Genomic DNA, 53,527 nt, shown 5'->3' with positions numbered 1-53,527 from the left:
GATCCCGTCACCGCCTGGTTGAACGTCGCCGCCGGCTTCACATCCACAGCCACACCCGTAGCATTATTCACCGGCGACACCGACGAAACAGCAGGGCCAGGCACTCCGGAGGGGCTGAAAATTGGATCCACCCAGTAGTACTCGGCGTTGTAAATCTGATCGGGGAAAGTCGAGGAACTTGCGTAGCGATAGAAGCCGTTGTGATTGCCAGGCGTGCTTCGTGTGAAATGCAGCGGTGCACTATCAGTGCTCCCGCCTCCCGCGGGAGCTGGCGAAGGATTGTTGTAGAAGTAGCCGTTAAACTGGGCGTAATGTCCCCTGGGAGCGAAATAGGACGCCACGTAGCGTGTGTTCGCCGTTACCGGCAACGGGGGGTTGAAGGTTGCCGTCTGCCATCCCGTTCCCGTCTCCCCAGTAAAGGTCGCTGTCGCAAGCCGCTGTCCCGTCGAACTCCAGATGCTTCCAACGTGCGTGCCGGTATTCAGGGAAGACTTGTAGAAGCGGATTCCGGAAATTACTCCATCAACATCCGAATAGAACTTGGCCCCAAGTTCCACGGAGCCGCCGTCATCTGAATCGGCCACATCCGGCGCTGTGTTGACCCCAAATAGTGAGCAAGGGCAATTTACCTGAATAGATCGACCACTGGCCGGAATCTCAAGGTTGCCGCTGTCATCGACCGCGCGGGAACGAAGGATGGAAATGGGACTTCCGTGTGCAACATATTGATAGCTCCAGTTTGTTGTTCCGCTGGCGAGGTGCCAGGTTTTGCCGCCGTCTGCGGTTACTTCCACACCAGCGACGACGCCGCCGCCGCTGTCTAACGCGGTGCCACTAACCGTCAACACGGCCCCGTCCGCCACGGACGCTCCCGAAGCAGGCGACGTAATGGTTGACGTCGGGCTGACCGCGTCACCCGAGGCCTGGGCGATGGTCAGGCCAGCCAATATGGTGGTCGGCTGCGAACCCATATCGGCAAATAAGTTGACTGTGGCCTGTTGCATGGTTCTATCCACGGGTTTTCCTGTTTCGTAACCGTCTAGCCCCCACGGCCATTGGACCGTGCCTGCACCGAAGACGAGAGCGCCGCTCGCTGCCCTGTACATGGTGAGGTTGTGTGTTGTGGGTGTATTACCCTGGACGCGCGAGCCGTAGTCGACAAACACCTCAGCGTTACTGGTGGTGCTTGAGAGCCTAAACTGACCGGCGGGTCGGAATCCGTTCTCCGCATCTACATCCCACTCGTAACCAAGAGTTCCGATATCCGCTCCTAGCGTGATCTGGCCCCCGACTGCCATGGACGAGATTGGCGTATTACGCCAAAGCCTGAGCTTGCTATAGGCATAGGGAACTTTGATGTCCGTCGTGCCGGAGTTGACCAAAAAGAATTGACCCGTGAGGGCGTTTTCTGGGTTCCCGCCGCCGCCGCTTGTCCCAAACCGTGGGTCACGCCAGGTTCCCGTCCAAGAAACTGGATCAGTCGGTGCATCGAAATGGGTGTCCTTGTAGGAAACCAATGTCCGGCCGGGCGTGTTCGAACCGTCGGAGCTCGATTCCCAACGAGTCTTCCAGAACATTTCGTTGCCGCTGAAGAAGGCAAGGTTCACTCCGGCGTCGCGTGCTGCCTCAACGTTGGCACGTTGGTCAGCGGACCAGTACTCGTCGTGGCCAACCGAGAGGAAAGCCTTGTGGTTCAGAAGTAGAGGCGCCTTGGTGGCTACATCCAGACCGCTCATGTAGCTGACGTCGTAACCGTTGGCCTCCATGAAACGGATCATCGGATATTCGCTATACATTAGCCAGCTTCGGCCAATATCGTCCGCCGCTGAGTTGAAGGGACGGTTGTAAGAAACCTTGAACGCCGCCTTGTACGCGAGTGGATTCCCAGGAGGGCAAGCGACCGTGCACTTGTAGAGACTGTTGCCACCATATGAGTTGTACGCCTGCCACGTAGCGTCCGAGGTCTGGAACAGAAGGTCCGAATGCGCCGCATCATCACGGACCACAAACGGAATGACACTCGCGCCACCGTTATTGGTGCGAACCAGCCGGGCCAGGTAGACCCCTGATACGGCTGCGGCCGGCACCTGCCAGGACGCTGAAACTGCCCAATTACCACAATCGATCAGGCCTGTCGCGGAGAATGTGGCACAGTTTGGTTGGGTCTGAGGCAACGGTACGGAGGGGAGTATGTTCGCCGCGACCTTGCGCGCGCCTAACCCTTGGTAGTAACCCAGCCGATAGATGTCGATCCGATAAGCAGATGCGGTGCTTTTGACCTTGAAGGAAATCGCCTGGCCAGCATTGACGCTCATCGACGTCGCATAGCCCTGGATGGTAGCGTCACCTGCCCCGGAAACCTCCCATTCCGAGGCAGGGCTGCCGGGCTGGGTGTTCTCACACGCGACCTTACTGACCACCGGCGCATCGCACGGACCTGCGGCGCGGGCAGGAGCCAGCAGCGACGGATCGGCCGCGATGGACAAGGTGGAAACGATCAACGCAAGGATCAGCGCAGGGACACCCTGCTTGAGGATCCGCCGGGAGAACAATCCAGGTGCAGACTTCATTTTCGGCTCCATAGTCGCGGCACAACCACGCAGCGGCAGGATCCGGGGGTCTGCACTCCCCTGTCCTGCCAGCGGCACCGGCTTCCCGGCACCTGACTGTCGCGTTTACTTCGTTGTTACCGGTGTCCTGCGGGCGGCCAGACAGTCGAGTCTCTCCGCCATGCGGCCCGGAACCGAGGGCCGCATGCCCACGGGGCATCCGTATTTTTCAACCGTATGCGGGGCCGCTCTTATCCACTAGGCGAGCCGGGCGACTATGTGGGTATCCGCACCAGCTTTGTGGTGAGGATTCAAGGTTTCCTCGCTGCGCCATGCCCCTATCATCTGAGTATGCGTAAACACGTGGGGGCCCTTGGTGTGGCGGCAATCTTCCTGGCTGGCTGCACAGCGCCTTCGCCTCAACCGGAAGTAACGACGGCGGCGCCGGCCCCCACATCAGCATCAGCTACGCCGGCGACAGACTCGGTCGCCATAAGTCAGAACTGGGGCACGCCGACCGCAGGCGATGAGTTCGACTACACCGGCGCACCGGACCCCTCGAAGTGGTCCGTGTACAACAGTGTGGGGCACGCGGGGCAAGGCATCCGGAGTCCCCAGCAGGTCACAGTAGACGGTTCCAAAATGGTCATTACCGGGACAGCGGACGGCACAACCGCTGGAATGAGCGCGAAGTTTGGGCGCCAGAAGTACGGCCGGTGGGAGGTGCGCGCGGCGGGTTCGGGTGACAATGAGTACCACCTGGTGTCGCTCCTGTGGCCGGATAGTGGGAATTGGCCGTGTGACGGCGAAGTGAACTACGCCGAGACGACGGGCTTCTGGAACCTCATCAAATTCTTCTACCACTACGGCTGTTCGAACTCGCAGACGTCGGCGGCCAAGGATCTGGACGTTACTCAGTTCCACAACTACGCGGTTGACTGGTCCCCGAACGGGATCGTCGGCTACGTCGATGGGGTCAAGTGGTTTGACGACAACGACCCCGCGCACCAGCCTCCCGGTCCGATGCACCAGACGCTACAACTGGACTGGCTTCCAGACGACACTGCTAACGGCGCTGGCGAGATGCGAGTGGACTGGGTTCGTGTCTATGCGGCCGCCGCTGAGACTCCCCCGCCGCTAGCATCAGGTGAGTCGTTTGATTTCGCCGCCACCGGGGATATGAACCCTGCGGGCAACACGTCGGCCACATCGCACAGCGGTAAGAATGCGGCCAGCATCATCGCCGGCCTCAACGACGGTTCGCTGGACAACTTCCTTGCACTAGGCGATTTCCAATATGACGAGGGCAGCTGTTCCGCGCTCGGGGCTTACAACCAGTTGTGGGGTCCGGCCAAGGCCAAGATGTACTGGACCGCTGGCCCGAATCACGATGTTGAACCCGGCGCGAACGACGACGTTGACCGGTACATGGATGGGCAGTGCGTGTCCACGGTGAAAAGCGCAACAAGTACCGATCTTGGACGGTTCCAGGACGCTCTTGACTGGTATTCGTTCGACAAGGGCAACTGGCACATTCTTGTGGCGCCTACGGCCACATGGCGTTATGACGCTACGCGGGCAAAGGCGATGACCTCGCAGATGGATGCCAACCTGAAAGCGGCGAAGACCGCTGGAAAGCATCTGGCGGTCATGTACCATGATCCGTATTTCACAAGCAACACGTCGAGCCACACGCGCTTCTCGCAGGCGAAGCCGTGGATTGACATGTTCTGGGAGAACCGCGTTCGCGTGCTGCTGTCCGGATCTCAGCACAATTATGAGCGGACCTGCCCGATCAACAACGCAGACCAGTGCGTTGCGGACGGAATGCAACAGTTTCAGGTGTCCACAGGTGGAATCGGCCTCCGGGAGTTCACCAGCAACCCCTCCTATGTGCAGCGGAGTTTTAGCGACACATGGGGGCACCTACGGATGAGCCTCAAGGCTGACGGCTCTTACACCTGGGAGTTCCGTCCCGTTTCCGGCGGAATGCAGACTGACAGCGGGTCGCGAGGCCCTGGCTAAGTCATCGGTTCCGATCACCGCCGGGTTCGGGCACTAACACCCGTACGGCTCAGCCACCGTCCGGACGCCAGTACCGCAGCCCGCCGCTGGTGGTGCCGTCGCGGGCGACGTCGACCACGGCGTACGGGAACGCCCGACGGTCCGACTGGTCAGGTCCGCGACCGCGGACGTCCGAACACCACGTGCCGGTGTTGATGTAGCGGGTGGGGCACGCCTCAAGCCCCGATTCGAGGGCCCGATGCGTGTGACCCGAGACGTACCAGGCCACCCCGGAACCGTGCGCCTCCAAGGTACGTGCGAACCGGCCTGCAGCAGCAGGCGCCTCGCCGCCGGCGCCTCTGCGCCCGGCGGCCGAAAGCACCATGCGAGTCGCGGCGACCGGGAGCGCTGACACCGTCCGAAACCGGGAAAGGCGTGCCAGGTCCCGAACGGCCACGCCGTCGAGTGCGAGCCGCAGCGACTCGGTCTGCAACAGCTCGTCGTACGCGGGCTCCCGGATGCGGCGTTCCGCCCGCTCGGACGCCAGGCAGGCCCGGGCAACGGCCCCGGCACGGCTCAGGCGCGACCTCGACGGATGGGCGTTCCAGGCGGCCAGCGGTGGCAAGTCCAGCTCATCGGTGCCGTTGACCGCAGTGCGGAGTACTTCGGGCATCCGGTGCAGCGCGTGGTGCTGGTGCCCGTGCTCGGCCACGAGCACGTGGGGCACGTGCAGGAACCACGGGTGCACCCGGACCTGCGAGGGCTCGCCGGGTGACAGCAGCGCCGACAGCCGGGCGGCAACCGAGGGCCGGGCCAGCTCCACGTCGTGGTTGCCGCAGACGAAGTGCAGCTGCACGCCGCTCGCCGCACAAGACTTCAACGCCAAGAACGTCTCGGGGTGCCAGGCAAGAATGGACTCAAGCCGTGCCAGGCTCTGGTCCTCGGCGAACCCAACCAGCTCGAACGTGTCACCGACGAAGGCGACGTGCTGCTGACCGGGAGCTGCGAGCACCTCGCGGCGCAGGAACTCGGGCAGCATACTGCCGGGGCGCCGGGGGTCGTAGTCCGACACGCCCAAGTGGAGGTCACTGAGGAGCCACCACCGCGCCGCACCCCTCACGTCAGCAGTCCCAATACTCGTGGAAGGAAGAGGAGCACGTACGCCACCCACATGACTGCGACGACCCTGCGGCTCACCGTTAGGCCGAGGAGCCGCAGACTGGTGGGCTGCCCGGCATCTGGTCCGGCGCGTCTGACCTCGAGGGCGATGAGGGTGATGAGCAGGGCGGCAGTCGCCAGCAATCCCGCCAGGTTGATTATGACGTCGATCATGACGCGGTCTCCTGTCGTGCGCGTGCCAGACACGCGAGGATGGTGATGACGCCCATCGTGACGATGCACGCCTGCCACGACCACACAGCGAGGTAGAACATCGTCGTGGCCACCACCGTGAGCGTGGCGAGGCCGAGCGCCAGGACAAGCAGCGTTCCGAGCGCGAGGTCGGTCACCGGCGTGAGCCGGGCGAGTGCCTGCCCCGGGAGCAGGACGAGGACGGCTATCGCGGCGACCGCCTGCAACGGTGTCGGCAGTCCGACGAGCGTCACCAGCGACAGCGCGACGGCCGCGAGACCGATCACCATGGTGGGCCTGCTGACGCTGTTCATGGCGTCACCCGGTACGCGCGTGCGTCGTCGTTGCTGAACGCCAGCTCCACGCCGGCCTGAGTGCTCAGCCACTTCTCCAGTTCGGCGAAGCCGCCCGCGCTGGTTTCGCCCTGGAGCACGAGACTCGCCTCCGACGAGCGCGTGAGCAGCACGACGGCACCGGCGGGGTTGCGCCGGGCGTCTGCGTAGACGAGCGGGCCGCACGTCGCCGTCGACAAGTCGGACCGGCATATGTAGTCGATCGTCCGGTACCGGTGGTCCAGGTAGCCGTCGCTGCGCCACGGCGTCGGGGGGGCAGCCGAGATGATCGTCGAGCCGGGAGGCGCGAGATCCTCCGCGGCGGCGACGGCGGCGATCTCACCGTCGGTGAAGACGTCATACTGGGCGTTTCCGAACCGGCCTGTCACGGTCAGCACAGCCAGCAGCAAGCAGGTGAGCACCAGGACGCCCGCGGTGCGGGTGGAGGGGGGCCGCGTGCTGTCGTCCGTCGGAAGCAGTATGGAGCACGCCTGCAGGGCGATGAAGGGCAGCGCGAACAGGGAGACGCGGATGAGCATCTCCCCGCCGTACAACTGCACGGGGAAGAGCACCAGCGGGGTAACGGCGAGGAGGACCACCCGGATGTCGAGGCGCCCCCTGCGCCGGTCGCGCACCGCCCCCGCCACGGCGAGGGCCCACAGCACGAGGGTGAGAACGACCCGGGCCTGCACCACCAGCACGTGACCAGGGGTTCCGCTCACGCGGTCGACGACGTTCGCCTCGATCGCGGCAAGCAGTCCGCCGTCCGCCAGGGGTGGGTTCGCGGCGAGGTATGCACTGGCGGGGTAGGCGAGCCAGAGCGCCAGCAGCACCGCAGTGATCAGGGGCAGCCGGCTGGGCCAGACACGTCCGCTCAAAGTGAGGGCGGTGATGGTGATGAGCACCAGGAACGGCGTCAGTTGGTGGCTCGCGCAGATGACCGTGACGAGCAGGAGGGTCACCACGAGGGCACTTACCCGGAGCCCCGGCCGGGGCTCCGCGGGCGACCGTCCTTGCCACCATGCCGCCAGGTCGGTGTCTCGGAAGCCGCGGAACTTGGGGGGCCGCGCGGCCAACGGGCCGAGTAGCAGCGCGATCACGACGAGGTACAGGAAGAAGCCGAAGGCCTGGGGAGACAAGTAGTCCTGGTCCTGCCAGTTGCCGAGGCAGAAGATCCAGAGCACGAGCCAACGCCGTCGCGGATCGCTTGTCAGATAGCGCGTCAGCACACCCAGGGCCGCGAGCCACAGACCCATGTTGAGGACCGGCGCCCAGAGGGCGACGGTCACCGGGTCGAGACCGGTCGCCCGGAGCACCGTTGCCAGGAGTGCGAAGAAGCCCGGCCAGTTGAAGTATGCGTCGATGTCCGGGTCGATCCCCTGGGTGCGCGTGAGGGCGTCGGCGATGCCGAGGTGACGGAACGCGACCTCACCCCGTGGTACGTCCGTCACGAAGGCTGCGGTTCCGAAAAGCACGAGCACAAGCACGACGACCAGCCACATCATGACCGGACGGCGCGCCGGGCCTTCGGCATCCCCTCTCAGCGCTACGACGAAGGCGACGTTCAGAAGCAGGACCCCGATCCAGAACGGATAGGGCAGTACGGCGACGAGCCCCAGGTCGCTGTTCACGGGCAAAGCCACGGTGGTGGCGGCCCACACGACAAGTGCCAGCGACACGGCTCCCGCCACAGCGCACCCCACATCACGGGGCTTCCAGCGTCCCTGGGCGCGGATAGTTCGGATGGTTCGGATGCTCGCATCCAATGCCCTGGTCATAGCGCGTCCTTCCTTAGGTGCCGGAGGACGGCGATCAGCCGGAGGCCGACCGCTACCGCCCCGATGGAGAGCACCACCAGCCATGCAAGGGCCATGGCGCTGGGGCCCCCGTCCGCGGCCAACAGTGCGGAGGCGCAGAGGGCGACTCCGAGCGTCACGCCGACCACGATGGCTTCCGTGTAGCGCCCGCGGGCCCGGCACACGGCGTTGTAGGCCTGCAGCACGGCGTAAGGCACCAGTCCTGCCGCCAACCACCGCAGAGCGCCGGCGGAGGAGTCTGCGTACCGCTCCCCCAGCAGACTGAGCAGTGGATGAGCGAGGATGATGAGGACGGCTGCGGCCAGACCTCCCACGGCGAGAGACAACCGGAGACTCGCCCAGGTGGTCGATACCAGGCGGTCCGGGTCGCGGACACCCTCGGAGAACTGGACAATGCCCATCAGCATCGGAGCGGAGTAGGCGGCCCAGGCCATCATCCATGCGGGATACCAGTAGGCAGCGGCCTCCGGCGCCACCATGTGCGCGAGCAGGAGCGGCAGGACCAGCCCGGGGGCGCGTTCGGTGAGGGTAAGGAGCTGGTACGGAATGCCCACCGCCAGCAGTGGACGGCCGCGCGCCGAGCTCAAGGACAGTCGCGGCCGGTAGCCGACAAGCCTTCGCAGCTGGACCGCGCCGACAACGCACGCCACGGTGGTCCCGAGGGTCCAGCAGGCCATCAGCACGTCGGCGGAGGCGCCGTGCGCCAGCCAGGCCACGAGCACCGCAGCCCCGAGTGAGACGACGCCGCCCAACGCGTATCTCGAGGTCGCGCTGGCACCGCGTCCCAACGCCACGAGCGCCTGGTCGAGCACGATGACCAGGGTGCCGGTGACGGCAGCCACGAGGAACGTGAGCCAGAAGAGAACCGATACCAAGGCCGTATCCGGCGTCACGGCCGACTGCAGCACGAGGTAGCCGAGGGCCAGCACAGTGCCGGCGACCGCCACGATGGCGAACGCTGCGTCCAGCACCCGAGCGGGCGCCTCCCCGCGCCCCACTGAGAGGATCACGGCCGACCCGGCGCCCAGCACTGCGAGCTGGGTGCAGATCATCACCGCCGCGACCGCGGCCATGGTGAGCCCGACCTCACGGTCGGAAGTCGCGCGCGCGGCCACTACCCAGAAGGCGAAACCCGCGCCCGTCTGGGCCGCCTTGCCTACGACGAGGCCGAGCGAGCTGCGCAGGGCGGAATGCCGGACGGTCAAGGCGCCCGTGACAACAGCCCCCGACTTAGCGCTCATGACGTAACCCCTTCGCCATGGCCGCGTAGTTATACCAACAGAAGGCGACGTAGTAGCGCAGCCACCGAGGCTGGCCCGCGGCCAGGCTCAAGGCGCTGCCCCGGACCGCCGCGGCAGCGGGCAGCAGTGCCAACCTCGCGCCGCGCCAGCCGTGCTTGCGTATCATCCGTCCAAGTCCCGTTCCGTCCATCAGGAACTGGTCAAGTGCGAAGTCGAAGTCGTCTGCGGCGAAGCGATGTTCGACGAAGACCCGGCGTGACACCGCCGTTCGCAGCCCTGCCTCCCGCATCCGCCAACGCAGCTCGATGTCCTCCCCCGATTTGAACGAGTCGTCGAAACCCACGCCCAGCATCAGCTCCCGGTCGACGACAGTGGCAACGAGCCCGAACCAGTTCCGGCTGCGGCCGGTGCGATGGTGATGTGCCAGCGCCTGCCCCCAGTAGCCCGGTCCAGCAACACTCTCGAGACCGGCCTGGAGGGCATCGAGGCCGCCGTCCACCAGCTCCGTGAGCAGGTCGGCGACCCCCGTGGGCCCGAACACGACGTCGGCGTCGACGAGCAGGACCCAACGGGTGCTGCTGCTCCGCACACCGAGCGTTCGAGCCCATGGCAGGCCGCGGCCCTCATCACTCAGGACCCGGGCACCGGCCGCGAGGGCGAGCTCGACAGTGCGGTCGGTGGAGCATCCATCCACCACGATGATCTCGGCGACACCGGATTGACTCAGGGCCTCCAGACAGCGCGGGAGCAGGGGCTCCGCGTTGCGGGCCGGAACGACCGCGGTGACTTCGGCGGGGCTGTGACCCACTGTGTCCGCCCCCTCAGATCTGCTCGCCGAGGACCGACGGCAGCAGCTGTTCCAGAAACCGGACGATGTCATCCGACGCCTCGTCCGCCGAGTACGCGGCGGGCACCTGCAGCAAATGGCAGGGCCGACCGTCAAGTGCCTTGCTCAGCACGAGCCCCTTCGCGTCGAAATGCTCGCGCCACGGGAGGACGGACGTGGCCGCCAGGCCAGTCACGACCCGCTGCGAGAAGCCCGCCATTTCGATGTGGAAGTTGCCGATCATGCGGTCGACCATCCAATCACTCGTCCGCTCAACGATCCGGGACCGGGTGCCCTCAAAACGCTCGACATACACAGCGGCCGCGAGCGGGGCCGAGGTGGTCACTTCCCGCCCCGGAAACGCGGCCTCCGGCACAACCATGCGGTGCTCCGGCGACCATCGCCGGGAGAAGTCTGCGAGGCGGGGATAGCGGATGACGTACGGGTGCACCACGGTCGTGAGACGGCCGACGCTCCCGGAGAGCGCTGAGGGGACGAGTGGCTTCCGGACACCTTCGAACAGGTGCGGGTAGATGGTCCGGTGGTGCGGCTTAATGAACATCGGCTTCGCGTAGCCGAGCAGCATGGCGTCCTCGGCAAGGAAGGCCCAGTCGTCACCCATGAACGACCACCCCTCGCGCCGCATCAGCTTGGCGGCCGTGCTCGTCTTACCCGTCCCTCCAGCCGCGGGAAGCGCAATCGCGTGACCCCGGTACGCCATCGTTGCTGCGTGGATCATGCCGGCCCCTTGACCGACCATCGCAGCATCGAGAACAGGGACCACGGAAGTCAACAGCTCACCCGGACCGTGAATACGCCACTGCTCCGCATCCCTCACAACCTGGACCCGATCGGCCTGGAAACGCACGCTGCTCCCGGTATACGCGAGCTCATGCTCAAGCAGACCCGCATCCGGCATCGACTCCAACCGATCATCCACGACGATGTCCGCCGGCCGCTCCGTATCCGTGGCGAAACACGCCAGCATGCTCTGCAGCTGGGCCGCCGCCGGCGCCTCCGCGTCAACGCGGATCGTCACGCGGCCGTGAATATCGAAGTGCAATGCCTTCGTCTTGGTCCTGGTCTTCATCATCGTCCCCTGTCTGGGTTGTCGGTCGGATGGGGTTTTTGGGTGGCGGGCTATGGCCCTGGGGTTATTGAGCGCGGAGGGCGACGAGCCAACCGGCCCATTCGCGGGCCGAACCGCTGCTCCATACCCAGGACTTGCTGCCCGAGGAACCGGCGGCTGCCTGAAGGCCATCGTCAAGCTCCGTGCGCTTACCACCGAGGTCATACACTTCCGCCATGTCTGACGGGCCAGCGATGACGATAGTGGTATTGCTTGAGTTGATGGCGATTGCGCCAACGAGCATAGCTCCGGCGGTCGTTGTGGTGACTCCAGCAACCGAGCCCGTGGAGGCAGCGACGGCAGACGCGGCTACCGAGGCTGTTGTGTCCAACGGAGTTGTGGTGTTCACTCCGGAGTAGCAGCTGATGCCGCCACCGCTGGCGACCGACCCTGCCGTGGTCCAGGTGTAGCTGGCAGGTTCGGACGCTCCCATGACGTGGTAGTAGCCGTACAGATGCGGGTTGGAGATCGACGTAATTGCGGCAAACTGGGTCCAGCCCGTCGGGGCCGCTGAAACGGTCGAGCCGTTGAGCGCCAATGAGGCGACACAGACCTGGCCTGCCCCGGCCGAAGCGGGCTTGGAAATCGTGTGGCTCGTGGTAGCCGTGGTGTTAACCAATGTGCTCATCCCTTGGCGCTGAATGCCCGTCCCACCACCCGCGGGGGCCGTCGTGAAGGTCCACACCTTATCCAACGCCAACGGGTTACCGGCAACATCCTTCACCCCACCGGAGCCACCCTTGATCGTCGCCGTGTACGTCGTGTTTGCGGCCAGGTCAGCAGCCGGGTTCAACGTCGCAACGTTGCCCGTGCCGTTGTACGACACAGCGGCCGACACCGGCGTCGTCCCCGGCCCCGTCAACGTGAACGTGGTCGATGTGACCGTCGAGGCATTCATCGCCTCCGAGAACGTCCCAGTGACATTCGCCGACACCGCGACACCAGTGGCACCAGCCGCCGGAGACGTATCCGTCACCGTCGGAGCCGTCGTATCACCCGCGGGGGCCGTCGTGAAGGTCCACACCTTATCCAACGCCAACGGGTTACCGGCAACATCCTTCACCCCACCGGAGCCACCCTTGATCGTCGCCGTGTACGTCGTGTTTGCGGCCAGGTCAGCAGCCGGGTTCAACGTCGCAACGTTGCCCGTGCCGTTGTACGACACAGCGGCCGACACCGGCGTCGTCCCCGGCCCCGTCAACGTGAACGTGGTCGATGTGACCGTCGACGGATTCATCGCCTCCGAGAACGTCCCCGTCACATTCGCCGTCACCGCAACACCAGTCGCATTAGCATCCGGAGACGTGACCGTCACCGTCGGAGCCGTCGTATCACCCACGGAAGCCGTCGTGAAGGTCCACACCTTATCCAACGCCAACGGGTTACCGGCAACATCCTTCACCCCACCGGAGCCACCCTTGATCGTCGCCGTGTACGTCGTGTTTGCGGCCAGGTCAGCATTCGGGTTCAACGTCGCAACGTTGCCCGTGCTGTTGTACGTCACAGCGGCCGACACCGGCGTCGTCCCCGGCCCCGTCAACGTGAACGTGGTCGATGTGACCGTCGAGGCATTCATCGCCTCCGAGAACGTCCCAGTGACATTCGCCGTCACCGCGACACCAGTGGCACCAGCCGCCGGAGACGTATCCGTCACCGTCGGAGCCGTCGTATCCCCACCACCGACGCTCGGATCGTAATAGTGCCAGTACCGGTTTGTGGCGTTCACATCGGCGAGCACCAGCAGACCGCTGTTGGCCGTGCCCTGCGCCGCACTGTTGAGGTTCTGCTTGGTCGACGTCACGTTGTGGACATACTGGTCGGCGTCCACGATACGGGCCGTCTTCGCAGTCGTGAAGTTGATGTTGTTCAGCGGCGTGGACTTCTCGTAGATCGCGCCCCCCGAACTGGTGCAGACACCCGCGTTCGTTGTGCCACTCGGCTTCGGATAGGTAGCAAACGTACGCAGCATCTGCGTGCTCTCATCAATCAAGACGATCACCCGGTTCGGGCACTCCGACACAGCCGCGATCGGGTAGGCCGTCCACGTCGTACCACTCAACGCCAACAGCTGGATCAGCGGCTGCGGCGCGGACGTGAATGACGTCTTGACGGCGGCGAAAACCCGGCCACCCGAGGAGTCCAGCCACTTCAGGTTCATATGGTCATCACTGCTGCGCTGCCCGGAAACCGCCGCGACAGGAGTGGTCCAGGCGGTGTTCGACGCTCCATCGACGTGGTAGCTCCAGTACATGCCGTCGGTGGCATCACCGACCTGCCGGCTCCACATCACGCCCATCTTGTTCCCGTCGAAGGCAATCACAGCTGAGGTGTCGTCCACAGACACGTTGCTCAACGACGCAGGATGCTGGAACGGCGTCCCCCACGTCCTGCCATCCGTGGCAGTGACGTTCATATAGATCCGGTTCCCCTGCTGCCACGTGGCCCACACCCGGCCAGTTGAGTCCTTATCGATGGTCAGGACCTCAACGCGGTAGTTGTTGATGTTCGTAGAGCTCTGTGGCAGCAACGAGTACGTCTTCTTACTTGAGTCGTAGCTGTAACGCCGCATCGTCGTCGGGAAGTTCACCTGAGCCGGCAGACCGTCATTGACGAACCGATAGCTCGCCACAAACAACGTGGTGCCGTCCCACAGCACGTCATGATGGGTGTTCGCTCGCGTGTCCGTCGCCACACCGGTATTGACCCACGAGCTCGTCGCGGCATTGAACCGGAAGATATGGAAATCCGAGCTGGCAGTGTCCCACAGGTTTCCCCACCAGCTCCCGTCGTTGAACCACAGCGCGCTCGTCGCCCGCTTCGTACCCGTCGGCGTCCCCGTCCCCGAATGCGACGGACCCTCGACCCCCACGTCACCCGGAGCGGCCGACGCCGCACTCGGCACCATCAGGGCAGCCAGGGCAAGCAGCACGGCTGTAAGCAATGCGTGGAACCGCAGAATCCGCGACCCGCGTCGCCGAAGACCAACAAAGCCACCACTTCCCCTCGTTGCGCCAAGCCCGGGAGTCCTGCGTTCGTTGTAAGTTGGCATGACGTTTCGTTCCTCGCTGATCCTGTGTGATTCTGCAGTTTTTAGCGCGTGTGTTGGGAGAGTGACCTCAGGTCGACGGTCCCGATGCATCAGCCTCCGGACGAGTCCGGCAAGACGTGGGGGCAACTCGCCTGCGGCTTCACTCACTGGACGTCCCTCCACCGTGTGTCAGGGAGAACCGGGGCGGGCACCGGAGGTGGCGAGATGTGGCTGAGGTGGCGGCCCCGCAGATACCCTGCCGCTGTGAACGACAAAACCGCAATGATGGCCCCGGCACGGCCTAGCCCGCCAAGGTTTCCATCCCGGCTCCAGTCGTGGATTCCAGAGGCAACAGCCCGTGGCAGAATGCTGCGTACGTAGCGGCGTTCCGGCCCCAAAGCGCGCTTGTGGCCCACGATTTCGCTGACCTGGGCTTTAGATAGCCCTTCCGACCAGGAACGCGCCAGCATATAGCGCACTGTTCCCCTGGTGGCTGGCACATGGTGTCGCACCACTGCCGCCGGTTCATAGACGATGCGGGACCCGGGCGAGCCCATCTTGGATCGAATGCAGATCTCTGTCTCCTCGCAGCCAAGGGGTATGGTCCCCTGGCGACCAAGAGCGATGTTGAAGCCTCCGACCCGCCGAAGAACCTCAAGCCGAAAGGACATGTTCGCGCCGATGACGTTCCGGACCTCGGATGCCACTTTGGGCATGCCGCGGTGACTGCAGCCCACAATCCAATCCAGCTCCTCGCCGAAGTAGGCAGGACGGCCGGATTCCCACACCGGTTCAACGCGCCCGCCCACCGCCAACACATCGGGATCGTCATAAAAAACGACCAGCCGCTCGAGCCAGTCGTGGGCCGCTTGGGCGTCATCGTCCAGGAAGGCGACGATATCGGAGTCGGCCAGCCCAACCCCGACGTTGCGCGCCCCGGAGAGCCCACGGGGACCGGTGCTCGCCACGATGGTCACATCATCAACCACCGCGAGGAGACGCTCATACAGGTCCTCATTGTGGTCGACAACAACAATGACCTCCATTGGGGGCATCGTTTGATTCCGGACGGATTCCATGACGTCCAGCAAAATTTCCCAGCGCGCCATCGTGTAGCAGCAAATGATCACCGAGACGGTCGGCCGGTCGATGGGCGTAGACATGCTAGAGTCCCTGGGCCATTGAGAGAACGCTCTGCGGATCCGTGGGCGTGCGCGGAAACCTGACGTTCGCGTATGCGTACTTCACCCGCCGGAGAGCCTCGGGCCGGGCCCCGGCTGTGGGCGCCTCCCACAACGCACATTCCCGCGCGAGCGTGCCCAGCACCCGCCACCCGTCACGAAACGTTTGCAGATGGGAGGCCCCCGAGATGCGGTCCAGTTCATTGCTGGGCACCTCAGCGATGCGAAGGCCGGCCCTGGCCGCGCGGACAATCAGCTCGGTTTCGATTTCGAACCCGTCCGACTCCAGCTGCAAAACCTCGAGGCATTCCTTCCGGAACGCTATGTATCCGTAGCAAAGATCAGAGTAGTTGCTGTGCAGCACGGTGTTGGCCAGCACGGTAAGTGCCCTGTTGCCGGCATTCCGTAAGAACGTCAGGTCTTCTGACCCGCCCCCGGTGACATACCGTGACCCCTTCACGAAGTCGTAGTCATGCTGGAGCGGGGAGACGAACCAGCCAATCTCCTGGGGGTCCATACTTCCGTCCGCATCAAGCATGACGATGATGTCGCCTGAGGCTGCGCCGAATCCCGCACGGACTGCAACCCCTTTTCCCTTTCGCTGCTCAGCCACGACGACGACATCCACACGGAGTGCGCGGGCAACGTCGACAGTGTGATCCTCGGAGCGCCCATCCACGATCACCACCTCGTCCACATACGATGGCATGCGACGCAGGACCCACGGGAGATTCATGGCCTCATTCAGCGTTGGGATAACCACGCTTATGGACGCCCTCGGCAATAGCGGCCCTGGTTCAGAGAACGAAATTGGAAGCTGGGTGGAAATAGACAATTGCCTCACCACTTCATGACAGTAAACGGACTTTCAAACACGTTCCGGTCATGGTCTGGTCTCTGGCCCAGCGCTCATTGCCTTTGACTCTGATCGTGGGTTGAGCTTATGTTTTGGCCAAAGAAATTGTCACGAGTAGTAGGTACTCACTTTTTACCCGCCCCTAATTGCGTTCCTAGGTAAGTACGGGGGTTAGTCGAAGGTTGAACTGTTAGGTATAGGGGTTATTCCCCCAGTGACCCTGGCTAAACAGCCGTCCGGAAGAACAGCTCCGTGACCGCAGCCAGCCGCTGCGGGTCCTCCACGCCGCAGAGCTCGCGCGCGGAGTGCATCGAAAGCAGCGGAACCCCGACGTCGACAGTCCGGATTCCCAGCCGGGTGGCGGTCAGCGGGCCGATGGTTGATCCGCACGGCATCACGTTGTTGGACACGAATTCCTGGTAAGGCACCTTCGCCTCCCCACAGAGCCGGGCCCAGAAGGCGGCTCCGTTGGCGTCCGTGGCGTACCGCTGGTTGGCGTTGATCTTCAGCAGCGGACCGCCGTTGAGCACCGGGTGGTTGGCGGGATCGTGCCGCTCGGAGTAGTTGGGGTGGACAGCATGGCCCGCATCTGCTGACACACAGAACGACGCCGCCAGCGCCTGCCGCCGCTGGCTCACTGTTGCGCCGAGGCCGTCGGAGATCCGCACCAGGACGTCCTCCAGGATCGGTCCGCACGCCCCGGAGCGGGAGTTGGAGCCGATTTCCTCGTGGTCGAACGCCGCCAGGACGGCGATCGGCGCACCGGCTGCCCCGCCGGAAGACGAACCATGCGCAATCAGCGCCGCCAGCCCCGCGTGCGTCGCCGAAAGGTTGTCCAGCCGCGCGGAGGCGAAGAACTCCCCGTGGGCCCCGAAAACCGCAGGCGGCTGCGTGTCCGCAATAACGACGTCGTACCCGCCAATCCGGGCAGGATCAACCGAGGCGCTGCCAGGCACATGCGAAGCCAAAACAGCCAGCAGGTCCACATCACCCGGGTTGCCCAGCCCCCACACGGGATTCATGTGCCGCTGCTTGTCCAGCGTGAGGCCGTCGTTCACCGCACGGTCCAGGTGGATGGCCAGCTGCGGGAACCGCAGCATCGGGCCGGTGGCCGTGAGGTGCTGCGTGCCGTCCAGCATGACCAGCCGGCCGGCCAGCTGCAGCTCCCGGTCCAGCCAGGAGTTCAGCAGCGGGCCGCCGTAAACCTCGACGCCGGCCTGCAGCCAGCCATGGGCACCGGTGGTGGGCTTGGGCTTGAGTTTGAAGGACGGAGAGTCCGTGTGCGCCCCCAGGATGTTGAACCCGGTGGCGGGTCCGGCGCCTTCCGGCACCACCCAGGCGATGAGGGCGCCGTCGCGGACAATGTAGAACGAGCCCGCGCCGCCTTCCCACGGTTCCAGCTCGTCCAGGCCCGTGAAACCCGCTTCGTCCAGCCGGCGTGCGGCCTCATGGACGGCGTGAAAGCTCGACGGCGACGCGCTGACGTATGCGCCAAGGTCCCGGACGTGGTCTGCGGCGCTGGAATTCGAAGGCATGGTCTCGAGTCTAACGCCGGGCCCAGACAGGGCCCGGCAGCCGGCTGCCGCTTTCTAGACGGTCACGTTGAGCCCGGCCGTATACCCGGCGGTGGCCGATCCCGTCATGGTGGCCAGCTGGTAGATGCCGCCGTCGTCACCGAAGACGTTGTCCGACTTCAGCGTCGTCCGGGGAAAGTTCCGGGCACTCGTCCCATAGCCCGCGCTGGCATAAACGTCCTCACAGGCCGCCTGGGTCAGGGCGACCTGGGATACCGCCAGCACCTGCCCCGCCGCCGTCGCGTTGCCCATGGACTCGAACACCTCAAAGTGGATGTGCGGCCAGCGGCCGGAGTAGGCGCCCGGGAAGATGGACTTGAAGGTGACCTGCCCATTGGAGTCGGCTTCCTGGACGCCGCGGAGGTAGTTTTCGTTGGCCAGGCCGGAGTCGTACATCGAGTATTTTCCGTCCCGGTCGCAGTGCCAGGCGTAAACGGCCGCGCCGGCCAGGGGGACACAGCCGTTGGCGTTGTCGAGCAGCGTCAGTGTAAGGGTCAGCGGCACGCCTTCGGCCTTTGCGGACCCCGTCCCGAAACTGGAGGTGATGTCCTGCCGGACCACGCCGGAGGCTTCCAGCACGTTGGGCCCGTTGGAGCCGTCCCCGGGGTACGGGCCGGCGGTTTCCTGCGGAATTTCCGTCGTGCATTCGGCGATCGCCCGGGTCAGGGTGGGCGTCGCGGACGGCGAGGAGATGGCCGCCGCGGTTGCGCTGGACGTTGCCGTGGCAGTCGCGGTCGACGCCGGTGTGCTGGCCGTGGAGGTCGACCCACCGGGCGTGCAGGCGGCCAGTGCCGCCACGGCGCCGCCCGCACCGAAGAACATGCCCAGCGAGCGGCGGCTCATCAGGGTGGACAGGTCGAATTCGAGGCCTCGGTCATGATTGGGGTGCGGAACATGGTTGGTCATGGATCCATGGAACTGCACCCGCCTATCGCCTGCATAGGGCGTTCCTGTGCGTAACCTGTGCGTCGGTAGGCCGCGCCGGCGTCAGTAGTCCGGGTTGCTCGGCACCACGAGGCCGGTCTCGTAGGCGTACACCACGGCCTGGACGCGGTCGCGCAGGTGCAGCTTGGTGAGGATGCGCCGGACGTGGGTCTTCACAGTGGCTTCGGAGAGGAAATACCGGTGCGCGATTTCGGCGTTGGACAGGCCCTCTGCCATGGCCTCGAGCATCTCGGTTTCGCGGGGCGTCAGGTCCTCCAGCAACGGATCACGCGGTGCCGCCGCCGGGGCAGGCCGGGCAGCGCCGCGGACGTAGGTCTCCAGCAGCCGCTGCGTGACCCGCGGGGCCACCACTGCGTCCCCGCTGGCCACTACATGCACGGCGTGGATCAGTTCCGACGGCGCCACGTCCTTGAGCAGGAACGCGGACGCACCCGCCTGGAGGCCGGCGAACGCATATTCGTCCACATCAAAGGTGGTGAGGATGATGATCCGGGCGCCGGATCCGGATGCGGTGATTGCGCGGGTGGCCTCGATGCCGTCCAGCACGGGCATCCGGACATCCATCAGCACCACATCCGGGTTGAGTTCGCGGACCTGCCTGACGGCCTCCGCCCCGTCGGAGGCTTCCCCCACGATGTGGAGGTCGTCCTCGCCCTCAAGGATGAGGCGGAAGCCCATCCGCAGCAGCGGCTGGTCATCCACCAGCAGGACGGTTATCGGTTGGTTCTCGGTCACTTTTTGCCTTGCAGTTGGCGTGGACGGTTGGGCGGATCCGCGGGCTCGTCATCGGGACAGGTGAGGACGGCACGCACCCGCCATCCCCGGCCGCTCCGCCCGGCCTCCACGGTGCCGGAGTAGATCCGGGCCCGCTCCGCCATTCCTGCAAGCCCCTGGCCTGACCCGGGAAGGCCCGGGCCGGAGCCGCCGGAACCTGGCCCGCCGCCGTCGAAGGTTCCAGGGCCTGTAACCCCGGTGCCGTCGTCGAGCACCTCAATGGTGACCGTTGGGCCGGCGCGGACAATGCCCACATCCACGCGCCCCAGCGACCTCCCGTAGCGCAGGACGTTCGTGAGCGACTCCTGCACGATCCGGTAGACGGTGAGCTGGAACGCGGCGTCGTCGGGCAGCGCCGGGCCAGTGTGGGAGTAGTGCAGCGGCAGGCCGGCGGTGCGGAATCCTTCAAGGAGTTTGCCGAGGCTGTCACCGGACGCGAGGGGTTGCCGCGGCGCAGTCCCCGCAGCATCGTCCCGCAGGACGCCCAGCACGCGCCGCATGTCCGCCAGGGCGGTCCTGCCCGTCCGGGACAGTTCACCCAGCACCTCCCCGGCGCGGTCGGGGCTTTTCCGGACCACGACGGCGGCGCCGTCCGACAGGCTGATCATCACCGTCAGCGAGTGCGCCACGACGTCGTGCATTTCCCGGGCGATCCGGTTCCGTTCGTTGACGGAGGCGAGGCTGGCGGTCCGGGCCGCCCAGGCGGCGATTTCCTGCTCGTGTTCGCGCCGTTGCCGGACGGAGATCCCGATTCCGGTGGCGATGACGTTGGACAGGGCAATGGTTGCCCCGGTGGCGATGCTGGTCAGGAGGTGGAAGTCACCGGGGTTGCCGCCGTCGTGGTGGACGAAGGAGTTCTCCATGGGACCCACGGCGGCCAGCAGGTAGAGCAGTGCCAGCGGCGCGGTGGCCACGGCCATGGTCACCAGCGCGAACCGGCGCGTATGGACCACGGCCACCGCGTACAGCGAGAACCACAGGCCGGCCGAGACGTTGGACCCCCAGGGGTGGAGCAGCGTGACCGCCACTTCGACCACCGCGATGAAGGCCACGAGCGCCACCGGGTAGGAGCGCCGGAAGAAGAGGGCACCGGCTACGGCAAAGAGGAAGGCGGCCGCGAGCCACGAGCCCGATATGACCGCGTCCACCACAGTGGGAGCCACCAGCACGGCGTAGCCCAGGACCACCACACCGTCCATCACCCGGGGATGCTGGTAGAGGTAGCGGCGGAGCAGGCCCCGGCGCTTGGCCGTGATTTCGGCAAAGGACGCGTCGGCCTGTCCGGCCGGCGCGTCCTTAAATGTTGCCGCTTCGTTCATGGTCTGAGCCTAGCTCCGGCCTAGACGTCGCGTTTCTTCAGGACGATCATGGCCGGAACCAGGAACAGCAGAACGTAGCCCAGGAAGATCAGGCCGCCGTGCCAGGGATCGATGATGCCATCGATGTGGCCAATGGACAGGAACCGTCCGCCGGCTTCGCTGGGGATGTACTGCGGCACGTACTTCCAGAAGTCACCGGGGATGAAGGTCATGAAGCTCGCCGCGATGGACAGGACGAAGAACATGCCCACCAGCACGGTGATTCCGCCGGCAGAGTTGCGGAGCAGCGCGCCCAGCGACAGGCCGATCAGGGCCACCCCGGCAACGTACAGCCCGCCAGTGAAGATGCTGTACATGACCCCGTCGGTGGACCAGTCGAGGTCAAAGCCCAGTCCCTGGAACACCGGCATGGCGATCAGGAAGGTTGCCGCCGCGGCCACGGTGGTGATGACGTAGGAGATGACGGCGAGAATGATCGCCTTGGCCACAAAGGCCGGAGTCCGGCGCGGAACGGCGTTCATGGTGGAACGGATCATCCCGGTGGCGTACTCGGAGGAGATGAACAGGACAGCCAGGGAGCCCAGCACCAGGATGCCGATCTGCAGGCCGGCGTTGGGGAGATTGTAGAGGTCAAAGCCTGAACCGGGCGGAAAAGACTGCTCAAGCATTTCCGGGGTCATGGTCTGGCCCTGCTCCTTGGCAGTGTTGACCATTTGCTCCAGAAAGCTGTAGCGGATCAGGACGGCGAGGGCGCCGACGCCGACAATGGCCGCGAGGGTCAGCAGGAGCAGGATCCGGGTGGACATCAGGGACCAGAGCTTGATCCACTCGGAGCGCAGGACACCGCCGAAGGTCACGCCGCGGGTTCCGGCAGTGGAGCGGGCGCGCGGAGGAAGCGGGGAAGTCTTGGTCTCAGTCATGGTGGTCATCGTCCTTACTTTCCTGCCGCTGCCGGGGCCCCGGCCGGGGCAAACGCGCCGGCAGGTCCGCCGGTCAGGTGTGAGTGGTATTCCACTTCGTCCTTGGTGAGGTCAAAGTAGGCGTCTTCCAGGGAAGACAGCTGCGGGGTGAGTTCATAGACCAGCACGCTGTTGTCCAGCGCTACCTGGGCGATCTGCCGCGAGTCCAGGCCGGTGACTTCCAGGGTTTCCGGCTCGTTCTGGTCCACTGTCACGCCGTTGCCTGCGAGCAGGCCTGACAGCTGTGTCGCGGCCGAGGTGCGGACGAGCGTCCGGACCTGGCGGGTGCCGGCGATGATCTCCTGCATGGTGGCATCGGCGATGATTTTTCCGCGGCCGATCACGATCAGGTGGTCCGCGGTCTGGGCCATTTCGCTCATGAGGTGCGAGGACAGGAAGACGGTCTTGCCCTGGTTGGAGAGGTAGCGGACCAGGTTCCGGACCCACAGCACGCCTTCGGGATCGAGGCCGTTGACGGGCTCGTCCAGGATCAGCGTCTGCGGGTCACCCAGGAGGGCGGCCGCGATGCCCAGGCGCTGGCCCATGCCCAGCGAGAATCCGCCGGCCTTCTTTTTGGCCACCGCGTCCAGGCCGGTCATCTCGATGACTTCGTGCACGCGCGCGGTGGGAATGTTGTGCGTTGCCGCCATGGCCCGCAGGTGGTTGTAGGCACTGCGGCTGGTGTGGACCGCTTTGGCGTCCAGCAGCGCCCCCACCTCGTGAAGGGGTGCCTTGTGTGCGGCGTACGGGAGTCCGTTGACGGTCACCGTGCCCGACGTCGGCCGGTCCAGGCCCATAATCATGCGCATCGTGGTGGATTTGCCGGCACCGTTGGGGCCCAGGAAGCCCGTGACCTGCCCGGCCCGGACGGTAAAGCTGACGCCGTCAACGGCGGTCTTGCTGCCGTAGACCTTGGTCAGGCCTTTTGCCTCAATCATGGAATGTTCCTTCGAACAGCAGCCGGGGGCTGCGGGATGCGGGGAAATGTGGTGTGCACCCTCCACGCTACCGACGGGGAACCCGGATTTCGCCGGTCTCAGGGATGATTCAGGGTTGAATCAGGGTAGTCCGCACGGATGATCGGGCCACGAAGCCGGCCGTCAGGACAGGGGCGAGTAGTACGTCAGGCCACGGCCGGCCACACGGAATTCGGCGGACCGCACCCCGGCCAGGGCCTCGCCGTCGACGGCCAAAACCATGGGCGCCCCGTCCGATTCGACACGGATGCTGGACGCTTCGGTGAGGTGCGTGATCCGGGAGGTGGCCACGGTTCCCGTCAGGACCGACCACAGCAGCCGCAGCCGGGCAAAGGATTCATCGGCCGTGATCATGCGGACGTCGAGGACGCCGTCGTCCAGGACGGGACGGACCAGCGGCGCATGGTCCCGGGGGTAGTAGCGGCCGCGGCCGACGTAGGCGATCCAGAGCTTGTGCCGCACGCCGTCCACGATCAGGGTGGTCGGTGTTCCTGCCGCGAAGGTCCGGAACATCGCCACCACTCCGGCGAGCGGCTTGCCCAGCGCAGGCTGCAGCATTTCCCGTCGCCGGACCAGGTTTGGATAGAGGCCAATGCTCGCGGTGTTCAGCATGATCAGTTCTGCCTTTTCGGGGTTCCCGGCCATGCCCCGTTCGACGGTGACCATGCCCACGTCTGCCAGGGCGGCCTCGCCCCGGTTGGCGGCGCTCACGGCCTCCTTCAGGCTGCCGGTCCCTGTGTCACGGGCGAAGTGGTTGAGGGTGCCGCCCGGCAGGACAAGCAGGGGCAGCGAATGCTCGACGGCGGCCGCCGCCGCGGTGCCCACGGTCCCGTCCCCGCCCCAGACTCCCAGGGCCACCGTTCCGGGGAAGGTGGCGGTGGCCTGGATTTCGGCCACGAGGTCTTCGCCGGCATCCACCGTATTGATATGCGCTTTGGGGAATACTTCCTGGAGGGCGGCGGCCGTTTCGGCCGTGAACGATCCGCCGAGGGTGTTCACCACGATGCTGAGACCGGCACCGCCTGGCAGTTCCGGGGCAGGGGTTGACGTGCGGCTCACGTCAGGGAAAGGCGGGCGCACGGGCCACCATTTCCGGGTCACCAGGGCGGCGCCCGCTCCGATGGCCGAGCCAAAGAACACGTCCGAGGGCCAATGCGCCCCGGTGTGGACACGCGAATACGCAACGCCAACAGCCACGGGCGCCAGGGCAGCGCCCAGGACTGGCTTGACCAGCCCGGCGCCCACTGCAAAGGCTATGGCGGATGCCGAGTGTCCTGATGGCATGGAGGAACTGGTGGGCTGCGGATGGACGAACCGGAAGACGGGAAGGTGTTCCGGCAAGGGCCTGGCGCGGGGCAGAAGGGTCTTGAAGCCCACGTTGGTCACGGCGGACGCAACTGCCTGGGCGATCAGGCCGTGGAGGGCTGCGCGGCGCGGTTTTCCGGGGAAGGCCGCCATGATGGCCGCAGCGCCAATCCAGAGCTTTCCGTGGTTGGCTGATGCGGAGAGGCGCCGAAAAAAGACGTCATGGTTTCCGCCGGGGAACGCCGAAACCCCCCGGACCAGATGCCGGTCGATGCGGCTGATCAAGCCCTGGCCCCTGCGTCGCTTCCTCTGCATGACCCCACCCTACCGCCGGGACTAATTGTCCCGCGGCAGGTTGGCGTGCAGCTATTTGACGGGCAGCGGCTTCGCGGCGCCTGCCAGCAGCAGGGCAAGCAGGATCGGCGCCAGGATGGCCAGCAGTGCCAGGTGGATGCCGGTGAGGTCACCGAGGTAGCCCAGCAGCGGGGGACCGGCGAGGAAGGAAATATACCCGAGGGTGGATACAACCGAGACGCGTGCCGCTGCGTGCTTGGGGTCATCTGCTGCGGCGGACATTCCCATTGGGAACGCGAGGGCAGCCCCCACGCCCCACAGTGCGGCGCCGACAGCGGCGAGCCAGACGTTTCCGGCCAGGACAAACAGCAGCAGGCCTGCCGCAGCGGCAGCCATGCTGGCGCGGAGGACAACCACCCGGCCGTAGGCGTCGATGACCCTGCCGCCGACGAAGCGCATCGCTGTCATGGCCAGGACGAACAAAGCAAACATCAGGGCACCGGTGGATTCGGCGGTGCCAAGCCCGTCCACGGAGGCCTTGGCGATCCAGTCGTTTCCGGCCCCCTCGGTGAGGGTTGCACCGAGCACCACCACGCCGATCAGCAGCGTGCGTCCATCCCGCCAGGCGGAGGGTCCCTTGGCAGTCATGGGCTCGCCGTCTGCCGGTGTTGCCGCGATGATGTGCGGCAGGAAGTACCGCGGCGTCACCAGCGCCACCACGGCAACCACGACGGCGACGACCAGGAGATGAACCGGAAGTCCGACGCCGATAGTGGAGAGGCCGGCGCCGATCAGGGCGCCCACGAAGGCCCCGCCGCTGAAGGCGGCGTGGAACTGCGGCATGATCGTGCGCCGCATCTTGTGCTCAACGTCGGCGCCTTCGATGTTCTGGGAGACGTCCCAGAGCCCGATGCCGATGCCGAAGAAGAACAGGCACACGGCGGTGCCCGGGACGGATTCGGCCGAAAGGCTCAAGGCAATCCCCACGCCGGCCAGCGTCACCAGCATGCCGGCAGCGCGCACCGTGTTGGCGGTTCCGATCCTGCCCACCACGAGGCCCGCCGTCGGAAGCGCCAGGAGGGAGCCGACGGCGGTGCAGAGCAGGAGTGTGCCCATCTGGCCTGAGGTCAGGTGCAGCGTCTCGGTAACGGCGGGGATGCGGGCCGCCCAGCTGGCGAAGACCAGGCCGTTGATTCCAAAAACGATGAAGGTGGCAGCCGCCGCTGCCTTGAGGGAGGGACTGGCCGTGGTGCGGGTGTTGGTGCTCATGCTTTCACTACTTCCACCGAGAGCTTATTGAGGTGTGCGAGTTCTTCCGCACTGAGGTCTTTGTCTGTCACGATCACGTTCACCGCATCCAGGGCGGCCACCAGGGCCACCGCGTTGGCGTTCCACTTGGAGCCGGCGCAGGCCACGATCACGCGGGCGGCTGATTCGAGGCCTGCCCGTTTGACCGCCGCGTCCTCGAGGTCGTGGGCCAGGAGTCCGTCCTTGAGGTTCAGCGCGCAGGGCGTGACCACGGCGGTATCGAAGCGCAGGGACCTGATGTTGGCCTCCGCGAACGGGCCACGGAAGCACAGCTCCCCGGGAACCAGGCTGCCGCCGGGAAGGAGCAGGGCGGGCCGCTGGCCGGCATTCGGGTCAGCGTCGGTCACAGCCGTCAGGGAGCGCACGGACATGGGCATCAATGTCAGCTCACGCCCGCGCAGGGTCCTGGCGATTTCCGTAGCTGTGGTTCCGCTGTCCAGCCAGACGTGTTCCCGGTCCCGGAGCAGGCCGGCCACTGCGGCCGCGATCCTGACTTTGACGGCCTGGTCCTCGAGTTCGCGCTGCCCGTAGCCTGGGTTCTCGCCACGGACAATCAGGCTCCTGGCGCCGCCGTGGACCCGCCGCAGCACACCGTGGGACGCGAGCACCTCAAGGTCGCGGCGGATGGTGGCTCCGGAAGCGTCGCATGCCTCCGTAAGCTCCTCCACCGAAATCTCGGCGCGGTGGCGCAGCAGCTCACCGATCAGCCGATGGCGCTCTTCCGTCTTCATGCTCAAATGCTAGCAAGTTTTGATCATTTAATCACACTGATGATCACTTGCCGCACCCTCACCGCCCCACAATCAAAACGCTCTCTCACTTCCTGCAGGAAAAACGCCAATGCTCTCTCACCGGGTGAGAGAGCAATGGCCCAAAACGTGCAGGAAGTGCGAGAGCGTCGGGTGTCAGCGGACGCGTTCCACCCGCTTCTCGTCCCACACGGGCTCGGCGGATTCGTAGACCTTGCCGTCGGAGCCAAACACCAGGAAGCGGTCGAACGTCCGGGCGAACCAGCGGTCGTGGGTCACGGCAAGGACGGTTCCTTCGAAGTGGTCGATGGCCCGTTCCAGCGCCTCAGCCGAGTGCAGGTCCAGGTTGTCGGTGGGCTCGTCCAGGAGCAGCAGCGTGGCCCCGGAAAGCTGCAGCAGCAGGATCTGGAACCGCGCCTGCTGCCCGCCGGACAGGGATTCGTACTTCTGCTCGGACTGCGAAGCCAGGCCATAGCCATCCAGGGCGCCGGCAGCAGCCTCGCGGCCCAGTCCGGACCGGTGCTCGTCGCCGCGGTGCAGGATCTCCAGCAGCGTCTTGCCCAGCAGGTCCGGGCGGACGTGCGTCTGCGCGAAGAAACCGGGACGGATCCGGGCGCCGAGCTTCACGGTGCCCTCGTGCGGCACCTCGGCGATCTCGACGTCGGACACCGGCAGGTGCTCACGCTCCGGATCCGTGCCGCCGGTGGCCAGCAGGCGCAGGAAGTGGCTCTTGCCGGAACCGTTCGAGCCGAGCACGCCGACGCGGTCCCCGAACCACACCTCGGTGGAGAAGGGCTTCATGAGTCCGGTCAGTTCGAGCTTCTCTGCCACGATGGCGCGCTTGGCTGTCCGGCCGCCCTTGAGCCGCATCTGTACGTTCTGTTCGATCGGCAGCGCCTCCGGCGGCCCGGCCTCGAGGAACTTCGCCAGCCGGGTCTGGGCGGCGTGGTAGCGGTTGGCCATGTCGGAACGGAACGCGGCCTTGTTCTTGTACATGTTGACGAGTTCCTTGAGCTTCACGTGCTCCTCGTCCCAGCGCTTGCGCAGTTCCTCGAAGCGGGCGTTCCGGTCCGCGCGGGCATCCACGTAGGAGCCGAAGCCGCCGCCGTGGATCCACGCGCCGGCGCCGTTGATGCCCGGTTCCAGGGTCACGATCCGGCCGGCGGCGTTGTTGAGCAGCTCGCGGTCGTGGCTGATGAAGAAGACGGTCTTTTTGGACTCGTTGAGCTTGTCCTCGAGCCACCGCTTCCCGGGCACGTCAAGGTAGTTGTCCGGCTCGTCGAGCAGCAGCAGTTCGTCCGGTCCGGCGAAAAGGGCTTCCAGGACCAGGCGCTTCTGCTCGCCGCCGGAGAGGCTCGACGCCGGGCGGTGCTGCGCGCGGTCAAACGGCAGCCCCAGCGCGGCCATGCAGACCTCGTCCCAGACGGTTTCGACGTCGTAGCCCCCGGCGTCTCCCCAGTCCACGATGGCCTGGGCGTAGCGCATCTGGGAGGGTTCGTCGTCGTGCTCCACCATCGCGAGCTCGGCCTCGTCCACTTCGCGGGCAGCTGCCGCCAGGGCAGGCGGTGCCGCGGAGACCAGGAGGTCACGGACGGTTGAGTCGTCCCGGACCTGGCCCACGAACTGGCGCATGATGCCCATGTTCCCGGAGCGTCCGATGACGCCCTCATCCGGAACGAGGTCGCCGGAAATGATCCGGAACAGCGTGGTCTTGCCGGTGCCGTTGGGGCCGATCAGGGCCGTTTTGGTGCCGTCCGGGACCTTGAACGTCACACTGTTCAGCAGCTGGGTGCCGTCGGAAAGGAAGTAGTCAATACCGGAAACGTCTATGTGGGCCACGCGAACAATCTTCCCACGCCCGCGCGGCGGCCCCCAGCGGCAGGCTCAGCCGGCGGCGGTGAGGAACTGCCTGAGCAGGGGACCGGACGTGGTGGCGCCGAGGCCGCCATCCTCCACAAACACTGCCACGGCGAGGTCGCCGTGTACGGCCACGATCCAGGCGTGAGTTTTGGGCGGGTTCTCGTTGCCGAACTCCGCGGTACCGGTTTTGGCACCGACAGGCGCGCCCGGAACCGTTGACAGGAAGCCGGCGTGGCCGGATGTGACCACCGCGCGCATCATGTCGGAGAGGGCAGCCGCCTCAGCGGCCGTGATCGGCTTGTCTGACGCCTGCGCGGGCGCTTCCGGGGTAACGGTCGACGACGGCGAACCGGCCTCCGCGGTCGGCTCGCCGGTGGTGCCTCCCGCGGCAGCGCCGGCGTCGGGGTTCAGCACGAGCTGCGGCGAGACGGGCGCGCCCTTGGCCACTGAGCCTGCCATGACGGCCGCGGCCAGCGGTGAGAGCAGCACCTTGCCCTGGCCGATCATCGAGGCCGCATGTTCGGTTCCGGCGGCCTCGCCGGGCACCGAGCCGAGGAAAGCCGCCGCGCCAAGGGACGGCGCTTCCACGGCCACCCCCATGGCCATCGCGGCAGCCTCGAGCTGGGACTGGGACACGGTGTCACGTGCCGCGATGAAGGCCGTGTTGCAGGAGTGGGCAAAGGCATCACGGAGCGTCACGGATCCCAAGGATCCGGCGGGGTAGCCTTCGGCATTTTTGAAGGTCCGGCCGTCCACGCTGAGCGTTGGGGTGCACTCGACCTTGGAGTCCGGCGTCAGCCCGTTCCGCAGCATGGCGAGTGAATCAACCATTTTGAACGTGGAACCGGGAGCGTACTGGCCCAGCATGGCGGTGTTGTAGCCATTGCTTCCCGGCCCTGATGCGGCAGCCAGGACAGCCCCCGTGGAGGGGCGCAGCGCCACGATCGCGGACGCCGGGCCGACACCCGCGAGCGTAGTCTCGGCCAGAGACTGGAGTGCCGGGTCAAGGGTTGTTTTCAGGGGCGTGCCGGGGGTGGGCGCCACCTGAAAGACGACCCGCCGAGGATCCGTGGCGGCAGCCCTGATCTGGTCAACAGTGAGGTCGGCCCGCTGGGCGCGGATCACAACCGCGTCCGTGCCGCGCAGTTGGGCGTCATACTGCTGCTGCAGTCCGCCGATGCCGGTCACGTCACCGGCGGTCAAGGCTCCGCCTGAGGCTTCGATCTGTTCGGCGGTGGCTTCACCGACGGAACCGAGGACTGCGCGGGCGAACGTGCGGCTGGGCGCCAGCGGCACGGTGGCAGCAATTCCCCGGGCGCCGGGGATCTCGGCAATCTGCTGGTCCGTGACCGTGCGTCCCTCCTCGCGGAGGGTGATGGCGAGGACAAACGCTTCGGCGCCCGAGGCGGCAACCTGCTGGGCGTATCCGGCCGGGTCCACGCCCACCAGTTGGGCCAGCTTGGTGGCAGAAGCGGCAGCATCGGCAGAACCGAGGCGCGGCTTGTCGATGCCCACGTTCACTACGGGCCTGTAGGTCACCAGCTGGGCATCGCCGGCGCCGAGGATGTCAGCCCGCTGCGGCGACTGGGTGCCTTTAGTGAGGATCTCGCCTTCAGCAAGGTCGGGGGCCAGGTCGGCCGGATCCCACACTGCCAGCCAGTCGGCGCCGGACTTCTTGAGTTTCGCGGAAACGGTGTATTTCCACTCTGCCGAGGCGATGTTCCAGGTGTAGTTCAAGGGAACGGTGGCAGTGTCGCCGTCCAGGGTGAGCTCGCCGGCTTCCACGGCGGGTTTGTCCGGCTCGAGTGCCTTGAACACTTCCTTGAGCTGCTCATTCACAGCCGACGAGTCGCGGCCTTCAAAGGCGACCGGGCCGACGTCGAGGGCGGCAAAGGCCGAGGCCAGCTGGTTCGCCGCGGCCTCCGCGTCCCCCCGCCCGTCGTCGCAGGCGGCCAGCGACGCGCCGAGAATGATTCCAACCATGGCAAGTGACAGTTTTTTTGAGTTCCCCACGGCGCCATTATGCCCCGTCCCGGCCTTCACACAGCGCGAACGTACAGTTGGGGGCCCTACACGGCGGGGCCCCAACTGTACGTTCGCGCCCAAAAGGCAGAGGACGGCAATGCGCCTAGATCCCGAGAGCGGGAACCTTCAAACCGAATATGTCTTTCAAGGCATATTCCGCTGCGTAGTAGCCCGGCATGCCCGTCACGCCGGGGCCCGGGGGCGTGGAGGAGGAACAAAGGTAGACGCCGGGTAGCGGCGTGCGCCATGGCACCGGCGAAACAATTGGCCTTTGGATCAGTCCGCGGACATCCATCAGGCCGGCGCTGAAGTCGCCACCCACATAGTTCCGGTTGTAGTCGGCAAGCTCCGCCGCGGTTGTCACATGGACCTGCACCACGAGGTCGCGGAATCCCGGCGCAAAACGCTCCAACTGTGCGGTGACGGCCTCGCCCATGTCCCGCGTGGATCCGGCCGGCACGTGGCAATAGGCCCACAGGATCTGCCGCCCGGCCGGCGCGCGGCCTGCATCAAAGCGCGACGGCTGGGCAACCAGCACGTAAGGGCGTTCCGGATGCTTCCCGGCACTCACCTCGTTTTCGGCGTCGGCCAACTCGGCGCGGGTACCACCCACGTGCACCGTTCCGGCGTCGGCGAGTTCTTCGGCTGCCCAGGGAACCGGCCCTGACAGGATGTAGTCCACCTTGCAGGAACCATTGCCGTAGCGGAATGACTCCAACGAGGTCCGGTACTTGCCGGGCAGGTCGTCGCCGGCGATGTTGAGCAACCCGTGTGGGGCCACGTCCAGCAGCGTTGCCCGCGTGCCGCCGAGTTCCCTCAGGCTTTCAACCGGCCGGTTCGTGTGGATCACGCCGCCATGGGCGCGGATGTCGTCCGCGAGTGCGGCCGCGATCGACGCCGAACCGCCCAGCGGGATTGGCCAGCCCTGGGCGTGGGCCAAGGCATTCAGCATGAGGCCGGCACCTGCGGCGGCCAGCGACGGCAGGTGCGACACCGCATGTGCGGCCACACCGCTGAGCAAAGCCGGAGCGAACTCTTCCCTGAACCGCATGTTCCAGAGCCCCGATCCCTGCTCCAGCGTCCGCAGCCCGAAGATCGCGGCCGCGACGGGATCCTTGGGGATCCGGAGGAGCTGATGCTGGGTCAGGTCCATCACGCCCCCGATGCGGCTCACAATCGGGCCCATCAGTTTCCGGTAGGCCGCACCGTCCCGGCCCAGCCCCTGAACTGTCCGGTCCAGCGAATGGTAGGCGAGGGCAGCACGCCCGCCGTCCAGCGGGGATCCGAACGACAGTTCCGGAACCACGAGTTCCACCCTGCGGGCCAGTTCGAAGGCGCGGAAAAACGGCGAGGCCAGGGCCATCGGATGGACCGCCGAGCAGACGTCGTGGACGTGCCCTGGAAGCATCAGCTCGGAAGTCCGGGTGCCGCCCCCGATGGTCCCGGCTGCCTCAAAGACTTCCACCTGCAGTCCCGCACGCGCCATGACGGCCGCTGCGGCCAGGCCGTTTGGTCCGGATCCGACGACGGCGACCTCAGGCATGGCTCTTGGCCCGCCAGGGAATGACTGATTCAGCCGGGCGGAAGACGTTGAGCCTCAACCGGTCCGGTGCACCCTCAAAGGGGCCGCCCTGCGGATCGTCCAGGTCATGCCGACGGACGGGATCGTAGCCGGGGTCGTAGATGTCCCACACAACCCGGGCCATAAGATATGCCGTTGCCAGCATATGGGCTGCCACCGCCAGGACGTAGTACGGCATATCAATATTGTGCTGGGAGGTTCCGCCGCTGGTCACCTGTCCCAGGTACATCCAGATGGCGGCCCAGTGCAGGCCCTCAATTCCTTGCCATACAAGGAAGTCCCGCCATCGCGGCCTGGCCAGGGCGAGGAGGGGAATCAGCCAGATCACGAACTGCGGCGAATAGACCTTGTTGGTCAGGATGAACGCAGCCACGATCAGGAAGGCCAACTGCGCAAGCCGCGGCCGCCGCGCCGCCGTCAGGGCAATGACCGCAATGCCCACGCAAGCCAGTACAAAAAGGTTGAGTGCCAGGGCGTTGATGACTTCGGCGTCCAGGACCCGCCAGCGAAGCCTGGCTGCCACGAGGTTGTACGCGAACCAAGGGGAGCTGTAGCCGGCCGGTCGGTCCTCCGTGAACTGGTAGAAGTACCGCCAGCCCGACGGGTTCATCAGCGCGATGGGGACGTTGACGGCCAGCCACGCAACGAGGGCTGCCCCTGCCGTGACCAGGAATGTCCGGATCCTGCCGGTCCGCAGGGCAAGGAGCAGGATGGCACCGAAAATGAGGACAGGGTAGAGCTTGGTGGCTGTGCCCAGGCCGATCAGGATGCCGGCCAGCACCAGCCTTCCCCGCGAAAAACACAGCATGCCAAGCGCCAGCAGGCCTACGGCCCACATGTCCCAGTTAATGGTCCCGGCCAGGACAATGCCGGGCGCCAGCGCCACCATGGCAGCGTCCCACGGCCGCCGCCGCGACATCCGTGCCGTGGCCAGCACGGTCACAATCCAGACGGCGGCGATCAGCGTGGCGTTGACGTCGAAGTAGCCGAGGATCCTGGCGTCGCTGACTCCCTGACCGGGTACAAGCCAGGCCGTCGCGCCGGCGATGAGTCCCATCAGGACGGGGTATTCGAACAGGCTTCCCTGGCTGAAGAAGGGAAAGGTGCCGTCCCCCAGGCCGCGGTTACGGAACAGTTCCGGAAAGTCTGAATAGCACGTGGAGTAGAACTGGCTGGGGGACTCCCACCCGTTGGCGCGGCAGTAGCCCTTAATCAGGATGCCTGCGAGGGCCGCCAGCACAGTCAGGATGATCAGCACCCGCTCAACCGTAAACACGCCGGGGGAGACCAGCCCTGGCGCGGAGCGGGAACCCATGGGCCCGCCAATCAGTTCTGTGAAGTTCCTCAACAGCAGGTCACTGCGGCTGGGAACAACCAGGCGGGCGCGGCGCGGGGGCGCCGGCGGCTTCGTCTCCTGCATGCCTTCGAGCTTACCGGGGTGTTGCCGGGCCCGTAGTTGTCCCCAACCCACCCGTGTATCGTCGATTCGGTACGCCGAGTACGGTTCCGGCGGTCTTTTGCGGGAACTTCATTGGGGAGCGGACCTGGGGTCGGCCTGTTCCACCACACGACTGACCTCGAGGGAACACTGTGTTGAATCAGCCGCCGGACGCGCCGGAACTACAGCAACGGCACCGCGTTGCACGGCCCGAGGAAGGACTGCTGCCCCTGGCCGGCCGTCGCTGGACAGGGCCACTCGCGGTCGGGCTGCTGGCTTTCTGCGTCGCTTTTGCTGGCTTGTGGATTCCCTCTTTCTGGGATGACGAGATCGCCACGATCTCCGCCGTCGACAGGACCCCTGCGCAACTCCTGGTCCTCCTGCAGTCCGTCGACGCGGTCCACGGACTGTATTACTTCCTGGTGCACGCGTGGACCTCTGTTTTCGGTTTCTCGGAGATCGCCATGCGGACCCCGTCAGCGCTGGCCGTCGGCCTCGCGTGCGCCGGGACAGTAGTGATTGGACGAAAGCTGGGGTCCAACGCCCTGGGCCTTACCTCCGGGCTGGTCCTGGCAGTGCTGCCCCGCATGGTGTGGGCGGGGACCGAAGCCCGGCAGCCGGCGTTTACCGCCATGCTGGCCGTCATCCTGACCCTCCTGCTGCTGCGTGCGTGGAAATCCAACCGCGTCCTCGATTGGGTTCTCTACGGCGTCTGCGCGGTCGTTGGCATCTGGATGTTTATGTTCTTTGTGCTGGCGGTAGCGGCCCACGCCTTCGCGGCCATCCTGCTTCGGCGCCGGCCCATCGCCACGGCCATTGCCTGCGCAGCCGTCGGCGCCGGTGTCCTGCCCTTCCTGCTCTTCGCCCTGGGCCAGAAGGCCCAGGTGGCATGGATCGAAAACAGGTCCCTGGCGCAGACACTGGGCACTGCGGCCGTCAAGCAGTTCTTCTATGGCGAAGACCGCCCCACGGGGAACCTTCCGCCGCAATGGGTCCTGGCGTTTGTTGCGCTGCTGGGCATCCTTGAGGTCGGCCTGGTGGTCTGGGGCCTTTGGACCGCCAGGAAGGTGCCGCAGACGCGGACCCTGGTGGTTCTGTGCCTCGTGGGAGTTGCCCTCCCCATCGCAGGCCTCGCGTTGGTGAGCGTTGTTGCCCAGCCGGTGTACGTGGCCCGGTACCTAACCTTCACCGCTCCCGCCTTCGCGCTCCTGGTGGGCCTGGGGATCGTCAGCATTTCGGCCCGGCGGACATGGCTGCGGTATGCCGCCGTCGCCGCCGTGGTTGCCGTGAGCCTGGTCCCACAACTCACCCTCAAAAGCCTGGTGAATGAACCGCCGGATACCGAGCGCAAGATAGGGGACCAGGCAGCAACGAACGCCAAGGCGCCGGCAGCCATGGTCTTCGAGCATGACTACCTTCGGGACATGACCATTGCCTATCCTGACGACTTCAAAAATATCCAGGACCTGTCGCTTGCCAAGAGTCCCGCGGAATCAGGAACACTCTGGGGCGAAAACGAGGCGGTCACGCCGGACGAGCTGTCCGGCAAGGGAACCGTGTGGTTCATCGGAGACGCCGGCGATGCCCCCGACGACCTTTCCGCCTTCGCTTCGGCTGGCTGTACGGAGACGCAAAACCGAGACTATGAGCGAATGCACATCGTGGAATTCGCCTGTCCGTAGGCGCCGGGGCCCGCGTGTCGCCACGCGGACCCCGGGCTGAAGGGTGCCCGCCGTCAGCGCAGGCCACCCACGTGCTGGTGCAACAGGACGAATACGTCCTCGCGTTGCCTTTCCAGGAGTTGCCCGTTGAATTCGCGGTGGTTGTAGCTGACAGGCTGGCGCAGGGCGAATAGAGCCTTCGTGATCCTCTTGATCATGGTGGTCACCTCCTTTCGATGCCGGCTGGCTGCCACGGTGGGCTGCCTGGACTGCGGTTTTGCCGCTGCAGTGGTCATTGCATGTTTCCTTGAGTTCGCAGGAATGAAATTGGGCATGGCAAATAGAGCCAATTAAAGTCGAGACAATAAAGGCGCAGAATAGGCAAAGAAATGCCCGGTGTTAATTATTGGTTCGCAAATGCGGAAATAGGCCCCTGAAACAGCGGTGCTGCAGAGCCCAACAAGAAGCCGGGTTCCGAATTATGGGGATGCTGCGTCACCGCGAGGTTCCGCCTTGACAGTGTGCCGACAGGAACCGTCCCGAAGGACGGCCACCAGGGATACCTCAAGCTCGACTGATGCCGCCACAGGGCGGAATCAGGAGCAGGAAGGCTTAGGAGTCGGACGCTCCGTAAAGATGGCGCGCAAAAGCAACAGAGGCCGGGGCCGCAGTGATGGTCATCTTCCATCCGCTAGTCAAAGTAATCATTTTCCCAACCTCCTTTTCTGCTATGCCGTTGCCCCGGCTGACTGGCCAGGCAACGCGCGCCGTAACCCCGGCAAGCCGCTCTGGGGTCTGAAATAAAATTACACTACAAATGCCGCCGTTGACTACCTAATTCACAAAGTTTTTCAAAGAAGTTTATGAATGGCCTTTTAGAGGCCCCAGCGGACAATTGCTGGGGTCTTCTTATCCCAGCCCAAAGTGCAGACTTTTGCGGTCCCAAGAATGAAGTGGCGTCCCTCGGTGGGGGCCAGTTCAAGCCAGCGGGCCGTAAGGATCCGCGAAAAGTGCCCATGGGCAACAATCAGCACGTTATCCAGGCCCGATTCGAGGACCCTCGCCACGATCTTGTCGGCACGGGCGGCCACCTCATCCAGGGTTTCCCCGTTGGGCACGCCGTGGGTCCAGATCAGGTAGTCCGGGTTGTCCTTGCGGATCAGGTCGGAGCTGATGCCCTCATAATCCCCATAATTCCACTCCACCGCGAGCGGCTCGTGCTGGGCGTCCGGGAATCCTGCCAGCTCTGCGGTGCGCCGGGCGCGGCGCAGGGGCGAGGTCAGCACCAGGTCGAAATCCACCTGGTCCAGCACCTTGCGGGCCTCCACGGCCTGCTGCTCGCCTTCCACCGTGAGGGGAAGGTCGGTGAGTCCCGTGTACTGGCCGCTCTTGGACCACTCGGTTTCGCCGTGGCGCAGGATCCAGAGCTGGGGGCGGGGGGTCATGGCAGAGATGGTCACTTGGGCTCCTCGGTAGCGGAAAGTTCGACGGCGGCGGGAGGCTCTTCGGCCTCCGGAACGGGAGGTGCTGCTTCAGGCTGCTGCGTCCACCAGGCGAGCAGCCTGGCCTCCGCGTCGTCCGGCTGCAGCGGACCGTGCTCCATCCGTTCCTCCAGGAGGAACTTGTAGGCGCGGCCAACGACTGGTCCTGGTTTGAGGCCGAGGATAGCCATGATCCGGGCGCCGTCGAGGTCCGGACGCACGGCTTCCAGGGATTCCTGCTCGCGCAGGGCGGCGATCCTGGCTTCCAGGTCGTCGTAGGCGAACGCGAGGCGTTCTGCCTTGCGCTGGTTGCGGGTGGTGACGTCCGAGCGTGTCAGCCGGTGCAGCCGCTCCAGGAGGGGCCCGGCGTCTGTCACGTAGCGCCGGACGGCGGAGTCGCTCCAGCCGGCATCCCCGTAGCCGTAGAAGCGCATGTGCAGCTCCACCAGGCGGGCCACGGCCTTGATGGTGTCGTTGTCGAACCGCAGGGTCTTCATCCGCTTCGCGGTGAGCTTGGACCCCACCATGTCGTGGTGGCGGAAGCTGACCGCACCGCCCGGTTCGAAACGCCGCGTAGCCGGCTTGCCAACGTCGTGCATCAGCGCCGCAAACCGCAGCACAAAGTCCGGGCCGGGCACGGCGCCGTCGGCATCGGTCTCCAGCGAAGCGGCCTGCTCGAGCACCTGCAGTGAATGCTGGTACACGTCCTTGTGGCGGTGGTGCTCGTCCGATTCAAGCCGCAAGGCAGATACTTCCGGCAGCACGAACTCCGCCAGACCGGTCTCCACCAGCAGGTCCACGCCCACCCGGGGGTGGGCACCGCAGATCAGCTTGACCAGCTCATCGCGTACGCGTTCGGCGGAAATGATGGTGATCCGCTCGGCCATCTGGGTCATGGCCAGGCGGACGTCGTCGTGCACCGAGATACCCAGCTGGGACGCAAAACGGGCGGCGCGCATCATCCGGAGCGGATCGTCAGAGAAGGAGGCCTCCGGGGAGCCGGGGGTCGCCAGGACCGAGCCGTGGAGGTCGCGGACGCCGCCGAACGGGTCGATGAGTTCCAGCGAGGGCAGCCGCAGGGCCATGGCGTTGATGGTGAAGTCGCGGCGCAGCAGGTCATCGGTCAGCGAGGAACCGAAGGCCACCACGGGCTTCCGCGACTCGGGATCGTAGGCCTCGGCCCTGTATGTGGTGATCTCGATCTGGAAGCCGGCTTTGCGCATGCCGATGGTCCCGAAGGCACGGCCGATTTCCCAGAAGTTGTCCGCCCATTTCTTGATGAGCGCCACGGTCTGGTCCGGGGTGGCGTCAGTGGTGAAGTCCAGGTCCGGCGATGTCCGTCCCAGGAAAAGGTCACGGACCGGCCCGCCCACCAGCGACAGTTCATGGCCGGCGTCGACAAAGCGCTGGCCAAGCTCCAGGACCACCGGGTCAACCTGGAAATCGACGGTGTGGGAATCAGTCTTGTGATGTGCGTGCGCCATAGTTACTTAAGCTTGGCAGAAACCAGAGCGTTGGCAGGCCAAAATCGGGTGAAGATCACGCCTATTCGTCCGTGCACCGGCAAAGTGCGTCATACGCAGTCCATCTTGATGTCATGTTCCGGTCATCAGGAACGGGCAAGAGTCGTTAGAGTGGACTTCATGGCCCATCCCGTACCGAGCGCTCCCGGCAGGAGGACAAACCCACCGTTGCCGTCGGCAATCGGTGCCCATGTCGCGCCCGCCCAGCATTCGGCACCGGCCTCGCTGCCCACCGTCGAGGAAATTTCCGCCGGCGGCGTCGTGGTGGACACGTCCGACGGCGACCTCAAGGTTGCGATCATCGCCCGCCTTAACAGGGGCGGACGGCTGGAATGGTGCCTGCCCAAGGGCCACCCGGAGGGCAAAGAGAACAACGAAGAGGCCGCCGTCCGCGAAATTGCCGAGGAAACAGGCATTGAAGGCGACATCCTGGCGCCGCTGGGCAGCATCGACTACTGGTTTACTGTCAGCGGACACCGCGTGCATAAGACGGTGCACCACTACCTGCTGCGTGCCACCGGCGGCGAGCTCACCATTGAGAACGATCCCGACCAGGAAGCCGTGGACGTGGCCTGGGTCCCCATCCAGGAGCTCGCACGGAAGCTCTCCTTTCCCAATGAGCGGCGCATCGCCGACCTCGCACGGGAAGTCCTGCCCGAACATCTTTGAGTGGCCCCTGCAGCGCGCGTCACGGCCGTGGCTGTCAGCTGCGTTGCGGCATTAAGGCCGCCCGGGTGAGACGATGAAGTCGATGTCAGCTACCAACTTCCCTTCCGACAAAGCGCGCGGCGCCGCCGGTGAAACCCAGCCGAGCGCTGCCCAGCCCGGCGAAGCCCGTTCCAGTGCCATCATGGCCGCCGGAACGCTCGTTTCGCGCTTCCTGGGCTTCGGCAAGACGTGGATGCTGGGGGCTGCGCTGGGGCTGAGCTCCACGGTCAATGACACGTTCATCAACGCCAACAACCTGCCCAACCTGATCTTCCTCCTGGTGGCCGGCGGTGTGTTCAACGCTGTTCTGGTCCCGCAGATCATCAAGGCCAGCAAGGCGCCCGACAGGGGAGCGGACTACATCAGCCGCCTCCTCACCCTGGCCGTCCTGCTGCTCCTGGGCCTGACCGCCCTGGTCACCCTGGCGGCGCCCGTGATCATCGACCTGACCACCCAGGGGTACTCGCCGCAGCAGAAGGCACTCGCCATTGCCTTCGCCTTCTGGTGCCTGCCTCAGATCTTCTTCTACGGCCTCTACGCCCTTTTGACGCAGGTGCTGAACGCCAACGGAGCCTTCGGCCCGGCCATGTGGGCGCCCATCCTGAACAACCTCGTGGCCATCGGCGGCCTGGGGATGTTCATCTGGATCTACGGCGCCAACGAGATCAATCCGCACACCCTGGACAACTGGGGCCCCTCGCAGACGCTCTTCGTGGCCGGTTTCTCCACCATCGGCGTGGTGGCCCAGACGGCCATCCTGCTCATTCCGGTGTTCCGGCTCAGACTCGGCCTCCGCCCCCGGTTCGGCTGGCGCGGGGTGGGCCTCGGCCAGGCAGCGAAGCTGAGCGTCTGGACCCTGCTGACCGCCGCCGTCGGGCAGCTTGCCTTCCTGTACGTCATGAGGATCGCGACCATCCCGGGCGCTGAACGCCTCCGCCTGGAGCAGGCGGGCGATCCTGCGGCCGACTTCCTGCCCGGAAACGCCGTCCTGGAGGTCGCCAGCCAGCTGTACCTGCTGCCGCACTCGATTATTGCGTTGTCGCTGGCCACGGTCCTTTTCAACCGGATGACCCGCGCCTCGCAGGACGGCAACAAAGCAGAGCTCCGCGATGCCCTGTCCCACGGGCTACGCACCATGGCCGTCGCCACCGTCTTTGGTGCCCTTGCCCTGTTTGCCCTGGCCGGGCCGCTGGGCATGTTCTTCTCAGGCGGCGACAAGCAGGACGGCGTCATGCTGGCGCAGACGCTGACCATCCTGGCCCTGAGCACACCGTTCATGAGCGCCAATTTCATGATGTCCCGGGTGTTCTATGCCAACGAGGATGCCCGGACGCCGTTCCACATCCAGCTCCTTTTGGCTGTGGTCTACGTCGCCGGCGCCTTCGCCATCCAGTTCCTGCCGGTGGGCCAAATCATCTACGCCATTGCCATCCTGTATATGGTGGGCAACATCCTCTCCGTGGTGATCAGCGCCTATTTCCTGCGCCGTCTCCTGGGCCACCTGGACGGCCCGCGGATCGCCAACTCCTACATCCGCATGGGGTACGCCGGGCTCGGTTCGGCTGTTGCCGGTGCAGGCGCCCTGTGGCTCATGGGCAGCTACAGCCCGGACGGCTTTGCCTGGACCGACCGTCTCGCAGCCCTGGTGACGGTCATCGTTGTGGGGCCGGTGATGCTGGTGGCCTACCTCTTCCTGCTGAAGGTCTTCCACGTGTCGGAGCTTCGCGACCTGCTCCGTCCGCTGCTGGGACGGCTGGGCCGTACCGCCGGTCCCGATGGCACCGGCCCGGGGACCCCGCCGTCGTCCGGTTCCGGGGGAGCCGCGCCCGGAACGGAACGTACGACGCCGGAACGCGCCACGGTCTCGGTGGACACCGGCCTCATTCCCCGGATTTCCGGCGAGTTCGATGCCGTCTCCTTCCGGGCCGGTCCCGTGCCGCACGCTGCGCCGGAACGCGCTGCGGATCCCGCGCTTCCCGTGGACGGAGGTGACGGGTCCGACGGCGGCTACCTTCCTGCCGAGGACGTGCCAGGCACAGCACGGGGCGGCCTGCTCCGCGATGAGATCCCGCTGCCGGGCCGGCGGACCTTCCAGGGTCAAGCCGGGAAGAACCCCCATTTCAAGCCGCGCCGGCCACGCAGGAAGTGATATCGGCAGGGTTTTTGGCTGCCTGTCTCCACCGGCCGCCACGGGCCATCGGCTAGGATCGAAAGTGAACAAGGGTTGTTGCAGTCAAGCGTCCGCCGGCCCGCCGGCAGGCGCTCGAACGGCGGTGGCATCGTTCGCACACCGGCAATTCCCGGACAGTCTAGGAGGAACACGTGTCCCACCCGATCGATGTTGGATCAGTACTCGGCGGCCGCTACAAGGTCACTGCCACCGTATTGACCTCACACGACCAGGATCTGGTGCTGGACGGGGTGGACCAGGTTCTCAACCGTCCGGTCAGCATTCTGGTTGCCGGCCCGGACAATACCGAGCAGGTTGCCCAGAGCGCCCGTGAAGTTGCCACCGGTGAGCGGCCCGGCACGGTCCAGGTCCTCGACCTCGGCGTCACCGAGGCAGCCACCTACCTGATCACCAACCACACGTCCGCCGCCGATCTGCTGGACCTTGTTGTCGCCTCGAACCCGCCGTATGTCGAGCCGTTCTTCACGGATACGCTCGGCAGCGAAATTTTCGGCCAGGCACGGTCACACGAGCCGGAACCGTACGACGACGAAGAGAACGTCGACGCCGGCTACATCAGCTATTCGGATGGCCACCCGAACCAGGTTGACCCCTACCGGACCAACCAGCCGGTGGTTCCGCCCCGTCCGCCCGTCCGGCCGGCGTCGTCCCCGTCTGCCGGTGCTGCCGCCGGCGGTATCGCTGCTGCCGGCGGTGCTGCAGCCGGAGCAGCCGCTGCGGGCGCCGCCTCCCAGCAGGCCACAGCCCCCCAGCCCGTCCAGCCGCGCGGTCAGCAGCCCGCCGTCCCGGCAGCCGGGACAACCGGTCCCGCGGACAGCGCCACCTCGTCTTCGCCGAAAGTCTCGCTGTGGAACGAAGAGGACTACGGCTACGGGGCAGGGGATCAGGACGCCGCTTACGACGAGCCCGTCGAAGCTGCCGCGCCGCCACGCCAACCGGACCGCTCCGCCGGAAACTTCCCTGCTTTTGCACGGTCTGCTGCGCCGGCCAAGGAGGCAACGTCCACGCCTTCAGCGGATGCGCCCAGTGACTACTACGACGACGAGCCCGAGCGAGAGCCACGCTCCATGCGCTGGCTGGTCGGCGGCCTGCTCGCAGTGGTGCTCATCGTTGGCCTGGTATTCGCGGTGACAAACCTTGGCAGCCTGTTCCGTTCCGATCCGCAGGCAAACACCGCAACCACCGGATCCACCACGGCCCCGTCGGATTCCGGCACCGCCAGCCCGACGGCGTCTTCGGCTGCACCGGCCGCACCGCCGGCCATCGAGGGCATCACCCGGCAGGGCGACTTCGATTTTGCCGCGACGTACGACGTCGACCTGGTCAAGGCATTTGACGGCAACGCCGCCAGTTACTGGTCTGACATGGAGTTCGCCACGGAAGGATGGGGCGGGCTTGCACCCGAGGGTGTTCCGCTGTTCATCAAGCTGAAGAGCAAGGCCACCATTTCCTCCATCACGCTCAGCCAGCTGGGCGCTTCCGGCGGAAACATCAGCGTGTTCACCAACGACCGCCCGTCGCTGGACGGCGCCAAGCAGGTGGGGAGCAACAGCTTCACCTCCACCGATCTGACCATGCCCCTGGCAGCGCCTGTCCAGGCCCAGTACGTCATTGTGTCCATCAAGACCCTGCCCAAGCTGGCCGCTCCGAAGACCCGCTACGGCTACGGCATCCGGCTGGCAGAGATAAAGATCCAGTAGTCCGCGCATCACGGCCGCGATCGAGCCGCGCCCGTTACCTTCGGGGAATCACTCCAGGGGTAACAGGCGCGGCTCTGCTGTCTCCAGACGGTAATCTGGTATGGCGTCGTGTGTTGGGGTGGCTCCAATACTGTCCGCGGACGGTCCCTTCGTTTGCCGGCGCCCGGAATATTCAGCATCACGATTCAGTTGTGCCATGTGGCCGCCTCCACGGGCTGGCGCATCGATATAGGAAGAGGTTCACCGTTCAGTGAGCAACGCAGAAAACACCGCGTCCGAAGTACGTGATGTCATCATCGTCGGCTCGGGCCCGGCTGGTTACACGGCAGCCGTCTACACGGCGCGTGCCAACCTCAAGCCCTTGCTGCTGGCGGGTTCAGTCACCGCCGGCGGAGAACTGATGAACACCACCGACGTCGAGAACTACCCGGGGTTCCCCGAGGGCATCATGGGGCCGGACCTCATGGAGAACTTCGAGAAGCAGGCGGCACGGTTCGGCACGGAGATCCAGTTTGAGGATGTCACCGCACTTCAGCTTGAGGGCGACGTCAAGACCGTCACCATCGCTACCGGCGAAACATTCCAGGCACGCGCCATCATTCTCTCCACGGGATCCGCCTACCGCGAGCTGGGGCTGCCCAACGAGAAGCGCCTTTCCGGCCACGGCGTGAGCTGGTGTGCAACCTGCGACGGTTTCTTTTTCAAGGACCAGGACATCGCGGTCATCGGCGGGGGAGACTCCGCCATGGAGGAAGCGCTGTTCCTGACCAAGTTTGCCAAGTCCGTTACGGTGGTCCACCGCCGCGATTCGCTTAAGGCCTCGAAGATCATGGCTGACCGCGCGCTTGCCCACGAAAAGATCAGTTTCGTGTGGAACAGCACGGTGGACGATGTGATCGGCGAGAACAAGGTGACGGGCCTGAAAATCAAGAACCTCGTGGACGGATCCGTAACTGACCTCGCAGTTACCGGCGTCTTCGTTGCAATCGGCAACGACCCGCGCACCGAACTCGTCAAGGACGTCCTGGAGATCACTCCCGCCGGAACCATCGCCGTTGAGGGCCGCAGCTCCAAGACAAGCATCGCTGGCGTGTTCGCCGCCGGCGACGTCGTGGACCCCACCTACCGACAGGCCATCACGGCCTCCGGTTCGGGCTGTGTAGCCGCCATCGACGTGGAGCACTACCTCGCAGATCTTCACGCGTAATCCGCGTACCCACCCTTCGAAGAGAGAGACAAGGTTATGAGCAACGCAAAAGACGTAACTGACGCAAGTTTCGGCACGGACGTCCTGTCGGCGGACAAGCCGGTCATCGTGGACTTCTGGGCAGAGTGGTGCGGCCCTTGCCGCAAGCTCGGTCCGATCCTCGACGAGATCTCGGTTGAATACAGCGACAAGGTCAACGTCGTCAAGGTCAACGTCGACGACAACCCGGCAATCGCTGCCGAGTATGGCATCACGTCCATTCCCGCGGTTTACCTGTTCCAGGACGGCCAGGTCAAGAACACTGTGATCGGCGCCAAGCCCAAGCAGTTCTTCGAAAAGGAATTTGCGGACGTCCTGTCCTAGTCCTTAGTGGGGGACTGGGCTTGTTCTCAGCCGCCTGCCGGATGGCCACCGCTTTCAAGCGGTGGCCATCCGTGTTTAAGGCCGCTGTTGCAGTGTTTGGCTGCAAGGAGTTCGCTGTTGGCGCCCAAGCCACGCGGGGGAAGTGACCGATTTTGGTTCAATGCCTGCTCTCTCTGCTGCCGGAGGCCACCAGAGCGCTGGCCAGCTAATGGAGGCATGATTCCTTGCGGTCCGTCGACGCGGAATGGGTCTGCGTCCGAGTTGGTTGCTTCCGCCGGGTGGTGTTTCACGTGAAACATGTTTTCGTTTCCTCAATTCACAAGCATCCACGGATGAAGCAACTACAGATAGCAGTTCATTAGCATCGTGGGCTCCAAAACGGTCAGTGGCGGGCTTGCCTAAAAACCGGATCGCTTCCATCTGCTGTGCCAGGCATGTTGCTCGGCCCGCGCCTTCCGTAGAGATGGCCACGCACGGGTTCGAGGTGGTGCCCCCTGCCGCCGGTTCTTTACATTGTCTTGCAAGGGGTGGATTGGCCGCATGGCCCCGAATACAGGCCGGCACAATTGTTGGCCCTATCAACGGAACAGTGGTGGCTCGCATTCCTCGAAATCCTTCAAATGCTGCACTCGGTCAATGCTGTCCTCGGACCGGCTGCAGTCAGCCCGCTGACTATGAGCCGCCTCCACCTTTTCGCTGGACAGAACGGCGCCCAATCATCGCCGTGAAGAGCAAAGGCTCAGCCCCTCCCCGGGAAGCCGGCGCGGTATCCACTCCCAGCAGCGGACCTGGTACGCACTGACGAACGAGGCACGGCTGTCTTCCTGAAACCGGGTGCTGCCGGGCTGCTCTGTTTCACGTGAAACATGTACTCCCATACGCGTAGAACAGCCACGACGCCGGATGCCCCGCCAGTTGGCTCAATGTTTCACGTGAAACCAAGAACTGACCACGACTGGGCGATGTATGTCTAACAGGCTTTCGAGCCTTCATTCCTCATCAGATCCAATTCGGGCCTTCAACTGCTCACGAGATCCACGACGAAGTCAGTCTGAAAGAATAGATTGACCAAGAATCCATCACCGCCAGCGGACGATTGGTGATGGTGCCAGCCTGTCTCCGACCCCGAACGTGAACACAGCAGTCCCAGTCCTTAGAGCTCTATTCACCATGATGGTCCAAACAACCTAAATGTCACCTACACATGGGAGTGCAGCTGAATGTACGCCACTACTTGAACCTGGCCCGCCCGCATGTATCCAGGCATAGGTGAAACGCACGAACCAGTAACAGCAGGCAACTCGGATTCCTGGGCTCCGGCTTCTTTTGCCAAGGCTCTGGCCTCTTCTACCGACGTTGCACGGCCTCCTATGACTTCGTCATTCCGGACTCGACGCTGCCCCTTCTCGATACGATCCACCCTCCCGATCACCTATCAATGTCGAATGCAACCCTGCCTCTGCCTCACGCCATCCGACCAGGGCAGCGGGACCTGCCGTGCATTCAGCGCGAAAGCACGCTATGGAGAACAGACGTGGCGAGAACCAACACAAAGACCAAACCCATGCGTTCTCAGCTGCGGCATGCACGGGCGGAAGGAAGTGGATCGGTGACTCCCGTTGCCATGGAGAACTGGCAGGCGACGAGAACTGACAGGCAACCTGCACGTTCCTTGCATGATCTCCCTTCATGGCCCGGGCCCCTGTTGGGAATGCTTATGCTCTGGAACGGATCGCCGGCGCCGGTTCGTGGTCCGACCCCACCGGCCGGGGAAGGGGAGCCAGCAGTTTCTGACGGCTTCGTTTCACGTGAAACACTCGCGATCCAGCAGGCGTCCTGGCGGACGTCCGCAGTGGCAGGGGTAGGTCCAGAAGTGGCAGGGAGAGGTGAGGTTTCAGAGAGCAGCACAGCGTGTGCCGAGCAATTCCCTGCGAGGGTTCGCGAGTGCATTGTTGTCGGAAAAGCTGTGCCGCGGCGATCCCGGGACGCACACGCAAAACCGGTGGAGCTCCGGCTGCACGGGTACGGGCAAGCGCCACCGCGACCCTAGACACTGGCGCCACGTCGTCCAGCAAAGCCCAGCCCGGCCCAGCCCGGACCGGCCAAACGCGTCGACCCATCCACAGTTGGCCAAGTACTCAAGACCATAAATATGTTTCACGTGAAACACGTCTGCCCCACGTAGGAACCGATTAGTAGCAACTGAAGATACGCCAACGGCGTTTGAGGCCACCGACACCATGGTCCAACGGCATTTCCGTCTAGTCGCAATTCACCCCTGGGAACCAGCCCCAACTGTGGGTTGACGTCACCGACACGTCAGGTCCTGGCGCGTTCGCTCCTGCGTAGAATCGACCAACCGGTCCTTGGGCCAGACCAGATCGCCAGCCCGACGTACAGCGCCGGTCACCGTAATAGAGGTCTTGGAGTGCTTGTAGCTAGCGGGGTCATCCGCGCGGGGAATCAGCCGCGACTGTGCCTCCAATCCGAAGGCCAGGCAGCCAAACGGTCCACGAGTTCACACCATCCCCAGATGGGACCTGATTTTACTGGGACCGACCATCACCTCGTGGGCCACTAGTTGAGGGCCCCGAGGTCTGGCCTTCAGTTCATCGCGCACCTTCGAGCCGGCGGACGAGTCCGCCCCTCACTGTATGTTCAACAGTCTCGATGGCCAACCCGGCCGAAGGAGGAGGTGCAAACATGGACGATTCTCGTCGAAGTTACGGAACGAAATGAATCCCTTCTCAGAACGACGACCTAGTTTGTCAACAGCCCGCCAGCTTATCCCCAGAGCTTATCCACAACGATATCCACAGGCTTATGCACACGCTCGTTTCTGAGAAATTAATCACACGCCGATCGGGTACAGGATCCCGATGGGCCGGATAGTTGTTACGGATCCTGTCGATGCCGCCCGATGATCTCAAGGGCACAGTTGGATGTAGCCCAAGGAGTTCGTGAGGGTCGAAAATCAGCTGAAATACGGGAATCTTGGACGATATCGTGCACAGCGCATCTACGGGAGCGTGTTTCACGTGAAACACGACACCGCCAGGCTCGTTGACACACCCCACCGCGCTCCAGGCGGCGGCGGGGGACTGTTGGAGTTAGCGCTGATCAGGCGCTCAAGCCCGACCGTTTTCCACAAAGTTATCCACAGCGATATCCACCGGACAATGCACAGGTACCTGCCCGCCCGAGCCGTCATCGATGCCCGCTGGGACGTTGCCCGAAACACGCTCTTTAGCAGATTTACTGCCACACCGAAGGGATCGTCACCAGGTCTAGGAGGGCAGTCACTTCTTCCGCGTCCCCTCCATCCCCGACAAACCCGGGGACCCATGTGCGCCGTCCAGTCTCTCCCAAACATTCGACATGCTCGGTAATCGACGTGAACCACGGTGCACTTGGCCCTTACTGACTGCCAGGCACTGCGAGTCAACAAACGAGGTCGGACCAGACGATGTGGCGGAACGTTCAGGCGTGATGTCCAGGAGGCTGCACCATCACCAATAGGACGTGGCCGGGGACAGCCACACAAACCCAACGTCACCCAAACCACCAAGCGTCACACGTCCGAAGCGAAGGACAGTCCGGACCGTCGCCATACCGTCCGCTGCGTGCTGCCCCGTGTCTCCCACATCCGGCCCCGCCTCCTGACCCAGAGTGGCTCTCTCGTGAGCGAGCGTCGTGGCCGGCCGGGCACCGTCGAGAGACCGACATGCATGCGCCGAACAGAATGGGGGAGCACAGGGAGAGCCGTTACTAATGATGAATGGCCTTGGTTCTCAACACGCCCCACTGAAAGCAACGGGACCCTCGGCCCGGCGGAATGACCACCACACCCGGATCTATCTCGATAGCCAAAACATGATCCCTCGTTCCTCAGAACAGGCCGAGTCTTGACCCAACGGTGAAACGAACTTCCGGAATGACGCGCGCTACACCCGCACTCCTCTGAAGGTAGTGGGTGTCCTGCCTATCCAACAGGTCAGATCCGCGCGGCTCCACGCACCAGTCGAACGGCGGCTAGCTTGTCATCCCAATGCACGCGGCGATGGTCCGGGTGGTGGTGGTCCGATGGCAACTGCATTCAAACCCCAACGAGACCTGGAATGGGAACTCAGAACTTCGACGATCCGTCAATGTATTCCCTGCCGATTCGGCAGCCCAAAGATTCCGATGTCCAACAGGGAGCGAAGCCGCTGGAACCATCCCTCTCCGCCAGACCAGCCTCTGTGCGGCCGGGGCGTGGCTCTGAGCGGCCAGTAATGGACACTCATCCTGCAGGCCGGTAAAAGCCCTGCCAGCAGCAACGCAGCGGCTTGGCTGGCCTCCTAACCGTCTCAGAGCTTGAGCACCAGGGAACGCCTGTGACCGAAGCGGACGAATGCTCCGGGCACTCAGTTTTCGAGCACGACCCGGACCCGGCAGCAAACCGTGGTTACTCAAGCGATGAGGAGGTCCGGCTTTAGCCACGGCATTCCCCAGTTGGCTTATCTGCACCCTTGGCTGTGTCGTGCCCCTGTATCGTTCCTGGCCTACACACACGACTGATGCGATGGTCCTGTTTCACGTGAAACAATCGTGCGGTCTACTCAGTAAGGACTTTGTTCCTCTTGCAGCGTGGCGCACTACTTGGCGCGACATTGGTACGGAAATGAAGAAGCCTGGATGTTCTGCCAACCAAACCTACAAGCTGCCGGGGTAACCGGCGCCTCCTAGACTTCGCCAGATTCGAATCCAAACCGGCTGAGCGTGAGCCTGCAGTGGAGCGGCAGGCCCGGTCCGCCAATACAAAAAGGCACTTCCTGTCTAAGTCTTAGTCCACATAAAGCCGGTTGACCACGTGCAAAGTGCGCCGCCTCACCGGGGGACTCTTTGAGAGTGTTTCACGTGAAACGATCCCTGGCACGCCTAGTGCTCAAAGGCCTATGCCAGATAATCTCTCAATTCCATTGGTATACGCGGGTGCGATGGAAGGAACCGCTCCGACACTGCAAGTCGCTTTCCCGCTCAGTCTGCAGACCACCCCACTTTGATTGACGGACCGCGCCCGTTTCGTGGTTGGAGACCATCCGACCAGGTTTCACGTGAAGCGGTATCCAAAACAGTTGCTGCTTGACAATCGCTCGCAGTCCCTTGGGCTGTGCGAAGAGCGTGGCATTTTCGATTGCTTTCCCAGAACCAAACGAGCCCCACCTGGCACAAAACGCGGTGTGAGCCGTCTGCATCTGCTTGCGGAACGCAAACCTCACCTTTGCGGCGAGAAGACCGGCTCTCGCGGTGCTCCCACGCCGCCCAACAAACAGTCCGCTGTCTGATCCCTGGAAGTATCTGAAAGGCCGGGGTCACATCGGCAAAATGATTGGTTTCTGTGATTCTGGTTTCAAAGGCACCGCAAAAACGGCCGAAAGTACAGCGCCGGGGAGTGCAGCAAACCCGCTAGGAGCTCATTCAGGACGTCCCGCGAGGAAATAGGTGCGGGCGGCCAGCGCTGCAAGGATAGCAACGAGCACCTGCGCACTGCAGCAGGTCCAAGAATCAAGCTCCAGTGTTTTCCAGCCGTCAGCATCCGAGGCATAAGTCATCCTGGTGGGACCGCAAATGTACCGATCGACGGCTGGTTCCCTCGTCCCTATCCGCTGGAGGCAGCGGATGGGCGATAGAGCCAAAAAACGAGGGGCCTGTTTCACGTGAAACAGGCCCCTCGTTGTGAATACTTTTAGCTGTCCTGACCGGGAGCCAAGACTTCCATAATCCTGTTCAGGTCTTCAACGCTGGCAAACTCAATGCTGACCCGCCCCTTGCGAACGCCCAGCGAGATCTTGACGTTTGTATCCAGACGGTCGGAGAGCGACGAAGCCAGGTAATCCAGACGTTCATGGCGGGCCCCGGGACGCGGGATGTTGTTCTTGGCCGGTTTCGTCGGGTCTTGGTACAGCGTGACTGCTTCTTCAGTGGCCCGGACCGACATTCCCTCGGCCACGATCTTCTGTGCCAGGCGTTCCATCGCTGCCGCGTCGGGCAGTGCAAGCAGCGCCCGCGCGTGGCCTGCTGACAAAACACTTGCCGCCACACGCCGCTGTACAAGCGGCGGCAACTTGAGGAGTCGCAACGTATTGGACACCTGGGGGCGGGACCGGCCAATGCGGTCCGCGAGCTGCTCGTGGGTGGTGCCAAAATCTTCGAGAAGCTGCTGGTAGGCCGCTGCCTCTTCCAGCGGGTTCAGCTGGCTGCGGTGCAGGTTTTCCAGCAACGCGTCGCGGAGGAGGTCGTCATCTGTGGTGTCGCGGACGATCGCGGGGATGGTTTCCAGTCCAGCAGCCTGGACTGCCCGCCACCTGCGCTCACCCATGACAAGTTCGTAGGGTTCACCACCGGTTTCGGTTGATGTACGGACCACAATTGGCTGGAGGACGCCTATTTCACGAACAGAGTGGATCAGCTCGGCCATGTCATCTTCATCGAAGACTGAACGCGGCTGCTTGCGGTTCGGGTGGATGTCCATCACCGGGATTTCGGCGAACCGTGCACCGGGTACTTCTACAAGGTCGACGCCGTTGTCGGCTGGAGCGGTATCTTCAGCACCTACAGCCGTTGGTTCCTCTGCCGCAACCTTCTCAGCGGCGGATGACGTCTTCGTGGCAGCAGCGCGTGGCTTTGCCGGTGTCTTCGAAGCTGCAGGCTGGTCCTCAGTCTTAGCGGAGGCTTGCACAGTTGTCTTGGGCGCGGTCTTGGAAACAGCCGGTGCCTTGGCATTGGAGGAGGGCTCAGCCTTGGATGCCGGGGCAGCGGGCGCGGCTACCGCAGACGAATTGTCGGACGTAGTCCGGTCAGCATCATCCTCAACCGAGGTGACCTTCTTGCGGCCCTCCGGAAAGAAGAGATCCACGGGACGCGAGACTGCAGCCCCGTTGCCCGACGCGTTGCCAGAGGCGGAACTTGGAATGAGTGCGCCAAGACCGCGGCCTAAGCCCCGTCGCTTTTCGCTCATGGATAAATCCCTCCAGTGGTAGAGCTGGGCATAGCCCGACTCCGGTTGTTGCAGTTTTCGAAGATTCTAGCGCTCAGCAATTTCAGCTGCGGCTTCCAGGTAAGACAGGGCTCCACTGGAGGAAGGATCGTAGGTCATCACAGTTTGCTGGTAGCTTGGCGCTTCCGAAATCCGGACGGAGCGTGGCACCACTGCACCAAGTACCTGGTCCGGGAAGTGCTGGCGGACTTCGGCAGCTACTTGGGCAGCCAGGTTGGTCCGGCCGTCGTACATGGTCAGGAGAATGGTGGAGACTTCCAGGTCAGCATTCAGGTGCTTTTGGATCATCTCGATGTTCTTAAGCAGCTGGCTCAGGCCCTCAAGGGCGTAGTACTCACACTGAATGGGGATCAGTACCTCGCCGGCAGCGCAGAAGGCGTTTACCGTGAGCAATCCGAGGCTGGGCGGGCAGTCAATGAAGATGTAGTCCAGGCGCTCTTCGCCGTTCTTCGCCCGGGCCTTGGAATACACATCAATGGCCCGGCGGAGCCGCTGCTCGCGGGCCACCAGGGAGACAAGCTCAATTTCCGCGCCTGCAAGGTGGATGGTGGCCGGTGCACAGATCAGGTTGCTGATATCCGGGCACGGTGCCACGACATCCGCCAGTGGGAAATCGTTGATCAGGACGTCATAGATGCTGTCAACGTCGGCATGGTGTTCAACACCGAGTGCGGTGGAGGCATTGCCCTGCGGATCGATGTCGATGACCAGGACGTTCAGGCCTGCCGCAGCCAGGGCTGCTGCAATGTTCACGGTGGTGGTGGTCTTGCCTACCCCACCTTTTTGGTTCGACACCGTGAAGATCCGGGTCTTCTCGGGCTTGGGCAGTTCGCGGCCCAGGAGACGCTCCCTGCGCTTCGTCTCATGGGCAAGTTCGCGCGCAATCGGACTGGAATCGTCCATGGAGTCGAAAACGTTAGTTCTACCCGAAACGGCTGTTTCACGTGAAACAGCAGACATGGTCACCAGGTCTGCAACCGGATTCGGGTGTATTCCGCCCCGACCCGGTGCAAGTCCCGGTCCAGCAACTGATCGTGCTGACCCCAGAGACACAAACGGGGGGATCCGTTGTGTGGAGGCTTCGCTACTGGTCACTGGGACACACTCACTCTCGTTCAGCTTTTTGCTGCCGTTGTCTAGCCTAACCGCTTAGCCCTGTAGACCAAGGTTACCGGGGCCCGGCGCTAGGCAATCTTTTGGGACTTATTTACAACGATGCGGACCACGGTGGTGGGCTCCTCCAGGAGATGCTCACCCACGGTAACGACGGACGTCTGCACGCCGCCGAGTTTCCTGATGACCTTGGCAGCTTTTTCAATTTCCTCGGCTGCGCTGCGGCCCTTAATCGCCACAACTTCGCCCTTGCCGCCGAGCAAGGGGATAGTGAGTCCTGCCAAGTTGCTCAGCGCTGACACCGCGCGGGCCGTCACTACATCGGCAGTCACATGGCCCACGGCGAGCTCCGCACGGGACCGCATGACGGTCACGTTGCTGAGACCCAGGTCGTCCACTACTTCCTGTAGCCAGATCACTCTGCGTTCGAGAGGCTCGATCAGGGTAAGTTCCAGGTCGGGCCGCGCGATGGCAAGGCACAGCCCGGGGAGACCGGCGCCGCTTCCGACGTCGGCAACGTGGCTTCCGTGGGCGATTTCGCTTTCAATGACGGCGCAGTTCAGTACGTGCCGGCTCCATAACCGGGGAATCTCACGGGGGCCGATGAGCCCGCGTTCGGTCCCCGAGGTGGCCAGGTGCTCAACATAGCGCTTGGCGAGGTCCAGGCGGTCACCGAAGATCTTCTCCGCTGCCAGCAGTTCAGCTGCCGTGATGTCAACCATGATTAGCGGTTCAGCAATTCTCTAGTCAGCGGATACAACGATGTGGCGGCCGGCGCCTTCACCTTCGGACTCACTGACCAGACCAAGGTCAGCAACGGCGTCGTGAACGATTTTGCGTTCGTACGCGCTCATCGGTTCGAGGGCCACGGCCTTGCCGGTCTCCTTGACCGAGGCGGCTGCATCCTCCGCAATCTTCTGGAGGTGCCCGGCACGCTGCTGGCGGTAGCCGTTGATGTCCAGCACCAGCCGTGAACGGTTCTCCGTTGCGGAGAGGACGGAAAGCCGGGTCAGTTCCTGAAGCGCCTCCAGTACCTCGCCGTCTTCGCCCACGAGGCTGTCCAGGCTGTCGGATTCCTCTTCGGCCACGATGGAGATATAGGTGCGTCCGTTGCGGACT

General features: G+C 64.4%; 38 protein-coding genes (1 of these 38 only partly in view). 7 read left to right on the top strand and 31 right to left on the bottom strand.

All coding sequences use genetic code 11. The features are described 5' to 3' along the window. Positions 1-2,570: N,N-dimethylformamidase beta subunit family domain-containing protein (locus J2X42_RS06305; protein ID WP_310163333.1), on the bottom strand; the 2,570-nt coding region annotated here is incomplete at its 3' end. 330 nt (positions 2,571-2,900) lie between these two features. Between J2X42_RS06305 and J2X42_RS06300 the strand changes: the two genes are divergently transcribed. Then, complete coding sequence (locus tag J2X42_RS06300) at positions 2,901-4,574, top strand: family 16 glycosylhydrolase (RefSeq protein ID WP_310163332.1); 1,674 nt, start codon at positions 2,901-2,903, stop codon at positions 4,572-4,574. A gap of 49 nt (positions 4,575-4,623) precedes the next feature. Here the strand turns inward: J2X42_RS06300 and J2X42_RS06295 are convergent, their stop codons facing one another. The 23 genes from J2X42_RS06295 to J2X42_RS06185 form a co-directional block, all read right to left on the bottom strand. Next, a complete protein-coding gene (locus tag J2X42_RS06295; protein ID WP_310163331.1) occupies positions 4,624-5,625 on the bottom strand; it encodes a hypothetical protein in 1,002 nt (333 codons plus the stop codon). Positions 5,626-5,669: 44 nt separating this feature from the next. Next, a complete protein-coding gene (locus J2X42_RS06290) occupies positions 5,670-5,885 on the bottom strand; it encodes a hypothetical protein (protein ID WP_310163329.1) in 216 nt (71 codons plus the stop codon). After that, complete coding sequence (locus J2X42_RS06285; RefSeq protein WP_310163327.1) at positions 5,882-6,217, bottom strand: hypothetical protein; 336 nt, start codon at positions 6,215-6,217, stop codon at positions 5,882-5,884. Before J2X42_RS06285 ends, J2X42_RS06290 begins: the two co-directional genes overlap by 4 nt. Then, positions 6,214-8,013, bottom strand: a complete 1,800-nt coding sequence (locus J2X42_RS06280; protein WP_310163325.1) for a glycosyltransferase — start codon at positions 8,011-8,013, stop codon at positions 6,214-6,216. Before J2X42_RS06280 ends, J2X42_RS06285 begins: the two co-directional genes overlap by 4 nt. Then, positions 8,010-9,293 (bottom strand): polysaccharide biosynthesis protein, encoded by a 1,284-nt coding sequence (locus J2X42_RS06275; RefSeq protein ID WP_310163324.1) that lies wholly within the window; start codon positions 9,291-9,293, stop codon positions 8,010-8,012. Before J2X42_RS06275 ends, J2X42_RS06280 begins: the two co-directional genes overlap by 4 nt. After that, complete coding sequence (locus tag J2X42_RS06270; protein ID WP_310163323.1) at positions 9,283-10,101, bottom strand: glycosyltransferase; 819 nt, start codon at positions 10,099-10,101, stop codon at positions 9,283-9,285. The genes J2X42_RS06275 and J2X42_RS06270 overlap by 11 nt, the downstream gene beginning before the upstream one ends. 13 nt (positions 10,102-10,114) lie before the next feature. Further along, a complete protein-coding gene (locus J2X42_RS06265) occupies positions 10,115-11,212 on the bottom strand; it encodes a hypothetical protein (protein WP_310163322.1) in 1,098 nt (365 codons plus the stop codon). A gap of 61 nt (positions 11,213-11,273) precedes the next feature. Next, a complete protein-coding gene (locus tag J2X42_RS06260) occupies positions 11,274-14,177 on the bottom strand; it encodes an Ig-like domain-containing protein (protein WP_310163321.1) in 2,904 nt (967 codons plus the stop codon). A 263-nt stretch (positions 14,178-14,440) separates the two neighbouring features. Next, positions 14,441-15,439, bottom strand: coding sequence for a glycosyltransferase family 2 protein (locus tag J2X42_RS06255; protein WP_310163319.1), 999 nt, complete (start codon positions 15,437-15,439; stop codon positions 14,441-14,443). A 1-nt stretch (position 15,440) separates the two neighbouring features. Beyond that, on the bottom strand, positions 15,441-16,220 hold the full coding sequence (locus J2X42_RS06250) for a glycosyltransferase family 2 protein (protein WP_396134029.1): 780 nt from the start codon (positions 16,218-16,220) through the stop codon (positions 15,441-15,443). A gap of 317 nt (positions 16,221-16,537) precedes the next feature. Next, a complete protein-coding gene (locus J2X42_RS06245) occupies positions 16,538-17,848 on the bottom strand; it encodes a M18 family aminopeptidase (RefSeq protein ID WP_310163315.1) in 1,311 nt (436 codons plus the stop codon). 54 nt (positions 17,849-17,902) lie between these two features. After that, positions 17,903-18,793: a 3,4-dioxygenase subunit beta gene (locus J2X42_RS06240; protein ID WP_310163313.1), complete on the bottom strand. Its 891-nt coding sequence runs from the start codon at positions 18,791-18,793 to the stop codon at positions 17,903-17,905. An 81-nt stretch (positions 18,794-18,874) separates the two neighbouring features. Continuing rightward, positions 18,875-19,567 (bottom strand): response regulator transcription factor, encoded by a 693-nt coding sequence (locus J2X42_RS06235; protein WP_310163306.1) that lies wholly within the window; start codon positions 19,565-19,567, stop codon positions 18,875-18,877. Continuing rightward, positions 19,564-20,925 carry a histidine kinase gene (locus J2X42_RS06230; RefSeq protein ID WP_310163304.1) on the bottom strand — a complete coding sequence of 454 codons (1,362 nt, stop codon included), beginning with the start codon at positions 20,923-20,925 and terminating at the stop codon, positions 19,564-19,566. The genes J2X42_RS06235 and J2X42_RS06230 overlap by 4 nt, the downstream gene beginning before the upstream one ends. A gap of 20 nt (positions 20,926-20,945) precedes the next feature. Continuing rightward, entirely contained in the window at positions 20,946-21,845 is a 900-nt protein-coding gene (locus tag J2X42_RS06225; protein ID WP_310163302.1) for an ABC transporter permease, read from the bottom strand. Between the two features lie 14 nt (positions 21,846-21,859). After that, positions 21,860-22,822, bottom strand: coding sequence for an ABC transporter ATP-binding protein (locus J2X42_RS06220; protein WP_310163301.1), 963 nt, complete (start codon positions 22,820-22,822; stop codon positions 21,860-21,862). 162 nt (positions 22,823-22,984) lie between these two features. Continuing rightward, complete coding sequence (locus tag J2X42_RS06215; protein ID WP_310163299.1) at positions 22,985-24,481, bottom strand: phosphatase PAP2 family protein; 1,497 nt, start codon at positions 24,479-24,481, stop codon at positions 22,985-22,987. Between the two features lie 51 nt (positions 24,482-24,532). Further along, on the bottom strand, positions 24,533-25,729 hold the full coding sequence (locus tag J2X42_RS06210) for an MFS transporter (RefSeq protein ID WP_310163296.1): 1,197 nt from the start codon (positions 25,727-25,729) through the stop codon (positions 24,533-24,535). Continuing rightward, positions 25,726-26,499, bottom strand: a complete 774-nt coding sequence (locus J2X42_RS06205) for a DeoR/GlpR family DNA-binding transcription regulator (RefSeq protein ID WP_310163293.1) — start codon at positions 26,497-26,499, stop codon at positions 25,726-25,728. Before J2X42_RS06205 ends, J2X42_RS06210 begins: the two co-directional genes overlap by 4 nt. 174 nt (positions 26,500-26,673) lie before the next feature. Next, the gene (locus J2X42_RS06200; RefSeq protein WP_310163291.1) at positions 26,674-28,356 is read right to left on the bottom strand and encodes an ATP-binding cassette domain-containing protein; all 1,683 of its coding nucleotides are present in this window, start codon (positions 28,354-28,356) and stop codon (positions 26,674-26,676) included. 45 nt (positions 28,357-28,401) lie between these two features. After that, positions 28,402-30,390: a penicillin-binding transpeptidase domain-containing protein gene (locus J2X42_RS06195; RefSeq protein WP_310163286.1), complete on the bottom strand. Its 1,989-nt coding sequence runs from the start codon at positions 30,388-30,390 to the stop codon at positions 28,402-28,404. Between the two features lie 115 nt (positions 30,391-30,505). Beyond that, entirely contained in the window at positions 30,506-31,945 is a 1,440-nt protein-coding gene (locus tag J2X42_RS06190; protein WP_310163285.1) for an NAD(P)/FAD-dependent oxidoreductase, read from the bottom strand. Further along, complete coding sequence (locus J2X42_RS06185) at positions 31,938-33,404, bottom strand: glycosyltransferase 87 family protein (RefSeq protein WP_310163283.1); 1,467 nt, start codon at positions 33,402-33,404, stop codon at positions 31,938-31,940. Before J2X42_RS06185 ends, J2X42_RS06190 begins: the two co-directional genes overlap by 8 nt. Before the next feature lie 173 nt (positions 33,405-33,577). Here J2X42_RS06185 and J2X42_RS06180 point away from each other — a divergent pair, with 173 nt between their 5' ends. Then, complete coding sequence (locus tag J2X42_RS06180) at positions 33,578-35,104, top strand: glycosyltransferase family 39 protein (RefSeq protein WP_310163280.1); 1,527 nt, start codon at positions 33,578-33,580, stop codon at positions 35,102-35,104. A gap of 53 nt (positions 35,105-35,157) precedes the next feature. On the opposite strand, the gene J2X42_RS06175 is transcribed toward J2X42_RS06180, so the two are convergent. The 3 genes from J2X42_RS06175 to J2X42_RS06165 all read right to left on the bottom strand — a co-directional run bounded on the left by J2X42_RS06175 (position 35,158) and on the right by J2X42_RS06165 (position 38,048). Beyond that, positions 35,158-35,379, bottom strand: a complete 222-nt coding sequence (locus J2X42_RS06175) for a hypothetical protein (protein WP_310163279.1) — start codon at positions 35,377-35,379, stop codon at positions 35,158-35,160. A 579-nt stretch (positions 35,380-35,958) separates the two neighbouring features. Beyond that, on the bottom strand, positions 35,959-36,528 hold the full coding sequence (locus J2X42_RS06170; protein ID WP_131132377.1) for a histidine phosphatase family protein: 570 nt from the start codon (positions 36,526-36,528) through the stop codon (positions 35,959-35,961). Positions 36,529-36,539: 11 nt separating this feature from the next. Continuing rightward, entirely contained in the window at positions 36,540-38,048 is a 1,509-nt protein-coding gene (locus J2X42_RS06165; protein WP_310163278.1) for a CCA tRNA nucleotidyltransferase, read from the bottom strand. A gap of 207 nt (positions 38,049-38,255) precedes the next feature. On the opposite strand from J2X42_RS06165, the gene J2X42_RS06160 reads away from it, so the two are divergent. The 5 genes from J2X42_RS06160 (at position 38,256) to trxA (ending at position 44,256) form a co-directional block, all read left to right on the top strand. Then, positions 38,256-38,756 carry an NUDIX hydrolase gene (locus J2X42_RS06160; RefSeq protein ID WP_376044904.1) on the top strand — a complete coding sequence of 167 codons (501 nt, stop codon included), beginning with the start codon at positions 38,256-38,258 and terminating at the stop codon, positions 38,754-38,756. An 82-nt stretch (positions 38,757-38,838) separates the two neighbouring features. After that, on the top strand, positions 38,839-40,944 hold the full coding sequence (gene murJ, locus J2X42_RS06155) for a murein biosynthesis integral membrane protein MurJ (protein ID WP_310163274.1): 2,106 nt from the start codon (positions 38,839-38,841) through the stop codon (positions 40,942-40,944). A gap of 173 nt (positions 40,945-41,117) precedes the next feature. Beyond that, positions 41,118-42,686, top strand: a complete 1,569-nt coding sequence (locus J2X42_RS06150) for an ABC transporter substrate-binding protein (RefSeq protein WP_310163271.1) — start codon at positions 41,118-41,120, stop codon at positions 42,684-42,686. Positions 42,687-42,936: 250 nt separating this feature from the next. Then, entirely contained in the window at positions 42,937-43,893 is a 957-nt protein-coding gene (trxB, locus tag J2X42_RS06145; protein WP_310163269.1) for a thioredoxin-disulfide reductase, read from the top strand. 36 nt (positions 43,894-43,929) lie between these two features. Further along, complete coding sequence (gene trxA, locus J2X42_RS06140; RefSeq protein WP_310163267.1) at positions 43,930-44,256, top strand: thioredoxin; 327 nt, start codon at positions 43,930-43,932, stop codon at positions 44,254-44,256. A 5,728-nt stretch (positions 44,257-49,984) separates the two neighbouring features. Here the strand turns inward: trxA and J2X42_RS06135 are convergent. The 4 genes from J2X42_RS06135 to J2X42_RS06120 form a co-directional block, all read right to left on the bottom strand. Next, entirely contained in the window at positions 49,985-51,256 is a 1,272-nt protein-coding gene (locus J2X42_RS06135) for a ParB/RepB/Spo0J family partition protein (RefSeq protein WP_310163264.1), read from the bottom strand. Positions 51,257-51,322: 66 nt separating this feature from the next. After that, entirely contained in the window at positions 51,323-52,390 is a 1,068-nt protein-coding gene (locus J2X42_RS06130; protein WP_310163262.1) for a ParA family protein, read from the bottom strand. Positions 52,391-52,479: 89 nt separating this feature from the next. Further along, positions 52,480-53,130, bottom strand: a complete 651-nt coding sequence (gene rsmG / locus J2X42_RS06125; RefSeq protein ID WP_310163260.1) for a 16S rRNA (guanine(527)-N(7))-methyltransferase RsmG — start codon at positions 53,128-53,130, stop codon at positions 52,480-52,482. A gap of 21 nt (positions 53,131-53,151) precedes the next feature. After that, positions 53,152-53,527: the 3' portion of a R3H domain-containing nucleic acid-binding protein gene (locus tag J2X42_RS06120; protein ID WP_310163258.1), read on the bottom strand. The gene runs 188 nt beyond the window's last position; the window shows 376 of its 564 coding nt (coding positions 189-564); its start codon lies off the right edge, out of view; the stop codon is at positions 53,152-53,154.

The organism is Arthrobacter sp. BE255 (assembly GCF_031457335.1).
Classification (GTDB): Bacteria; Actinomycetota; Actinomycetes; order Actinomycetales; family Micrococcaceae; genus Arthrobacter.
This window is presented reverse-complemented; position numbering and strand designations above follow the sequence as displayed.

Excerpts from the sequence above, each read along its gene's own strand:
- J2X42_RS06300 (WP_310163332.1), top strand. The coding sequence starts at position 2,901 with ATGCGTAAACACGTGGGGGCCCTTGGTGTGGCGGCAATCTTCCTGGCT.
- J2X42_RS06290 (WP_310163329.1), bottom strand. The coding sequence starts at position 5,885 with ATGATCGACGTCATAATCAACCTGGCGGGATTGCTGGCGACTGCCGCC.
- J2X42_RS06285 (WP_310163327.1), bottom strand. The coding sequence starts at position 6,217 with ATGAACAGCGTCAGCAGGCCCACCATGGTGATCGGTCTCGCGGCCGTC.
- J2X42_RS06280 (WP_310163325.1), bottom strand. The coding sequence starts at position 8,013 with ATGACCAGGGCATTGGATGCGAGCATCCGAACCATCCGAACTATCCGC.
- J2X42_RS06275 (WP_310163324.1), bottom strand. The coding sequence starts at position 9,293 with ATGAGCGCTAAGTCGGGGGCTGTTGTCACGGGCGCCTTGACCGTCCGG.
- J2X42_RS06265 (WP_310163322.1), bottom strand. The coding sequence starts at position 11,212 with ATGATGAAGACCAGGACCAAGACGAAGGCATTGCACTTCGATATTCAC.
- J2X42_RS06255 (WP_310163319.1), bottom strand. The coding sequence starts at position 15,439 with ATGTCTACGCCCATCGACCGGCCGACCGTCTCGGTGATCATTTGCTGC.
- J2X42_RS06245 (WP_310163315.1), bottom strand. The coding sequence starts at position 17,848 with ATGCCTTCGAATTCCAGCGCCGCAGACCACGTCCGGGACCTTGGCGCA.
- J2X42_RS06240 (WP_310163313.1), bottom strand. The coding sequence starts at position 18,793 with ATGACCAACCATGTTCCGCACCCCAATCATGACCGAGGCCTCGAATTC.
- J2X42_RS06230 (WP_310163304.1), bottom strand. The coding sequence starts at position 20,925 with ATGAACGAAGCGGCAACATTTAAGGACGCGCCGGCCGGACAGGCCGAC.
- J2X42_RS06225 (WP_310163302.1), bottom strand. The coding sequence starts at position 21,845 with ATGACTGAGACCAAGACTTCCCCGCTTCCTCCGCGCGCCCGCTCCACT.
- J2X42_RS06220 (WP_310163301.1), bottom strand. The coding sequence starts at position 22,822 with ATGATTGAGGCAAAAGGCCTGACCAAGGTCTACGGCAGCAAGACCGCC.
- J2X42_RS06215 (WP_310163299.1), bottom strand. The coding sequence starts at position 24,481 with ATGCAGAGGAAGCGACGCAGGGGCCAGGGCTTGATCAGCCGCATCGAC.
- J2X42_RS06210 (WP_310163296.1), bottom strand. The coding sequence starts at position 25,729 with ATGAGCACCAACACCCGCACCACGGCCAGTCCCTCCCTCAAGGCAGCG.
- J2X42_RS06205 (WP_310163293.1), bottom strand. The coding sequence starts at position 26,499 with ATGAAGACGGAAGAGCGCCATCGGCTGATCGGTGAGCTGCTGCGCCAC.
- J2X42_RS06190 (WP_310163285.1), bottom strand. The coding sequence starts at position 31,945 with ATGCCTGAGGTCGCCGTCGTCGGATCCGGACCAAACGGCCTGGCCGCA.
- J2X42_RS06185 (WP_310163283.1), bottom strand. The coding sequence starts at position 33,404 with ATGCAGGAGACGAAGCCGCCGGCGCCCCCGCGCCGCGCCCGCCTGGTT.
- J2X42_RS06175 (WP_310163279.1), bottom strand. The coding sequence starts at position 35,379 with ATGACCACTGCAGCGGCAAAACCGCAGTCCAGGCAGCCCACCGTGGCA.
- J2X42_RS06170 (WP_131132377.1), bottom strand. The coding sequence starts at position 36,528 with ATGACCCCCCGCCCCCAGCTCTGGATCCTGCGCCACGGCGAAACCGAG.
- J2X42_RS06165 (WP_310163278.1), bottom strand. The coding sequence starts at position 38,048 with ATGGCGCACGCACATCACAAGACTGATTCCCACACCGTCGATTTCCAG.
- murJ (WP_310163274.1), top strand. The coding sequence starts at position 38,839 with ATGTCAGCTACCAACTTCCCTTCCGACAAAGCGCGCGGCGCCGCCGGT.
- trxA (WP_310163267.1), top strand. The coding sequence starts at position 43,930 with ATGAGCAACGCAAAAGACGTAACTGACGCAAGTTTCGGCACGGACGTC.
- J2X42_RS06135 (WP_310163264.1), bottom strand. The coding sequence starts at position 51,256 with ATGAGCGAAAAGCGACGGGGCTTAGGCCGCGGTCTTGGCGCACTCATT.
- rsmG (WP_310163260.1), bottom strand. The coding sequence starts at position 53,130 with ATGGTTGACATCACGGCAGCTGAACTGCTGGCAGCGGAGAAGATCTTC.